The sequence below is a fragment of the Moraxella cuniculi genome, from assembly GCF_900637105.1.
In the GTDB taxonomy this organism is placed as follows: domain Bacteria; phylum Pseudomonadota; class Gammaproteobacteria; order Pseudomonadales; family Moraxellaceae; genus Moraxella; species Moraxella cuniculi.
Map to the genome: position 1 here is coordinate 1,730,145 of NZ_LR134343.1, position 57,671 is coordinate 1,787,815.

The window sequence follows — 57,671 nt, forward strand, 5'->3', positions numbered from 1 at the left end:
AATCATCATTATTTTGGTTGGCACGCATGACCATCGCAAGTGCATTATATCGCACCAAGGCACGGATTTTGCGTTCCATGTGCAAATCACCTGGATAAGTCGGCTCATCTTCGACAGCAATGGTATTGATGTAAGCTGTATCCAAGCGATTAAACGGCAAGCCTTCTTGTGCTGCCATGTTATATAGTGCTTTTAATAAAAATTGTGCACGATCTTTGTCGGCATTTTTGATGACCGATTCAAAAGCATCTAACCACTCTTGGGTTTCGATGTGATCGGGATCGTTATAATAAGTTGTCATTACGCTTACCCTAAAATTAAATTTAATCAGTCTTTTATAAAATCACACAAAAGACCGCATCAACACACAAGCAGCTGCCCACTCATGCAACTTTATTCACTGCTCAAGGTGAACATGAATACACTTTAGTCTGTATTATAAAAGGATTTGGTCAAAAAGTTTATTCAGTAAAATAAATATCATCAGAATATTCATTTATTTAAAAAATACCAACACAGCACCAAATCATCTCACAGACTCCAATTTGTAGCAATGATAAATCTGCCACGCATAAGGATTATTATACCCTATTTTGGCTGATATTTAAATTTTTTCAGCGGCGGACAAAAGCATTGACAGGGGGGGGTTCTGGGATACAATGCAAAAAATCCACACTGTCATTAGCCAGTAAGCGTATGGCAGCTATCTTGTAATTAAGGATAAGTTATGAATATCAAGCTAATTGCATTTGCCCTGATTGGCACTTTGGGGGCATTGACCGCCAACGCCAACCAATACACCCTGCAAAGTGGTTCGGCATACATTCAGACCAAAACCGATGGCTATGTCTATATGCGTAACGCACCGCACCCAAACGCCACTCGCATACAACGCCTAAATGACTACACCGATGTGCAAGTACTAAGCTGCGAAGGTCGCACCGTACGCCGCACCGATGTCGCCGCTCAGGGACAAAAAGGCAAATGGTGCCGCGTCTCCGCCAACGGTCGCACAGGCTATGTGTTCAGCCCTTATCTTCGTTATTACTAATTGCTAGAGAATTTGGCGATTTATCAGTAATCACCTACCCAACATAAGACCTTAAGCCTTCAACGGTCTTAAGGTCTTTTTTGTATCTTGGTGCCATTTATGAATAAATTATTTATTATTTTTTTAGTTAAAATTGCCATCATTACCTTAATTGTGCAACAAGCCCAAAGTTCTGGTAAGGCAAATCCAGCCATCAGTCCAAAAAATAATGCCCATGATCTTGACCTAAATCGCAGTGAAAATCAGCAATTTATGCTTGAGCATAATATTTTACTCAAACAACAAACTTATGCCATCGGTCAAGAAAAATACGCCATCAATATTTATCAAAAATCACCCATTGGCACGACTCGCTATTTGGTGCTGCACGACAATGAGAATGCTGCTTTTGACAGTGGCTTGCGTGCCATTAAAGATGGTGGATTGTTGGTTGTGCTAGAAAATAAAGAAAGCCGCTATTTGTATGATTTTGGCAAAAATACACAAACCAACACGGACCCAAACCGTATTTTTGACGATAAAAATAAATATTTTGCCCTTGGTCAAGCTATCTTGTCATCGTTGCAATTGCAACAAGACAGCTTGGTTGTTGCTCTGCATAACAACAGCCCAAATTCTACCTTTAAAATGTCAAACATTCACAAATTTGGCAATACGCAAATTGTCTGCCAAAAGGATCGCAATGAAAAAAATCTGTACTGGATACCTTATAAAAACAGCACCGATGCAGGCTTAAACCTTGCCAAAAAACTGTGCAATGCTGGCAGCTATAATGTCGTCAGCGAACAAGTCCCAGCCATTGCCAAAGGCGATGGGTCGTTGTCAATCTATGCTGCCAATCGTGGCATTGATTATGTTAATATTGAAATAAAAGCAGCCATCGCAGGCGACAAAAACAACGAAAATACCGCGATGCTTGCTCAACAAAATTACATCACCACCCTAGCCAAACTGTCGCAAGCCAAGCCAAACAGGTGATTTAACCCTACGCCATAACAGACCCAACTGGCGAGCTACAATAAAAAGCTCGCCAGCTGCTGTATGCCAATCCGCTCATGTGCCTTAAATGGCAAGCGTTTGGGATTGACCTGCCAGTTATTTTTAATGCACACTGCCAAAATATCAATGTCTAATGCCACTTGATAATCAAATTCGGCAGTTTTTTTATGCTCATCGCGACCGCAGAGTTTCTCAATCTGCTTTAGCTGCTGCTGCAAGCTATCATGGGCGATATCCTGATAAAGCTGCAGATGCACGCACACATTGTGATAAGTCAAGCTGCTGCGTGCCTCAATATCCGCCCCTTGTATCACTTGAGAGAGCCTTAATGAGCCCAATCGCCCAAGTTTATCCAAAGCCACATCAAAGCCCTGCTCGGCATGATAATTACTGCCCAAGCACAGCACTGCCTCCTGCACCTTCATCGCTTGCCTGCCACCATCAGTCATCATGTTGCTGATAAATTGGCTTGGCGGCGGACAATTTTCACGCCAACGCTTGCTGCCTGCGTGATGGCATTGGGCTTGTGAATGGTTAGACTGATTTGTCCACAAGGATAATGGCGTAAAATATGTTCAGCAATTCTCTCTGCCAAAGTTTCCAGCAACTCCGCCTGTATCTCATGGCACAATCGCTCGATATCCTCGCACACTGTCTTATAATTAATCACATGAGCCACATCGTCAGATGCCGCTGCCAAGCTCATATCACACAGCATTTCTGCATCAATAATCAGCTGCTGCTTGATTGCTCGCTCCCATGGATACACGCCAATCAGCGTATTGATTTGCAAACCTTGAATAAAAACCACATCGTCCATTATTTAACCTTTTTTATTTTTTAATAAATCAAAACTAAATAAAATCAACCCAAGCCAAATCAAGGAAAAGACCACCATATTTTGCCAAGCAAAGGGTTCATGATAATAAAACACCGCCAACAAAAAGACAATGCTTGGTGTTATATAATTAAGAAATGATAAAGTATTAAATTGCAATAATTTGGCAGAAATATTATAAAGCAGTAGCGGAATAAGCGTAATTGGCCCTGCCAACATAAGCAGCCAAATCTCCGAAGACAGCCAAAATGACAGCTGGCTACTCACAACCTCTGCTTGACTTAGCCACAGCAATGACAATGGCAGCAAAAGCAGCGTTTCCAAGAATAAGCCATCCAGTGCATCAAATGGCGTGTATCGCTGAATCACCCCATAAAAACCAAAAGACAGTGGCAACAACAAGCTCACCCATGGCAAACCACCCAGCCATACAATCTGCGTTATGACAGCAATCATTGCCAAGCCGACAGCAATTTTTTGCAGAATTCTTAATCTTTCCTTAAAAATTATCATGGAAAGTGCCACACCAATCAGCGGCTGGATAAAATAACCCAAACTTGCCGACAGCACCTGATTGTTTGTTACTGCCCACACATAGACCAGCCAGTTGGTTGCAATCAATAACGCTGCCAAAAAAGTCAGCAGCAACCATTTGGGATTTTTGGCAATTTGCAATAATCCTGCCCAGCGGCGTGCAAGCAACACCACCACAAAAAGCAGCACAAAGGTCCAAATAATACGATGGACAATGATTTCCACCGCATTATAATCGACCAGCATCTTAAAATATAGCGGAAAATTCCCCCAAATCAAAAATGCCACCAAAGCGGTGGTCAGCCCCTTTGGTGTATTTGATTGTTTAGAAATTGACATTATGCAATCACTTCCAGCCCAAGCCCTGCTTCTTTTACCAAGTTGGCAAAACTAGGAAAGCTTGTTGCCACCGTCTCTGTGCCGTTTATCACAATTTCATCAGACGCACGCAGGCTTGCCACCGCAAAACTCATTGCGATTCTATGATCATGATGCGATTCGATCGCCCCACCACCAAACACAAATTCACCCTCGCCCTTGCCGACAATCTCAATACCATCATCGAGTACCGTGCAGTCAATGCCCAAAGTTGTCAGTCCATCTGCCATTACCTGTATGCGGTCGGATTCTTTGACACGCAGCTCTTCTGCCCCACGCAAAATCGTCTTGCCAGTTGCACAGGCAGCCGCCACAAACAGCACAGGAAACTCATCAATGGCAAGCGGTACAAGGTGCAAGGGGATTTCGATACCGTGTAATTTGCTTGACTTGACGCAAATATCTGCCACAGGCTCACCGCCAACAAGTGTTTGATTTTTAAGCGTAATATCCGCCCCCATCAGGCGTAAAATATCAATCACTCCTGTGCGAGAGGGATTAATGCCAACCTTTGGCAATATCACATCACCATGTCCTGCAATCGCTGCCGCCACCATAAAAAACGCCGAGCTTGAAATATCCGCAGGCACTTCAATGTCGCACGCCGTCAGTGTGCCACCCCCTGTTAGGCGGATTTCGTTGCCGTTTGCTAATGGGCTAACTTTGACATCATAACCAAAGGCGGTAAGCATTCGCTCGGTATGATCTCTTGTGATTTCAGGCTCTGTAACCACCGTCTCGCCATTTGCCCAAAGACCAGCCAAGAGCAGGCATGATTTGACTTGGGCGGACGCCATGGGCATTTCATAATGGATAGCGTTTAGGGTTTGACCGCCCGTAATTTTAACAGGCGGTGTGCCTTTTTCACCTGTTGTGGTAACTTTCGCCCCCATTTGGCGTAAAGGCCCTGCAACTCGCTCCATGGGGCGTTTGGATAGGCTTGCATCACCGACCATCGTGCTATCAAAATCTTGAGCCGCCAAAATCCCTGATAGCAATCGCATACTCGTGCCAGAATTACCCATATCAAGCGGTTTGGTTGGGGCTTTTAGCCCATTCATTCCCACGCCATGTATCGTTACTTTATCGCCATCTCGCTCTATCTGCACGCCCATATCGCGAAAGGCTTGCAGGGTGGACAGTGCGTCTTCACCTTCTAAAAAATTGCTAACACGGGTTACGCCATTGGCAAGCGAACCAAACATAATTGAGCGGTGCGAAATAGATTTATCAGGAGCGACTTTGTGCGTGCCTGTAAATGTGGTGCTTGGAGTGAGTTTGTATTTCATAGGGTTTTCCTAATTTGGGTAAATGGTTTATAAAATTGATTACTAAGGTGTGTATTACACACCAATGTTAAGTCAAGGCTCAATCTTAATATTATTCTTTACAATATTATCATACAATAATTCAACTTCTTTCATAATTAAATCCGCTAAACTGCCATCGTTAATTTTTGCCCAAATATCAGCATTTTCTTGCCAATTAATTAAGCTTGTTAGATGATACCAAGCCAGCCAATTTTTATAATTCCTCATGCCCTTATTGGGTAATGAACCAATAATTTCATTTGAAACTTTGTCAAAAATTGGACTGCCTTTTTGAATACTTTCATCAGTTGGCTTATATCCAAAACATAAATCCTTAAAGTCTTGTTTATCAAATTCAAATGAAACACGAATATTGCAATCTTTAATTTCTATATCAAAACCACTCTTTTTTCTTTGCTCAGAGAAACAGGCTTGTTTTGATACAATTGATAATTGGGATTTTGATTGATTTTTTCGTTTAATTGTTTGTTTAATTTTTCAATCAAATTTCTTTGCAATATTGGAACTTGACTAGCAATTTTAATTGCTGAAACGATACTTTCATCGCTTTCTAGCATTGCATTAATAATGGCATTTTGCTCACTCATATCGCTCAGTCCCATAAATTGCTTTTGAATAAATTTAATAAATTGGTTAATAAATTCTAAAACACTGGCATTTTGACAATCTGCTTTACAAGCATCCAGCCAATCAACCAAATCATTATAGCCAATATGGCTAAATTCATTGTTAATTTGCCACTGCTCCAAATCTTCTGATTTTACACTACAATCACTTGGTAAATTTTGGGACAAATAAACCAAATGTTTATGAGAATGCTTTCTTTTTTCTAATTCTTGATAATAATCATTTAACTGGTCTTTTTGGTCTCTGGCATAAGGTTTATTTTCAATACAAATACCATATTTACCGCCATCGGTTAAATAAATATCCATTTTCCGATTGGATTTATTGGCGTATGCAATTTCTTCTCTTTCAATACCAATATTAGCCAAATTATCCAAAAATCCACTCCATTCTTGGCATTGTAACTTTGGTAAACATATTTTGATAAAATTTTTCAAAAATAAATCATCTTGTTGATGAGAGCCTTTTGGGTTTAATAAGTCCGCCAAAATATAATTTAAATTGGTTTCATTAGTGGCAATATAGTCAAAAATACTAAAATTTGGGGCAAGTTGTTTGCCATACAGTCTTTTTGAAGTATTAATAAGCTGTATTTCGGTGCTGACATTTTTTATTAAATTTTTAATTTCTTGCATTATTTGACCTTATAAATTTAATAATAAAACACAATAACTTTCAATAACGATGCGTAATACACACCTTATGCATCAGCTTACAAATTCTTTAACTTCTCTTTTTCCACCAATAACCGCCCAAAATATTCCCGAGCATTTTTGGCAATTTCAAAAGTCTCTAACAGCTTCTCGCTATTGTCATTTTCAATATCAGCTTTTAATTGATTTAAGATAGCCTGATAATCTTCCAGCCCTTGCAATACCGCCTGTTTATTTGCCAAAAAAATATCATGCCACATAATCGGGCTGCTTGCCGAAATGCGACTAAAATCTCGAAAACCACCCCCTGCATATTTAAAAATATTCAAATTCTCCTCATCTGTGGCAAGCTGATAGGTCAAGGCATAGGACAATAAATGTGGTAGATGACTGGTCAATGCCAAAATTTCATCATGTTTGTCAGATGGCATAAAATCCACACTCGCCCCAAGCGATTGCCAAAGTGTGGCAATTTTATCCACCGCTTGTTTGTCATTAAAATCGTGCGGACAAATGATAAGTTTGTGCGATTTAAACAACGCTCCATTTCTTGCCACAAAGCCTGATTTTTCCGCCCCTGCAATTGGGTGAGCAAGCACCAAATTGGGTGGCAATTCGCCAAAAATAGCAAAAGCGTCTTGTAAAATATTGCCTTTGGTGCTGGCGGTATCGCTGATGATGACATCGCTTGGTAGTAGCTGATTGTCAATGGCGGTTTTGATTTTTTCCAAAATGGCTTTTACGGCAAACGCAGGCACAGCGATAATGACACAGTCGCAGTCTGTCAATACGCCTGTATTTGCCAAGTTCAACAATTCATCATCACCAGCTTGGATTAACTTATCAGCCATCGCATGATGAATCACCGATTTGTCAAAATCCACCGCATACAGCCTACCCGCAAGGCGATTGTCAATGATGCCTTGTAAAACACTGCCGCCAATTAAGCCTAAGCCGATGACTAAGGCTTTGTGAAATATTTGCCCTGTTTGTTGCATTAATAACAATCCCAGTTATAAATCAGCTTTGAGAAGTTTTGCTCTTTTAAATCCTTAGGGTGAATAAAGAAATTCGCCACGCCGCTATCACCCCATATAATGTCATTTTCATCATCGGTATCAATTTGCAATAACAAAATATGCTCTTGCAAAGAGCCTTCGTACTCTCGTGGGTCAGTTTGGGTAAAAATAGGATAGCCCAAAATCTGATGCCCGCCACTATTGGCAAGCTCATCATAACTCATCAGTACTTCATCAGCATCGTCTATTTTTAACTCTTCTTCCAAATAATCCCAAACATCAACCCCTGCCAATTCGTCAATTTTTTGGGAAATGTGATTATATTCATGACAAGTCGTGGTGCAAGATTGCGAAGTTAAAGCAAAATCCATGGCGTACTGATGACGAAAATCAAAAGGCAACTTATCAATGCCAAAGCCTTGTAGTCGCTCGGCAATTTGTGTTAATTCATCGGCATTTATTGGCAGGCTATCATCTTGCCAAAACCGCACTTGATAAGTCTTGGACGGCAGTTGATTATCAAAATCCGCCCCATACAGATAATTATCATCTTGACCATCAATATAAATTTGCAAAATGCCTTGTTTTGGCAATGGATATGACAATTGGCTCATCTCCACCACCGCACCAAGCTGCCGAAAATTGAGCTGAGCCAATAATACAAGGGGTGTGCCGTCTGCCTTGGTAGGATAGGTTTCGCCAATTGGCAAATAACCCATGCCGCCGACTTGGCTTGATGTTGTTGGCAAAAAATCATTGTCTTGCTTTGATAGATTAATTTTAACGCAGTTTAGCTTTGAGATTGTCAATAGGGTCTGTAGGGGTTTTGGTAAATCAGATGCACTCATTATTCTTTGTCCTTTGTGTGGTTTTTCTTGCATTTATCGCATTAAAATAACCAAATGCGATTTACAATTTATCCAAATTGTTTGTTTTATTAAAAGGAGGAATTTGGTTTGCTTAAAAATTCCAACTCCCTCGGCGAAGATACTCGCCCCAAGATTGCATTGCGGTGCGGATAACGCCCAAATGTATCAATAATCGCTTTGTGCTTTAATTCAAAATCCAAAGTATTGCTGTCGCTGAATTTTTCAAACAATGGCACGGCTTTTTCGTGGACGATTTTTGATTCAGAGTGCATAAATGGCAATAATGCAAAATTTCGCTCAGCCACGGTCAATGCAGCAAAATCAGGCTGTTTTATTAATTCTTGAGCCAAAGCCAATGCCATGCCGTCTGCTGCAAAAGCATTGGGCGTATTTCTATAAATATTGCGAGAAAATTGGTCAAGGACGATGATTTCTGCCAATCGCCCTTGTGCTGTCGTCCGCCAAGTGTCGCATTCGTCCAAACTTGCACTTTGCAAAATGGCAAGAAACTTATCTGTCAGCAGTTTGTCAAATTCATCACTTTTGGCAAACCAAAAAGACCTTGCAGTCGCACCAAACCAAAAATCCAAAACCGCTTGTGCGTCAGTGGCGATCACTAAATCACCGCCTTTGGATACGACCCCAATATCCGCACATCTTTGGCTATTTTACTGATATCATCAATGGCGTTTTTGACATTGTCATCATTGATATGCCCAATCATATCAATAAAAAATACATAAGCCCACTTATTCGGACGCTCTGGGCGAGTCTCGATGCTGGTCATTGAGACATTGTGGCGTTTTAGCGGCTCTAGAATTTCGATCAATGCCCCTGCACGGTCAGGGCTGGATACCACGATGGAAGTTTTGTCCTGACCACTTGGGGCGATGGTTTCGTGTCCGATGATAAGAAAACGGGTGGTATTGTTCGGATTGTCTTCAATATTTTCGTATAATTTATGCAAGCCATATTCTGCCACCGCCACATCGCCTGCGATGGCCGCAGAGTGCCACTCATTTTGTAGGCGTTTGGCAGCTTCGCCATTACTTGACACCGCCACACGCTCCACATTGGGAAAATTCACATCAAGCCAATGGCGGCACTGTGCCAATGCCTGTTGATGGCTATAAATACGGCTCAAACTCTCAACCCTAGTATGTTCCGCCACCAAAAAATTATGATGAATCGGCAGCTCCACTTCGCCGATGATTTTTAGGCTAGAGCTCAAAAACGCATCCAAAGTATGATTCACCACCCCTTCAGACGAATTCTCAACAGGGACAACGCCATACATGGCAGAGCCTGCCTCCACTTCACGGAATACATCTGTGATGGTAGCCAGCGATACGGTCGTTGCCGCCTTGCCAAAATGCTTGAGTGCCGCTGCATGGGTAAAAGTCCCCACAGGGCCCAAAAAGGCGACTTTTTGCGGTGCTTCTAGCTCCAAACAAACCGACATAATCTCGCGGAACAGCCGTGCCATTTTCTCACCGCTCAATGGCCCTTCATTGCGTGCCATGACTGCTTTTAGCACCTGAGCTTCTCGCTCTGGACGATAAAAAATGGGGTGGTTTTCATGATTTTTTTTGACGATGGCGACCTTTTGGGCGACTTTGGCTCGCTCGTTGATTAGCTGCTGAATCTGTTCGTCAATGCTGTCAATCTCATCACGATAGCTTTTGATTTCATCAGTATTCACAGGCAAAGTTTGTGCAGTTTCACTCATCGCAAGATTCCTTGTTTGATTGTTTGACGATATACCAAATAAATTAATTTTAATAAATAATTTACCAAATCTAAAATTACCCAAGCCTGACCAAAGCAAACTGGTAAACTGTTTAATGATACACGATTTTTTGGTTTTGTTGTAGTGATTTTGGCAAACTTTTCATCACAAAGGCACCCCGCTACAATTTTGGCAACAAGCCAATAATAACACTGGCAAAATCAGCAAAAATATGCTAAGTTTGCCAAATAATCCAATCAGTATTAGCTTATTAAATAAAGTTTATGAACAGTTTAGAACAACTTGCCAAATATACCACCATCGTTGCCGATACAGGGGACTTGGTCGCCATCAAACGCTGGAAACCGATTGACGCAACCACCAACCCAAGCCTTATCACCGCTGCCTTTGCCGATGGCATTGACGATGAATTGCTTGCCAAAATTCGCCATCTGGACATTCAGACCGCCATTGACACGCTCACCGTAGAGCTTGGCGTACGAATCAGCCAACAAATCTCGGGGCGAGTCTCTACCGAAGTGGACGCACGATTGTCCTTTGACACCGAAGCGACAGTGGCAAAAGCCCTACAATACATCGAGCAATACGCAAAATCAGGCATCTCATCGCAACGTGTGCTTATCAAAATCGCCGCTACCTACCAAGGCATCAAGGCTGCCGAAATTCTTGAAAAGCAAGGCATTGGCTGCAATTTGACGCTGCTATTTACCGACACCCAAGCCCACGCCTGTGCTGATGCTGGGGTAACGCTCATCTCTCCTTTTGTGGGACGCATCACCGATTGGCAAAAACGCCATCACAACCTTGATGCCATCGCCACCGATGATGACATGGGCGTCCAATCGGTCAAACGCATCTATCAATACTACAAAGAGCACGGCTATCAGACCCAAGTCATGGGGGCGAGTTTTAGAAATATTGACCAAATCATCGCATTGGCTGGCTGCGATCTTTTGACCATCTCGCCTGCTTTGCTTGAGGCGTTGGCGGCAAGCTCATTGCCTGTCGTCCCCAGACTGCACAACCAACCTGCCAGCAAGCCTAGACTCACCCCACTTAGCCAAACTGACTTTGTCAAATCACAAGACAAGCACCCGCTCAACGAGTTGCTATTGGCAGGCATTGATGGTTTTATCACCGCACGGGATAAACTTGCCAAACAGCTAACAGGCTGATAATTCATCATCGCTTTGATAAATGAAAACCGCTGATAAAATATCGGCGGTTTTTGTTGCATGGGGGGGGTAAATGGTACAATAAAATAACATTCACCACTTAAGGAGTCTTAATATGTTAAAACCTATCATCATAGCATTGGCATTATTGACCGCCGCCAGCCCTGCTTTGGCAAATTCTCAAAAACTACCGTTTGTTGGCAAGCGATTCATTGATTCAGATTATGGCGTTTGGGGAGGTTATTATATTACCATTAATAAAAATGGTAACACAACCATCAGCTGGGGAAGTAAAGCTGGTGGCGACTCAACCTTATATAGAGGTAAATATCGCCAACTTCTTCCGATAAACGAAGGAGGTAGTCGTGCCTATTTACAAATAAAAAATAACAAAGTCTATCTTTTGGACAGAAATAAAAACTTGGTATACGATTGCAGTTTTGATGGCAGTGATGGCTTACTTGAAGATCAGGCTTGTATCATACCACTACGCAAGTAAGTAAAATAACCCAGCCTAAGTTACGGTGATTTTGGCTTAGGCTGGGCATCACAAAACGCACTTTTATTTGCAATAACCATCTGTTCGTGCTAGGATAGACTTGCACAATTGTGCATTTTTTAACTTTTTTATGAGGAAATTATGAATATCTTAGCACGCCTGCTGACAGTACCAGCACTGACAGCTGCCATCATCGCCCTTACCCCCCCCTGCACTAGCCAATAGCCAAAAACTGCCGTTTGTTGGCAAGCGATATTTTAATTTTTATGGTGGAACTGGAACAGGTGAAACAATTACTATTTCAAAAAATGGAAATGTAACAATAAGATTTCATAGCGTAACTTCAACCTCAATCACCTATCGTGGCAAATATCGCAATCCGTTACCAACGATTGACAGAGATGCATCTTTTTACAAAATCAAAGGCAATAAAATCTATCAGCTTGATAAAAATAAACAGCTGATATATGGCTGTATGGGCGATGATAAGCCTTGTGTCAGTGAGCTTTATAAATAGCAACAAACCAAAAAATTCACCCCTCGTTACAAATTTTACTTGCAAAAATCTGATACATCTGTAAACTAAACAACTAAATTCACAAAAACAAATTTTAGGTGTTGATTTTGGGTGTTTTATGAAAAAATATCAATGTATCGTATGCGGTTGGATTTATGACGAGGCGGTGGGTTGCCCAGAGGAAGGCTTGCCTGCTGGCACTCGCTGGGAGGACATTCCCGATGATTGGACTTGCCCTGACTGCGGTGTCGGCAAGGCAGATTTTGAGATGATCGAAATCTAATCATGAATACGCAAGCCCCCACCCCACCAGACAGCTGGCAGCGTTTTGGCGATATCAATTGGCAAGCATCGGATTTGTCCGAGCATCTGTATCAGGCGATGATTGATATTGGCGATGGCATTCGTCTGTGTGTTGAGGCTGGGGGCAATCCTAACAATCCACCGATGATTTTTATTACAGGTCTAGGCTCACAAATGCTGTTTTGGCCCGATACACTGCTCAAGTTATTTATTGACGCAGGGTTTTTTGTTATTCGTTTTGATAATCGTGATACAGGACTGTCAAGCAAAATCCAAATTGACGGCTTGCCTAGACTTAGCACGCTCAAGATGATGCTAAAGGTGCAAACAGGGCTGTCCAATCGCTCCGAGCAGGTTGCTTATACGCTGACCGACATGGCGGAGGATGTTGCACGCTTGATAAAAACCATGGGGCTTAGCGAGGTCAATCTGGTTGGTGCGTCTATGGGTGGTATGATTGCTCAGATTGTTGCTGCACGCTATCCCAAATACATCAAAAATCTCGCACTGCTATTCTCCACCGCCAACCGAGCCTTTTTGCGACCGCCGAATCCCAAGCAGTTTATGACCTTTGTGCGGCGACCAGAGAGTCATTCGCAGCGTGATATGGTTCGCCACAGTGTGTGGTTCATGACAACCGTTGGCTCACCGGGTCATCTGGACATCAAAGGCACGCGTGCCATTGCCGAAAAACGCTATCAACGCAACTTTCACCCGCTGGGCGTATCACAGCAACTCACGGCTATTTTGGCATCGGGTTCTATTTTGCGATTTAGTAAGCAAATTCGTGCCAAGACTCTGGTCATTCATGGCGATAAAGACGGACTGCTTGCCCCTAGCCATGGTAAATTTCTAGCCAAGGTCATTCCCAATGCTCGCTTTGTACTGGTCAAAGGCATGGGGCATGATTTACCTGCTTATTATCACCCTTATTTGGCAAATTTAATCATCAATCACTGCCACGCCCAATAGCCTGCCAAAACAATCCCTGCTCTATTATTTTGATCAATAAAATTAGCCAAGCAAAATACTTGGCTAATTATTAATCGTAGCAGTGTTATTTTAAGACCGTCAAAGGATCGACATACACGCCATTTCTTGCAACACGAAATTCAAACAATGCCGTACCTGTGGCTTGGTTTTTCATGCTGGCGATACGCTGACCCATGCGGACGCTGTCGCCTGATTTGACCTGTGCGTCTTTAATGTGAATATAGCTGGATACAAAACCATTGGTGTGCTGAATGACGATACTCGCTCCGTCCATGTTGCGATCGGCTTGGATTACCGTACCTGCATTGCTTGCTGCAATCGGATCGCCATCACGGCCAGAGAACCACATGCCATTACTGGTAACGGTCGAGCCTGCAACATTGGCTGTGCCAAAGCGGCGTACCACAGGATTGCTCGTACCCACAGGATAACGAAACTGCATCACGCCAGAGCTGCCCGAGGCAAAAGGCGGTATCGTGGCGGTGGTTGCTGGCTGAGCCACAGGCTTGGGTGGCGTTGGTGCTGCTGTGGTTTTTTGATTGTTTGATGCTGTGGCTTTTTGGCTGCTTGTAGTTGTTGCAGGCGTGGTTTTTGAGCTTTCGCGTGAGCCTGCTGTACCTGTCCACAAAGTCAGCCACTGCCCTGTGTAGATGGTATAACTGCTGTTTAGATTGTTTATTTTGCCAATTTCTCGCCAATTTAGCCCATAACGCTGTGCGATTTTTGCAACTGTGTCGCCCTGCTTGACCTGATAACGATTTGGCACGCCACGACTATCAGTTATTACCTGCGTACTGCTGACGGTGGCGGTCTTTGATGAACTGTTGTATGTTGGTTTGCTGGCACAACCTGCCAAAACACATACCGCTGCTGCACTGACGATTACGCCAAAATGCCCAAAGTTCTGGCTTGGTTTTCCAGTTGTTATTTTCACAATCATGCTCCATTTTAAACGATTTTCATCATAATCACTGCGATTTGCCCAAGTGGACTACTGATGATAAAGTGATATTGTAACACGCCAAGCCAAAACACAAAACCCACCAAACGGCAGGTTTTGTGTTTTTTTGTCAAAGTTTTGGTACAAAGGTAGATTATTTGCTCAATTTATCGCCTCTATCTTGGCAATGGTTTCTTTTGGCTTGATGATGGCATAACTCACCGCTGTCAATAAACTGCCCGCACCGATTGCCACAAGATACATCAGAGCGTGATTAACCGTCCCGGGAATGAGTAGAACAAACACGCCACCGTGCGGAGCAACCAGTGTAATATCAAACAAAGCAACCAACGCCCCTGTCAAAACGCCACCTGCAATGCAGCAGGGAATGACACGCATGGGGTCTTTGGCGGCAAATGGAATCGCACCTTCAGAAATAAAGCACGCCCCCAGCACCATCGCTGCCTTGCCAGCACTGCGTTCGTTTTCGCTGAATTTTTTGGCAGCAAAGAGAGTTGCAAGCCCAATGCCAATCGCTGGCACCATGCCACCTGCCATCGCTGCCGCCATCGGAAAATAACTCTCCGAAGTCAATAAACCCACCGAGAATGCATAAGCAGCCTTGTTGATTGGGCCGCCCAAATCCACGCACATCATACCAGCCAAAATCATGCCCAAAATCACCGCATTGGCCGTACCCATATTTGCCAAAAAGTACTCCATCTGCGACAATACATAGGCAACAGGCGTACCGATGACATAGTACATTGCAAGCCCAACAATCAGGCTGCTAATCAAGGGGATAATCAAAATTGGCTTTAATGCCTCAAGCGTTACAGGCAAGGTGAGTTTTTTTGCCAAAAATAGCGACACATAGCCTGCCAAAAAACCTGCAACAATACCGCCCAAAAATCCCGCCCCCAGCGTACCTGCCAATGCACCGCCAATCAAACCTGCCACCAAGCCAGGTCTATCAGCAATTGAATAAGCAATATAACCTGCCAGTAACGGCACCATTAGCCCAAAGGCTGCCTTGCCTGTTCCCATCAAGGCGGCAGCAAGTGAACCTTCAACCTCAAATGCCTTAATACCAAAAACAAAAGACAAGGCAATTAATAAACCACCTGCCACCACCATGGGCAGCATATAAGACACGCCTGTCAAAAGGTGTTTGTACACACCGCCAGACTGCTGACTGCTGGCAGTGCTGCTGGGCGTTGCTGTAGCGGTGGTATGCACACTGGCGGTCTGTATGGCAGCGTCAAATGTCGCATCGGTCTTTTTTAGGGCATGACCTGTGCTGGTGCGATAGATTTTTTTGCCAGCAAATCGGTCAGCATTCACCTCAATATCTGTTGCCAAAATCACAAAATCAGCCCGAGCGATACTCTCTTCGCTTAGGATATTTTTGGCACCGACTGACCCTTGGGTTTCAACATCGATGGTATAACCAAGTCGTTCGGCACCCAGCTTTAGGGCATCTGCCGCCATGAAAGTATGTGCCACCCCTGTTGGGCAGGCGGTAATCGCCACAAAATGCAGCGGCTTGCTGGCATTACGAATACCGACAGATTGCTGCCCATCAAATAATGCCAACAAATAAGACACATCGGCAAATTCATCGCCTGTTAGTTTTTGGGTATTCACATAAATACCATCATCACCTGACGCACCCTCACCAACAAACACACGCACCGCATCCGTGCGATGGCTGTCGGTAGATTCATCAACAACGACCACGCCTTGCTGCATTAACGATTTGGCAAGCTGCTTACTAAGCAACAGGCTGCGTATCGATGTATCCACTGGAGTGATGGCAACCAAAGAAGGAAATTTTTGCATAAAGCACCAATAATTACTAAATTGTATTTTAAGAAATATCTATCTACAGTCAATGACTACCTGCGATCGCAAAGCGTCCAAGCGTGATTTATCCGCCACAGCAAACCCAACAATGCTGACCGCATGAGCTGCCAATGCCACTGCCGTTGTCAAAGTTTCCACCTTGTCATGCTCGTGCAATAGTCCATAAATCATGCCCGCCAATAAAGTATCTCCAGCTCCAACGGTGCTTTTGACCATAACTTTGGGCGGTGCAGCATGGCAACTGTGCGTGCTGGCAAACCAATTTACCCCCTGCTCACCCATAGAAATCACGCTATGGCATGGGCGAGCTGGCAGGCTATCAAGCCATGCTTGTTGCTGAGACATATCATCGCATGACACGGCAAATGCTTCTAGCAGTTCATCTGTATTGGGTTTGATAAGCCACAAATTATGGTTTAAGGCTATTTTTAGGGCATCGCCACTGACATCAACCGCCACTTTGTCATTGGCAGCACACAGCACTTGGAGTAATTTGTCAAAATCCGCCAAAGCAAAGCCTTGTGGTAGACTGCCTGCCACCAAAACAGCATCGCACTGCTCGGCAAGGCTTTTAGCCTCAATCAATAACTGCTCTTTATCAGCTTCATTCACCACAAAACCTTGTCCGTTAATATCGGTTGTCAGACCTTTATCAACAAGTTTAATGTTGGTGCGTGTTTGCCCAGCCACTCGCTGCAAGCGATCGATAAGCAGTGTTTGCTGCTGGTTTGTCAGGGCAAATAACCGCTCAAACGCCGCTTGATTTTCATTGCCCAAAAAGCCACTTAACACACACCGCACGCCAAGCCCACTTAGAATCTGGGCAGCATTTAGTGCCTTGCCAGCAGCGTGCAACTGGGTATCGGTGGCACGATTCACCTTGCCGATTGTCAAATTATCCACCGATATTGTCATATCCAAGGCGGGATTTAACAAAATGCACAATACCTGTTTCATGACCATTCACCAACCAGCTGGCGTACCTCTTCGGCACTTTGACACGCCAAGGCTTGCTTGGCAAGTGCTTGAACTTGCCCAAAGTCAAGACTGCGAATCTGTGCCTTCACCAGTGCAATTGCCCCACCTGACATGGACAATTCATCAACGCCCAGCCCCACCAAAATCGGCACAGCTTTGGCATCGGCAGCCAGCTCGCCACAGACCCCAACCCATTTGCCATGTGCATGTGCCGCTTGTACCGCTTGGTTGATTAAAGTCAGCACACTTGGGTGCAAGCCATCTGCTTGTTTTGATAATACAGGATGCCCACGATCAATCGCCAGCACATATTGGGTCAGGTCATTTGTTCCCACACTAAAAAAATCAACCTCTTTGGCAAACTGATGTGCCAATACCGCCGCACTTGGCACCTCAAGCATCATACCAACCTGTAGTGCCTCGTGCGGATAATCTGTCAGTACCTCATCAACCATGGCACGAGCAGCTCGCCACTGGCTGATACAGCCAATCATCGGAAACATGATTCGCAAATCACGCCCTTTGGCAGCACGAATCAGGGCAATCAATTGATTGCGTAGCAGCTCAGGTTGCTCAAGCAACAGCCGAATACCCCGCAATCCCAAGAATGGATTTTCTTCTGCTGCCATTGGCAAATATGGCAATGCTTTATCACCGCCAATATCCAGCACACGCACCACCAAGGGCTTACCTGCCAATGCATCAAACACCTGCTCATAATCAGCAATTTGTGTCTCAATATCAGGAATCTCTTGGTGCGACATGAATACCAACTCTGTGCGAAGCAAACCAACCCCTTCGGCACCATTTGCCACAGCAGCGGTGGCATCGCCAACATTACCCAAATTCGCCGCCACTTCGACACGATGACCATCGGTAGTGATGGCAGGTGCGTGTGCCTGCTCGGCAGCCAGTCGCTTTTGTTCACGGCGGTGCTGCTGGGTTTTTTGGCATTGTGCGACCATTTCATCGCTTGGATTGACAACAAACCAACCTTCGCCACCATCTAGCAACACCTGCTCGCCATTATTTAGCTGCAGCACAGCCTCGCCTGCCCCAACCACAGCAGCAATGCCCAACGCTCTGGCAATGATGGCACTGTGCGAGCTGGCTCCGCCTGTTGCTGTGATAATCCCTGCCACGCGTGCAGGGTCTAACATGGCAACATCTGATGGCAACAAATCTTCTTTAATCAGCACATAAGGGCTATCAGGCAGCGAATCCGCCTGCTTGCCAAGCAGTTTTAGCAGCACTTTCTGCCCAACATCTTTAATATCTTGGGCTCGTTCGGCAAGCAAGGCATTGCCAAGTGATGCTTGGGCTTTTGCCAATTGCTCAATAAATGCCGACCAAGCAGCTGGTGCAGACATGCCGTCATTGATTGCGGCATTTGCCCCTGTTAGCACCTCATCATCTTCTAATAATGCCAAATGTGCCGAGAAAATTTGTGCAATCTGCACACGCTTACTATCAGCAATCAAGCCTTGCAGATCCGCCTTAACCGCCATGATGGCAGTGTGCAATTTATCAATCTCTAGCCCAGCATCAGAGGCGGTCATTGGGTACTGATATTGCTGCTGTTTGGGCAGGTATGCCTCACCTATCGCCAGACCCTGCGAGGCACTGATTGCATATTGACGCACTCCATGCTCAATGGATATTGGCTCGCGATTTAACTTAGGCACAGCAGCACTGGGTAAAGTGGCAGCTGGCTTATTTACCTCTTCGCCTAAGCCTTCGGATACTGCTGCTGCCAAGGTTTGTAAATGATTTGCCGCATCAGAGTCAGCTTTGGCAATAAAGGTCAGTCGCTGACCACGAACCGCCCCAAGCGATAGCAGCTTTGTCAGACTTTTGGCAGAGACATATTCGCCATCTTCTACCGCCACCAAAATCTCGCCTGTAACTTGTTTGGCAAGCTCAGCCAAAGCTGTTGCAGGACGAGCGTGCAAGCCGTGCTTGTTTGGCAAAACAACACTTGCCGATGCCCAGTTGGCATAACTTTCGATATTTAACAATGCCAACATGGCAGCTTTGTCATTTTGTTTGACAGCTTGGGTAAAAGCCTCGCTCATCAGCACATCAAGCACGCCAGCCAATGCCACTTTATCAGCCGTTTGGTTGGCAACAATCAACGCCAAAGCCTGCAATTCACCGACCGCCACCGCCAAAGCAGATGTCTTGATTGCGTCATGATTTTCGATAACAACACAGCTTAACGCCTCGCTTAGCCGTGTTGGTTGATATTTTGGCAAAAATACCGAATCAACCAGACGCTGCTTTTTTAATGATGCCGCCGCCTGCAGATACAGCTCATCAACAGCTGCCGTTTGGCAATTGGTTGTTATTAACGCCTCTTGTAGGACAAATTCACGCCGTACTCCCAAAGCAGCAATGATATCCTCAGCGGTTTTGGCGGTGCGGATTGGCTGTGCAACATCGTCAGTCAGTGCTTTGGTCAGTTGTTGCAAAATTTGCAAATGCTCATCAGATTTGGCTGCAATCACCACTGCCAAATAAACCACATCGCCAGCAGCATTCCAGACCACACCATCGGCAAAATGCACCAATCGCACCCCTGTATTTTTGATGCTCTCTCGTGAGTTTGGCGTACCATGCGGAATGGCAATCCCTTGCCCCAGATAGGTTGATGACTGCGTTTCGCGGTCTTTTAGACCTTGTAGATAGTCAGCACTTGCCAAACCATCAGCCACCAAAATCTCACTGAGTACCTGCAGTGCTTCGTCTTTATTCTGTGCAGTCGCCTGCATACGGACATTGTCTATGCTTATGCTGAGCATGGCTATCCTTTTTTAAATTTATTTAACCAAATTATACAAAATGGCTGAAAAATCACTTTCAGCCATTGAAAATAAAATCATCAAATTATAGCATGATTTTGCCGATGGGAGATAATTTTTATAAAGCAACTCTCATCAAGACAGCATTGGCTTGGTAACTGCCAAAATCACAATGCCAACATAGGCAACCAGTGCAATCAACAGCCCTGCTTTTGCCTGCGATGGTGCGACTAAGGCGTGCTTTTGTGCCTTTACGGTTGCAGATGCTGCCACGATAAGCAAAACCAGCTTGGCAATCGCCCAGTGCTGTAGCCCTGCCACTTGGAATAATTGCCACACAAGCCAAGCCCCAGAACAAATCACCAGCGTGTATAACAAATGTGTGCTGATTTTAATTGCTTTTGATGAACGCATCGGTCTGCCTGTCAGCACTGGCAATGCCCCGATAATAAAAATCAACAACAGAAGCACCGCAAGCAAAATATGCAAATGTTTCATATCATTTCCCCAATTTACCAACAATCACCACACACTGTGGCACATTAAGCATAAATCACTTGCAGAATCTCAAATTCTGCCAAGCCACTTGGAGTCTGGATTTTTGCTTCGTCGCCTTCTGATTTGCCAATCAAGCCACGAGCAATGGGTGAATTGACCGAAATTTTACCAACCTTAAAATCCGCCTCATCATCACCAACAATCTTATATTGGCGTTTTTCACCATCATCAAGATTTTCAAGCACCACCGTTACCCCAAAGACCACGCGACCATCTTGTGGTAGTTTGGCAGGGTCAATAATCTGTGCACCGCCCAGTTTTGCCTCAATGTCTCGAATGCGTGCCTCGCACAGCCCTTGCTGCTCTCGTGCGGCATGATATTCGGCATTTTCTTTTAGGTCGCCATGCTCTCGTGCCTCGGCGATGGCAGTGGTGATGCGTGGTCGCTCGACAGTTTTTAGATGTTTTAGCTCTTCTTCGAGTGCCTGATGCCCCTCTGGAGTCATTGGGTAGCGTTGCATATGATTTCCTTAATCCAAAAACAAAATGCAAAAAAACTTGCCAAAGTTCAGTTTGGCAAGATATTTGCAGGATAAATTTTGTGGTTATTATAACAAATCTTGCCAAAAATACCAGTATATTTTTACTGGCACCATGGCGATACAAGCCCTGCCATGCACAGGCAAGGTAGCGATGGTATTATTGATTATAAATTTATGATTAATTTATAAATATTTATCAATATGCAAGTGCATCGCCTTGGCAACACAAGTTCTTATAACACCATCGCAGCGATTAAGCCAAAAATAATCAGCGGAATGTTATAATGAATAAAAGTCGGTATCACCGAATCACGAATGTGGTCATGCTGATTGTCAGCATTTAGCCCCATGGTCGGCCCCAAGGTGGAATCAGACGCAGGAGAACCTGCATCACCCAGCACCCCTGCGGTTGCCACCAATGCCACTGTGGCAGGCACGCTAAAACCCATCGCCATACACAGCGGCACATAAATCGCTGCAATAATCGGCACAGTAGAAAATGACGAACCAATCCCCATCGTAACCACCAAGCCAACCAGCAACATAGATAGTGCCGCCAGCCATTTATTCTGCCCAAAAATATCAGTAGCAGCTTGCACCAATGCATCAATCTGCCCTGTGGCTTTCATCACCTCGGCAAAGCCCTGTGCACAAATCATCACAAAGCCAATCATCGCCATCATTTTTATGCCATCATTAAACACCGCTTCGGCATCATGCCATCTAACCACCCCTGTCGCCACAAAAATCAAAAACCCAGCAATGGAGCCAATAAGCAGCGAATCACTTAACAACTGCACCACAAAAGCAAGCACAATCGCCACCAGTGCAATGATGATATTTTTTTTGGCAGGAGTGGCTGGGGTATGGGTTGTTGTTATGGTAACATCAGCATACTCTCGCTGACCACGATAGCTTACAAATACCGCAATCAAAAGCCCCATAAACATACCCAGTGCAGGGATTGACATGGTTTTTATCATTGACAACTCACCTGTTGCCATGCCTGCATCGTTAATATTTTTTAAAATAATTTGATTAAGAAAAATATCACCAAATCCATAAGGGATAAACATATAAGTATTTACCAAGCCAAAAGTCAAAATGCACGCAAGACTTCGGCGGTCTATCTTTAGCTGATTAAATAACAAAAGCAGTGGCGGTACAATCAAGGCAATAAAGGCAATGTGAATCGGTATGACATTTTGTGATAATATCGCCATCACGCCCAAAATGGCAAAAATGCTGTACTTTAGCCGCGTGCTGGCAGCACCTGTCCGTAAGCGTGCGACCAACTTATCAGCAATCAGCTGCGGCACGCCCGAATGTGCAATCGCCATGGCAAATGCACCGAGCATGGCATAGGATAAGGCGATTTGTGCCCCATTCTTGATACCATCTTGAAAAACACTTAAGGTATCCTGAAGGCTTAACCCCGCCGTCATGCCACCAATCAATGCACCGACAACCAAACTTAGCACCACATGCACTCGCATCAGCGACAGCCCCACCATGATAATCACTGCAAGCAGCACCGCGTTTATCATACAACCTCTACCAATCAAATCAATTAATAAATAAAATTTATAAACCGCATATTATATCATAAAATATAGTCATCAAATTAACGATAATTAATTTATTTTAATTAAATATATAATAAATAAAAATAATAAAATGTTGTTCGTTGCAGATATTAGCATCAATATTATTTTTAATATTAATAAAAATAATCATTAATAAAAATTATTATAAAACTAACAAAGCAAATTTATCCAACCCAAATCAAGCGATAAATAAAATTTTATCTTGCAATTTATCACAACCGCCACCATAAAGCCAAAATCCTGTCTTAATTGACACCTTATTAAATAACAAGGAAAACAGCGATGACAATTTCAACAAACTCATCGAATAATCACCGCAAGTTGCCACTGCTTGCAGTGCGTGATGTTGTGGTCTATCCCTATATGCAAATTGCTTTGTTCATTGGTCGCACACAATCAACGCACGCCATCGAACTTGCCCAAGAGGAATATGATGGCGAGCTGATTGTCGTTTCACAAAAAGACTCTCTGTCTGAGACCATCAATCCTGACGACTTGTATCAATTCGGTACTCGTTGCCGTATTATCAGCACAATGCCGCATGACTCGGACGACAAATGCCTAAAGGTACTCATCGAAGGGCTTGAGCGTGTCGAACTTGGCAAGATTGACAATGACGACCCAGAGAGCAGCCTAATGACTGATTTTTGGGCAGCTGACATTGAAGTGCAAGGCAGTGAAGAAGAAATTAATGCCAAAAAAACCGTTTTGCTTGATTTGTTTGCCGATTATGCCGATGGTACGCTTCGTAATGCTCGTGAGCTTAGCCGTGTGGCAGGCAATATCAACAGCCTGCTTGAGCTGATGTATTTTGTTGCCACACGCACACAATTGCCAGCGGACAAAAAGCAACAACTGCTACAATCATCTGACAGCAATGGTTATTTTCAGGTATTGATTGATTATTTTAGCCACAGCAAGACCGAACGCTCTATCGAAAGCCAGCTGCAAGACAGTGTTCGCAAACAAATGGAAAATAACCAGCGTGAGTATTTTTTAAACGAAAAAATGAAAGCCATCAAATCAGAATTGTCTGATTTGAACAACGGCATGGACGATGAAGATGGTGAGTTAGAATCTCGCCTAAAGCAAGCCGACCTGCCCGATGAAGTTCGCAAAAAAGCAGAATCAGAATTCAAAAAACTCAAAATGATGCCCGCCACCTCCTCTGAAGCATCTGTAGTGCGAGGCTATGTTGAGTGGATTTTGGACACGCCTTGGAATACGCTTAGCAAAGTTGGCATTAATCTGGACAAAGCCAAACAGACCCTAGATCAGGATCACTATGGACTTGATGATGTCAAAGACCGCATCTTGGAATACTTGGCGGTGCAATCACGCGTCAAGCAATTGCGTGGCCCTATTTTGTGCCTAGTTGGCCCACCGGGTGTCGGCAAAACCAGCTTGGGTGAGAGCATTGCTCGTGCCACAGGGCGGAAGTTTGTGCGTATGGCATTGGGCGGTGTGCGTGATGAGGCTGAAATCCGTGGTCATCGCCGCACTTATATCGGTGCCATGCCGGGCAAAATTGTCCAGTCTCTATCAAAAGTTGGCGTAAAAAATCCGCTATTTTTGCTTGATGAAATTGACAAGATGGCACAAGATTTTCGTGGCGATCCAGCCTCTGCCTTGCTAGAAGTGCTTGATCCTTCACAAAACAAAGCCTTTAATGATCATTATTTGGACTTGGATCTTGACCTATCGCAAGTGATGTTTATCTGTACAGCCAACAGCATGAATATCCCTCCTGCACTACTTGATCGCATGGAGGTGATTCGCCTACCTGGCTATACCGAAGATGAAAAACTCTCCATCGCCAAAAACTACCTAACGCCCAAGGCAATTGAGCAAAATGGTCTAAAAGCAGATGAGCTTGAGATTCAAGATGAAGCAATCATGAGTATCATTCGCCACTACACACGAGAAGCTGGCGTTCGTAATCTTGAGCGTGAAATCAATAAGATCAGTCGCAAAGCCGTTCGCAAACAGATCGAAACCTATGGCAGCAAGCCCAAAAAAGGCACGACCATTGAGCAGCTGCAAGTCAATGATGCCAATATTGCTGACTTTTTGGGCGTAAAACCCTATGATTACGGCTTGGCAGAAAAAGATCCTGAAGTTGGTCGTATCACAGGGCTGGCTTGGACTTCGGTTGGTGGCGAGCTATTAACCATCGAAGCTGCAACCATGCAGGGCAAAGGCGAGCTGGTTTTCACAGGTTCACTAGGTGATGTGATGAAAGAGTCAATCCGTGCCGCCATGAGCGTGGTGCGTGCAGGTGGTGAGCGATTTGGCATTGAGTATGATAAGTTTAAAAATACTGATTTGCACATTCATATGCCAGAAGGTGCTACGCCAAAAGATGGTCCATCAGCAGGTATTGCCCTAACGACCGCCATCGTCTCAGCGATGACAGGCATTGCTATCCGTGCTGATATTGCCATGACAGGCGAGGTTACCCTGCGTGGCAAAGTACTTCGTATTGGTGGATTAAAAGAAAAACTGCTGGCAGCCCATCGCGGAGGAATTAAGCAAGTACTGATTCCAAAATCCAACGAACGAGATTTGGTTGATATTCCTGACAATATCAAAGACGGTCTTATCATTCAATCTGTTGAGACCATCGATGAGGTGCTGGCAGCGGCATTGGTAGAAAAAGTTCGCCCTCTGCCACCAACACGCATCAAGTACGAGCCATCAGCCGATACTGTTCGTAGCTAACAGCCAGACTCTGCCAGAACTGTTTGTTTTGGCAGATTTTTTACCACTTAATACAACTTACCATCATGAAAGCATTATTTGATTATATTCCATTAATTATATTTTTTATATTATATAAAACAACCGACCCTGCCGACAGCAATCACCCTTTATTGCAGCTCATCGGTGCTGGTGGTGCGACCAACAACCATATTTTGGTTGCCACCATTGGGTTGATAGCTGCAACGGTGTTGGTGTATGGGTATTTATTCATCAGCCAAAAATTTCACCTTGAAAAACCCCAATGGTTCGTGTTGCTGATGACGATTGTTTTTGGCGGAATCACGCTGGCATTAAGTGATGCTTTTTATATCATGCTAAAGGCAGTGATTATCAACGCCACTTTTGCGGTAGGCTTATTGATATCACCTCTGTTTAGTCAAGATCGCAGCCCCATCATCAAAAAACTCTTTGACCCCATATTTGAGCTTAGTCATCAAGGCTGGCACAAGCTCAATCTGGCATGGGTGGGACTGTTTGCCACCTTGGCAGGTCTGCACGCATTTTTTGCTTTTGTGTTTGCTGATGGCAAATATTGGGGTGAGTTTACCGCCTTTGGTGATATGATGGTCATGCTGGGATTTGTGATTGCAATGATTTTTGTATTAAGAAACCATTTGCGTAAAGAGATAAATTAACTGGTAACAAACAACAAAAAACCCTGCATTTGCAGGGTTTTGCTTATTCGCTGACAAAGGCGATTTTGGTTAGCCCTGCCTGACTGGCAACCGCCAACACTTGTGCCACCGTGTCATATTTGCCCTCTTTATCGGCACGCAGATTGATTTGCGGATTGTTGCCAGCTTGCACTTGCTCGGCAAATCGCTGATTTAGCCCCTCAAGTGTCAGCTTTTCTTTGTCCCAATAAATCTCACCTGCTTTATCAATACTTACCTGAATCACCTGTGGCGGTGCGTCATTGATACTGGCTGATGTTTTTGGCAAATCCAGTGGTATACTGGGATTTAGCACGGTTGCCGTTACCAAAAAAATAATCATCAAAACCAGCATAATGTCAATAAGCGGAATCAGGTTCATCTCATTCATGCCCTGATCGCTATGATCGCCAAGCTCAAACGCCATAACGCCTCCTTTTATCGTGCCACTTTGGCCAAAATCTGATGGGCAGTGTCTGTCGCTGTGTGCAAGGCACTCTTGTTGATACGCATGGCAATATTATAAAACACAACCGCAGGGATAGCCACTGCAAGACCCAAGCCAGTCATAATCAACGCCTCACCCACAGGGCCTGCCACTTGAGCCAATCCAGCCTGACCTGTTTTGCCGATGCCGTTGAGTGCATGAAAAATACCCCAAACCGTACCAAACAAGCCAATAAAAGGAGCAATTGATGCTGTCGTTCCAAGAATTGGCAAACCCTTTTCAAGCTCATGTCGCCAACGGGCAATTTGTTGCAAGAGATTTTGCTCGGTAATCATCTTGCGTTGCTCAAATGCAAGGTCTGACAACGACTGTGTATCAACACGGCGGTGCAACTCATCGGCAATGGTTGTGGCAATACGGCGAGAGTTTAGCACACGCACAATGCCCACCACCCACGATGCCAATGATAGCAGCAACAGCACAAAAAACAGTGTCTTGCTCACCGCATCAGTTTGCGACCAATAAAAAGCAAAATCCATAAACTCACCTTTATTTTTGATAATAAAAATTATAAAAAATACTTATTTAATTTCAGTCAGAATGCACCAACTCATCTTAAGTCATGACAACCTATCTGCCATATGTGCAACTTTCATCTTTTGGCAGATTCAACTCAAGCGGATAAGTCGCACTACCCACCTTGGTAACATTACCCTCTTTAAAGGGGTGCAAGACACCACGGCTAACCTGACGAACAATCAGCCTATCAAGCTCTCTATCACTTGTTGAGCCGTTTAATTTCACACCAGAAATATTACCTTTTTCATTAACAGAAAAAGAAACTGTAATGCCCATCATGATGTCTGATTTTGCTGAACACAACACGCCTTTTAATTTCGGTGCCGAACGCCAGCTGGCATTGGTGATTGTTCCCAGATTGGTCTGTTGTACTTGAGATTTGTCATTGCCACCGCCCTCTTGGGCTTTGCCACCACCTGTGCCACCGCTGTTTTTAGCAGCTTGGGCAGCAGCGGCTGCCTTACGGCGTGCTTCTTCGGCTTCAGCAGCTCTACGGCGTTGTTCAGCAGCTGCTTGCTCGGCTCGTTGTCGTGCCTCTTGTTCTGCTCGCTGTCGTGCTTCTTGCTCGGCTTTTTGCTGCATTTCACGCTGACGGCGTTCGTTTTCGGCACGCTCTTGTTCGCGACGCTGTGCCTCTTGCCTTTGTTGTGCCTCCCATGCTGCCTGTTGCTGTCTGGCTGCCTCGATTTGTGCCAAGCGTTGTTGCTCGGTAAAATCAGGCTTAGGCTCAGACTTAGGTTCAGGTTTTGATTCTATCTTGGGCTTAGGTTCAGGCTTAGGCTCATTTTTTGGTTCAGCCTTTGGTTTAGGTGGCTGAAACTCTTGTATGACAGGCTTGGGCTGCACTTGTTGCACAGGCTTAGGCTCTGTGGCGGCTTTCACTTTTACTGGCTCTGCCTTGGCAGCGGCAGGCTTGGTCGGTTGCTCAATCGGCTTGGGCGGCTCTGGTGATTCTAAATTGTTAAGAATCACAGGCTCAGGCTTGGGTGGCTCAATCAGCTCAATCTCAAGCGGTGGCGTAATTTTTGGTGGCATGATGGGCTTAATTTGCATATTGGCAATACCAGCCGCTACTGCACCGTGTAGTATGACTGCCACAGATAATGCTAATATCTTGATTTTTTTGGAATAATCCACCGCTGACACCTATACCGATAACCAATTAGCAGTAATTTATTTTGAATACAAATGATAACAATTTGCAATTTCACAATTATAAATGATAAATTTTTAAATTTCAAGAATCTGTATAAACTTTTTTTGATAATAAATCCATCTTTAATACAGCTACCCATCATGGCATTCGTCATCACCAGTCATTGCGTGGATTTTGCCAGTTTTATTATATTTGTCCTTTACTGCGTTTTGCTTGCATTGCTTGGTATTATCCAAATAGCCATGCATCAAAAGCACAGTGCAAAATCATCGCAGCAGCCTACTTTTTTGGGTTGATTTACACAAGGTAAAAAATAAAAATAAAAACGCACAAATCATCTTGACAATTTTTTATATTTTGCTAATATTTTTATAACACTATGTTACAGTCTTGTAATTTGTGTTAATTTGTTACACGGTAGTTTTATAAGGAAATCATAATGCAATTTAAACCTGCACTTTTAGCAACAGCCTTAGCAACAGTTTTGGGACTGACCGCTTGTGGTAATTCTGGCTCTGACTCTCAAGCCAAAACCTCAGGCGATGCAAAATCATCAGCCACGCTACCAGCTGGCAAAGATACCCTAATCATCGCCAATGGTTCAGAACCTGCAACACTTGACCCAACCAAAAGCCAAGACACCACAAGCTCGGCAATCATTCGCCAAATGTTTGAAGGCTTAGTCTCTGGCAGCGAAAAAGGCGAGACCGTTCCCGGCCTAGCAAGCAAGTGGGAAACCGCTGACAATAAAGTCTGGACATTCACCCTACGAGATGCCAAATGGTCAAATGGCGAACCCATCACCGCACATGATGCCGTCTATGCCCTACAGCGTCTGACCGATCCAAATACCGCTGCAGAATATCAAAGCTATCTGGCTGATGCCAAAGTGCTAAATGCCGAAAAAGTTGCCGCTGGCGAATTGCCACTGGACGCTCTTGGCGTTAAAGCATTAGATGACAAAACACTACAAATCACTCTGACAGAGGCTGTGCCTTATTTGCCAGATATGTTCACCCTGCCAGTTACTTTCCCAGTACCAAAAAGCGTTATTGAAAAGTATGGCGATAAGTGGATTGATCCTGCCAACATCGTGGTCAGCGGTGCTTATAAGCTCAAAGAATGGACAGTCAATAGCCATGTTACCCTAGAACGCAATGGCGAATACTATGACAATGCCAATACCAGCATTGAAAAAGTTCAATTCCTACCAATCACTCCTGCCAACGGTATCAACCGATATTTGGCAGGCGAGCTTGATGTCAATGGCATTCCTCCAGAAATGATTGATAAGATGCGTAAAGATTTGCCTGAAGAAATGAAATCTTTAGAAAAACTTTGCACCTATTATCTGCGACCAAATACAGTTGCCAAGCCATTTGACGATCCGCGTGTACGCCAAGCACTGTCTATGGGTCTGGATCGTGAGATTGTTGCCGAAATCCTAAAACGAGATGCACCAGCAGCATTCCAATTCACGCCAACCATCACCCAAAACATGCTTGAAACCAAGCCTCAATGGGCAGCACTGGATCGCGAAAAACGCAATAAACAAGCCATCGCCTTGCTTGCAGAGGCAGGCTACAATGCCCAAAACCCACTGAAGTTTGAGTTCTTGTACTCAACCAGCGAAACAGGCAAGATGCTTGCAGGTGCGTTTGGCTCCATGTGGCAAAAAAACCTTGCCAATATTGTTCAGCCAACGCTAAACAACCAAGAATGGAAAACTTTCCTAGATACCACCAATCGTGGCAAGTTTAGCCTTTCTATAGCGGGCTGGTGTGCTGACTACAACGAGCCATCAAGCTTCCTAAATATCCTAAAAACAAGCAGCAGTAACAACGCTGGTAAATACAGCAATCCGCAGTTTGATGCCGTACTGGAAAATGCTCTAAAAGCTGGCACAACTGACGAAGATCGTGCACAGCTCTACAAGCAAGCCGAAGAAATCATCGCAAAAGATACGGCGGTTATCCCACTGTACACAGCGGTAACTGTTCGCTTGGTGAAACCATATGTGAATGGCTTCGATGGTCAAGATCCGATGGATCATTTCTTGGTGAAGAATTTTTCATTCAAAAAATAAACCCATTCACCAAAACCCAAAAAGCACCGCAATTCGGTGCTTTTTGTTTATTTATCAAAAAATTACACAAAAGACACAGCCTTGGCGTGCTGTCTGAAATTTACCATCCATGCCTTGGTTTGGCAATCAAAACCGCCCAAATTAAGCAAATGACAAAATAAGCCAAAGCTCATTATGAGCAGCAAGTCGGTACTCAATGCCAATGGGTTGGCGAATCGACACAATCAAGCCAGCAATCAGCTTACTCACCACCAACTGCCGCCATCAAATCTGCCTGATGCTCTCGCAATAAGCTGTCAAGCAGCTCTGTCAAATCCCCCTCCATGATGGCATCAAGTTTATAAAGCGTCAAGTTAATGCGATGATCTGTCATACGCCCTTGTGGAAAATTATAAGTACGAATGCGTTCACTGCGATCGCCAGACCCCACCAAATTACGCCGCATATCACTGGTTGCGTCAATTTGAGCTTGCACCTTTGCCTGCTGAATGCGTGCAACCAGCATTTTCATTGCTTTTTCACGGTTGGCGTGCTGGCTGCGTTCTTGCTGGCATTCAGCCACCACCCCTGTTGGAATATGCGTGATACGCACTGCCGAATCCGTGGTATTGACATGCTGACCACCTGCACCGCTGGAGCGATAAGTATCGATACGCAAATCGGCAGGATTTAGCTCAACCGTATCATCAATCTCCACCTCAGGCATGATAGCGACGGTACACGCCGATGTATGCACTCGTCCTTGTGATTCGGTTGCTGGCACACGCTGTACACGATGGGCACCACTTTCAAACTTCAGCCGTCCATACACGCCCACACCTGAAACACGGCTAATAATCTCCTTATAGCCGCCATGCTCGCCCTCATTGGCTGACAAAATCTCTATCTGCCACCCTTGTGCTTGAGCGTATTTATGATACATACGGAACAAATCACCGCTAAAAATTGCCGCCTCATCACCGCCCGTACCTGCACGAATCTCCAAAAATGCCGATACTTTATCATTAGGGTCCTTAGGCAGCATCATGACATTGAGAGTCTCGGTCAAATCTGCCATGGTTTGCTTGGCAAGTTCCATCTCTTCGGCAGCCATTTGTTTCATATCAGGGTCGCCAAGCAGCTCTTCGGCAGTTGCCAAATCCGCCTCGGCCTGCGTATATCGTTGCCATGTTTCGGTGATTTCTGCCAAATCGCTGTGCTCAACTGACAATTCACGGAATTTTTTGCTGTCGCTTAGCGTTTCAGGATCGGAAAGCAGTGCGGTTACTTCCTCAAATCTATCCACCATCTGATCAAGGCGATGTCGTAAAGATGCTTTTATCATATCAAATTAGCTTTTTACCAAATATTAATCCAATCGATTATTTTGCCATATTTTTAGCAGTTTTGCACCAGTTTTCCTGTGATAATCCTTGTATGTATTGAGAGATTGCATAAAATATGTATGAATTTTTTCATAATTATGCTAATCTGTAACAATTGGCATTATTCGCCAATAAGCCATCAATCACAGCTCAAGTGCTTTTGTATTTGCCAAAAACGCTTGACAAAAATCAATTTTATCAATTGATGGCTATCGTTATACTGATATAAAGGTGCATTATGACTCACTCACCCACCACGCAGCGGCTGACATGGCGATCATTTGGCCCAGGCATTTTGATGGCATCAGCAGCAATCGGCGGATCGCATTTGGTTGCCTCAACACAAGCTGGTGCATTATACGGCTGGCAGTTGGCAATTATGATTGTACTTGCCAATTTGGCAAAATACCCATTTTATCGCTTTGCTACCGAATACACCTACAGCACTGGCACTTCACTGGTTGCAGGCTATGCCAAAATCTCTCGTGTATATTTATGGGCATTTTTTGTGCTGTGTATCATCTCTGGGGTGATTAGCACAGGTGCGGTGGCATTACTGTGTGCGGTGATTTTGGGTCAGATATTGCCATGGGAACTAAGCACGCTGGCATTATCCGCCATTGTGATGGCAAGCTCATGGCTGCTGCTGTTTGCAGGTCATTATAAGTTATTGGACAGTCTAACCAAATGGATCATCGTCTGCCTTACCATGGCAACTCTGGCTGCTGTATGTATCGCTGCTGGCAAACCTGCAAATATCGCAACTGATTTTATCCCTGCCTCGCCATGGAATTTGGCTGCTTTGGGCTTTATCATCGCCTTGATGGGCTGGATGCCTGCTCCGCTGGAATTTTCGGCAATCACCTCCGTTTGGACCGCCAAAAAAATTCGCACCGATCACACCACTCGCTATCAGGGCATGGTTGATTTTAATGTGGGTTATTTCACTTCGGCAATCTTGGCATTGTTTTTTCTGGCATTGGGGGTCTTTGTACAATACGGCACTGGACAAGAAATCGCCATGCAAGGCGGTGCATATGTGCCACAATTGATACAAATGTACACCCAAACCATCGGCGAGTGGTCAAGATTGCTTGTAGCATTCATCGCCTTTTTGTGCATGTATGGCACGGTGATTACTTGTGCTGATGGTTATGGGCGTACCAATGCCGAGAGCCTGTCGCTGCTTTTGAGCAACAGCACCGAACACACCGAAAAATATGTCAGCAGATGGGTTGCTTTTACCATCGTGGCAGGCTTTGGGCTGATTGCATTTTTCTCGGGGCAGATGGCAACTTTACTAAAATTTGCCATGATTTCAGCCTTTGTAACCGCACCTATCTTTGCGTATCTTAACTACGCCTTGGTAAAAAAAGAAGGTCATCTTAGCACTGGCATGAAGTGGTTTGCTTTGGCAGGCATCGCATTTTTGGCAGGATTTACCCTATTGTTTTTATTGCAATTTTTTGGCATTATCGGCTCATAAACCACTCATCGCTTGATTTGTTCGATAATCAATCACGATAATCGGGCAGATCAAGCGATTGTTAAACTGGCAAAAATTATCATAAATTTATAATTTTTTATTTTATATCAATTAATATAATCTTAATATATTAAATTTCCAAATTGTCAATCCAGCCACGCCAGCTGCTTTAACAATCACAAACTACCGCAGTTTCCAACTGATATTCTCTTACACGCATTTTTACCAATTTATTTAATAAAATAAAAAGAAAATGTATTAATATTTATCAATATACCACATTACAACATAAAATAAAGCGGTTATCTTTGCCAAATCAAGTAAAAATCATCAAGCAACTCGTTACACAAATGCCAAAGTATTTGTATAATTTTCTAAAAATTGCCAGTTTCACCGATAAAACAAAATCACCAATCCAAAGCAATTTTACAAAATAGTTTTTATATTTGCTAATTAATGCTGCTCACTGACTAGCTGGCATAAATAAAAACACCAAGCAGCTAACTTGGTGTCTGAGTAAATACTTGTGATAATTAATGCTGCTGCGAATTTCGCATTTGCTCAAGCTGTTGTAGCAGTTGCTGCAATTGCTCTATGTTTTGTGGCGTGCCTTGATTTTGAGCTGCTGGCTGCTGATCAAAATTTGGACGCTCTGCCAACTGTGCAGACAGATTAAGCGTCTTGTCTTGTCGCACGATGGTCAAAGACAGCGTACTGTTTGGAGATTTTTGTGCCACCATGCCGATGAGTGCATTGGCATCTTTAATCGGCGTACCGTCAATGGCGGTGATGGTATCACCAACCTGCACACCTGCCTTTGCCGCTGGGCCATCTTGCCAAACTCGTGCTACCACAGCCCCTGTACGACTCTCAATGCTTGTTGGGTTGTCAGTCGCTGGCATAATCTCGATACCAAGCCAGCCCCGACTGACCTTGCCCGTGGTGATTAGTGCATTCATCACGCGTTCGACAATTTGCGTTGGAATGGCAAAGCCGATACCCATTGAGCCGCCAGAGCGTGAATAAATCGCCGTATTAATGCCAATCAATGCCCCATTGGCATCAACCAACGCACCGCCAGAATTACCGGGGTTGATTGCTGCATCCGTTTGGATAAAATCCTCAAAACTGCTAACGCCAATACCTGCACGCCCTGTTGCCGAAATAATGCCCTGCGTTACCGTCTGCCCCACGCCAAAGGGGTTGCCAATTGCCAATGCGACATCTCCGACACGAATCGGCTCGGCACGAAATGCCATCGGTACCAGATTATCCAGCTCAACACGAATCACCGCCAAATCACTGTCAGTATCACTGCCCACCACTTTGGCTCGTGCCTTGCGACCATCATTAAATGCCACCGTAATCTCATCTGCCTGTGCAATCACATGAGCATTGGTAACGATGTAGCCATCTTTTGACACCACCACGCCAGAGCCTAAGCTACTGCCTTGATTTGGCGTGCCGCCGCCATAGTATCGCTCCAAAAATTGTTGCAATACTGGGTCATTGGCATAAATCTGCCCACTGGTATTTTGCGTAGTGTAGATATTCACCACCGACTGTGCCGCACGATTTACCGCTTCATAATACGAGCTGATGGGGGCAGGTGTATCAGGATTGGTGTTTTGTGTACTGTCAGCGATGGCAGGCTGCCATGTGTTTTTGGTATCAGCAAGCTCTTGGCTTGTCTCGACCTGTGGCGTTGCAGGCTTGGTAACAATGCTTGGGTTAAGCACCAAATATCCAATGATAATTGCAAACAGAGCAAGCAGCAGCCATGAAACAATCAACAAAACGCTCACGCCTGCCTGCGATTTGGCATAAGGAGAGATTTTTGACATAGATTTTCCTACAGTATCCTATATTTAATAAAATTCTAGCACGAAAATCTTGCCAATTTATTAAGCAACTGTTGAATGATGATAAAATCTACTCACACCAAATGCCAAGCGATTCATCATCAGCACAATCAAGGGGTAATTGGCACCAAGTCCAGAGCTGTTAATTCATCAAAACCAAACATAATGTTCATATTTTGTACCGCTTGACCTGCTGCACCTTTGACCAAATTATCCTGCACCACCAAGATTGTCAGCATATCTGCCTGTTGATCGATGGCAATTCTTAGCTTATTGGAAGCCTTAACAGACCGAGTGTCAGGCAACACTCCAGAGGGCAGCACATCAACAAAATATTCGTGCTGATAGCTGCTGGCAAAATACGATTGCCAATCAACCTTTGAGCCTGCATCTGTCAGTGGCACATGAATGGTACTAAACATACCACGAATCATCGGCACCAAATGTGGCACAAAACGGATTTTTTTGGGAAATGCTGCCGCCAAAATTTCATTAAGCCCTTGAGCAATCTCTGGTGCATGCCGATGCCCTGATACACCATAAGCACTGAAATTATCAGCAACTTCTGCATAACTGATGGCAATTTTTCCTTGCCTGCCTGCTCCAGAAATGCCTGATTTGGCATCAATGATAATCCGCCCATCAACGACATTGCCCAACTGTTTTTCAGCATCAATCACAGGCTTTAAGCCCAAAATTGCTGTTGTTGGATAGCAGCCCGGGTTGGCAATCAAGGCAGCTTTAGCAATTTTTTCTCGATTCACCTCAGGCAAGCCATAAACCGCCTGTGCCAATAATTCAGGACAACTGTGCGTCATACCATACCAATTGGCAAACTCATCAAGTGATTGCAGGCGAAAATCTGCACCCAAATCAATCACTTTAACGCCACTATTGACCAATTGGGCTGCGTGAGTCATTGCCACGCCATGCGGTGTTGCAAAAAACACCAAGTCGCAAGTTTGTGTCATTTCATCAAACAACGCATCACTCATATCACAAAAATGCAACTGGCTGACCGCCCGCAAACTCGGAAAAATCTCACTGACAGCACGCCCTGCTTCAGCTCTGGAAGTTAAATAACGCACCTGCACATTGGGGTGTCGACTTAGGATTCTTAAGAGTTCAACCCCTGTATAGCCTGTGCCACCGACTATGCCAACTGTAATTTGCTTCATACCATCACCCATCACTTTGATTTAATTTTAACCATCTTAGCCGAAGTTTATAAAAATTGCAAATTGCATTTGTGCAGCTCTATCAAGCCTTAAAAAAATCCCCAAGCAGGCTTGGGGAGAGAAGTTTGACAAACTACAGCTGATAGTCATGCACCGCATCAATAAATGCCTTGGCATGATCAGGATCTGACCATTGAGTGATACCATGACCAAAATTGGCAATATAACCTGTTTTTTCGCCCAATACATAAGCATCATCTAGCATACGGCGAACCTCGCAAGCGATGGCATTCGGCGTGCCATAAATGGTTGCAGGATCAAGGTTGCCTTGCAGGGCTTTTTTGGCATTCAGTGCATGCAATGTGTGGCGTGCCTTATCCAATGGCATTGTCCAATCCAGTCCCAATGCGTCCGCTTGACTGTCCGCCTGAATATCCAGCCACAGCCCGCCACCTTTGGTGAATAATACCACAGGTACATTGGGGTGTTGTGATTTTAAGCGATTGACAATATCACGATTATAAGCATGGCTAAACTCAGCAAATTGACGATGCCCCAACGCACCGCCCCAGCTGTCAAAAATCTGCACCAGCTGAGCCCCTGCAACAATCTGTGCATCCAGATAATCAACCACCGCATCAGCAATCTTGCCAAGCAGTGCGTGCAGCAACTCTGGTGTCTGATACATCATCTGCTTACTGTGGCGAAACTCACGGCTAGAGCCGCCCTCTATCATATAAGTCGCCAAAGTCCACGGCGAGCCACTAAAGCCAAACAGTGGCACTTGCCCATTTAATGTAGTGCGAATGCTTGTTACCGCCTTTAGCACATAATCAAGCGATGCCTGCGTATCAATCTTGGGCAAGGCGGCAATATCCGCCTCGGTGCGTGTGGTTTTTTTAAGTTTTGGGCCCTCACCTTCGGCAAAATACAACCCCAACCCAAAAGCATCAGGAATGGTCAGAATATCACTGAATAAAATCGCTGCATCCAACTCAAAACGACGAAGTGGCTGCAAAGTAACTTCGGTTGCCTTATCGGTGTCTTTGCACAAGCTCAAAAAATCCCCCGCCTGACTACGCACCTGCTTATATTCTGGCAAATAACGCCCTGCCTGACGCATCATCCAAACAGGGGTCGTATCCACAGGTTCAAAACGCATTGCACGCAAAATACGGTCGTTTTTTAAAGGGGCAAATTCTGACATAAAATACTCTTTATCTTATTAAAATTTAATGGCTAAATCAGTTTTTATTTATTTTATCCAAAAAGTTCACACATTCTTTTGCCAATGCGTTTGCCAAAGGAGGAGGTACAGCATTGCCAACATGCTCACAACGCTTGGAATGATTGCCAATAAATTTATAATCTAAAGGAAATCCCGTAATCATCGCCGCTTCACGCACAGTAATACTACGATGTTCAGTCGGATGTACAGGAAAATTGCTATGGCCCGGTACAAGCGTTGGGGCAAGTTTATCCATTGACAATCGCATGGTATTGCCACGAGAATAGAAATTGCTAATTTTTAGCTCATCTGGAATTTCATGCATGGTTTCTTGAATATTGGAACCTGCTTTGATATATTTAAATCGCTCTACTGTTTTTGGCGAGTGGTTCATCGGCTGATTATCCACATCGCTTTTATCGGTATAATCAATTTGCGATAAAGCCTGTCCAATACTAATTGGTGTTAAAAATTCAACATTTTCAATGTTGTCAAAATCCAACTTAGTTGATATTTCACCAGAGTGATACTTTGGTATTGGAAATCTAAAATCATTAGGCAAATCTTTGCGTACCGCGACAATAATAATCCGCTCTCGTTTGGTAGAAGCTCCATACCAAGCTGTGTTTAAAATTTTATGCCAGACATTATAACCAATTTTATCATAAATCTGATATAAATCATCTAATACCGATATAAGATAATTGTTTTCTTGTAGTATCTTTAAAATTCTCTCTTTTTGTTTTCTTAATTCTACACCTTTTTGCTCAAATTCAGCAGTAATTTTATTTTTTTTACGAAGTTCAGCTTTTTGACCTTTGTAATTTTCTAGGGCTTGCCAAACACTATCCACCTCATCTTTGATGGACTGCGGTGTATCTTGTGATAGCACTTTGCCATTTAAAAAGGCTTTGACATTTTCAATAATACTAATTTTCGGCATAGTCGTTTCAACAAGTTTTAATTGCTGATGGTAAAAATAATTACGCTCATCATTAGGGGATCGCTCTCCTGCCAAACTAAATCCTTTGCAGACAATACCACCAAACATCACATCCAATTCACCTTGTTTTAATCCGATATTATCAAGCAAATTATTTATATCCACATCAAGTACGCTTTTGCAATCCACAAAAGCAGTCTCTTTAATTTCTGGATTATTTAATAACAAGGTATCTATACAATCTTTATTATCATCATTAACATAAACCGATTTAAAGCCCTGTTGTTTAAATCCAATATGTGAGCCACCTGCCCCAACAAATGTTTCAAAAATAGTGTAACTCATAAACTCACTTATAAAATTGCATTCAAATTATTTATATATTGACTGGCCTTTGAGTGCTTTTGAATTTTTTGTAATAAAAATTCATCATTGAATATCAAAGGATTAAAATTCATAATACGGTTCTTATTCCTAGAAGAAAAATCAATAAAACCAAAATCATCTCTTAGAATATTTAGCCATGATGATAAATATCTTGTCTGAGATTGCGTAAAAAATAAAATTTCTTTACCATTATACATATCCAAAAAATCTTGCCTGATTTGCAGCAAGCTATTATTCAAACGATTTGGATTATCTACAAAATACTCCATTAAAATATCGGCGTAAGGCTTGACATAGGATTGATACATCATTACCAAAAACTCATACACCGACATCATGCCAAATTCAGCACCTGCTTTTGTTGGCATATTATTACTATCAATAAACCCAAAAGACGACAAACTAATCAAAACATTTCGCCAATTTCTATTGTTAATCGAATTGGTTTTTCGCATCTGCAACTCAATCTCTTTGCGATTAACAACATTCACGCCTTTTAATTTTAAAAAGCATAAATATCTAAGCAGCATATAGATTTCAAATAATCTTGTGTCTCTCACATAATATTGAGAAATACTTGTTAGATTGTTTTTCTCAACTTCTTTTAATTTTGCCAATTCATCTTTTGAAATTTCACGAACCGCTTTATTTTTATCGTTAATTTCAATGATTTTGGTTGATTTTGGATATTTAAATAAGGCAATATTAAAATTTTTGTTTTTAAAAATAGATGACGGAATTAAAAATATACTGCTAAAGTCTACATGAAACTCATAATTTTTTAATGAAATGTTATTTTCATAAAAATATTCGTATTGCAATACCTGACCAATGCCACGCACATAATCGGTAACACCAATATCTCCTGCCTTAACCTCGATTAAAGCATGAATTTTGTTATCATAAATCAAGGTGAAATCAGCAATAATGCCATTGATGTATCTATCTTCATGAATAAGATTAAGCTTGGTTAAGTCTATTGGCAACTTTAATACAGATAATAAATCCGATTTAATATTTTCATTTTGTAAAACTAAATCATGGAAATATTTTTCACGAATATTATCCTGCTTCAATACCACTTGGTCGATTGCATTCATATTCAACCCCCAATTTTAATAAGGCACATACTCCACCGCCACATCATAGTCATCTTCATCAAAATCCTCGTCATCATCAACCAGCCCTTCACGCTGACGCTTACGCATGGCACGATAGGCTTCTTTTTGGATTTCGGTATTGTGGCGAACCTCTTGTTCCAATCTGGCAAAACGCTCAGCCTGTGCTTGGGCAAACTCCAAATCTTCGGCTTCACGCAAGCGTTCATCTTCAATCGCCTGCATCAGGTGATGCTTGATCGCTTCTACACCCTCTCCTGTCAAAGTTGAGGTACGAAATACAGTGCCTGTCCAGCCCAGCCTTGCTACAATATCAGCACAAACAGCATCTTGCTCATCTTGTGGAATTTGGTCAATTTTGTTTAAGACCAAAATCTGTGGCAGCTGAGAAAGCTCATAAGAAAATTTTGCCAATTCATTTAAGATAATATTGGCATTATCCACAGGGTCGCTGCCATCGATTGGCTGTACATCAACAATGTGTAATAACCGCCGTGTGCGTGCCACATGTTTTAAAAAGCGAATGCCAAGCCCTGCACCATCAGATGCCCCTGCAATCAAACCCGGAATATCTGCCATCACAAATGACTGATGCGTGCCGACATCAACAACCCCAAGATTTGGTACCAGCGTTGTAAAGGGATAATCAGCCACCTTCGGACGAGCGGCAGAAACTTGACGGATAAAGGTGGATTTGCCCGCATTTGGCAAGCCAATCAAACCAACATCGGCAACTACTTTTAGCTCCAGCTTGATATTTCTACTCTCACCTGCAAAGCCCGGCGTTGCCTTGCGTGGTGCTTGGTTGGTAGAAGATTTAAAGCGTGTGTTGCCAAAACCGCCATCACCCCCTTTGGCAATGAGAATTTTTTGTCCTTTTTCGGTCAAATCACCAATCACCACATCAAGGTCGGTATCAATGATGGTTGTACCAATTGGCACAGCAAGATAAATATCCTCCGCTCCTTTGCCCGAGCAGTTTTTGCTGCCGCCATTTTCGCCACGGCGTGCCTCAAATTTTCTTGTGTAACGATAATCCACCAGCGTATTGGTATTATCATCAGCGATGGCATACACATCACCGCCTTTGCCGCCGTCGCCACCATCAGGGCCACCTTTTGGGACGAATTTCTCTCGGCGAAAACTCACAATGCCATTACCGCCGTCGCCTGCTTTTACGCTAATGACTGCTTCATCAATAAAACGCATATTTTTCTCAATTTTTCTTCAGTTGATTATCATTGTAGCATATTTATGGCAGGTTTGCTTGGCAAAAACAAATCATGCAAAATATAACAATCAATCCTTGTACTGAATTTTAATGTTTAATTCAAAACCAACAAAAAAACAGCCAAACCTGACTGTTTTTATTGAAAATAAAATAAAAAATTAATCCTGATTGGTACTGTCTTTATTACCCGATTGTACATTTGGATTTTTTTCATACTCCTGTCTGCGTTGCAAGACTTCCACATTTTTATTTACAAGCTCTTGTCCAGTTTCAAGTCCTTGTTTAGCCTTATCTTGTATCTTATTAAATGCATCACCAATTGATTGAGTTTGCTTTGCCATGATCTGTTGCAGCACTTCACTGTCATCACGCTCAAACACCTGTGCTTTATGCAAAAATTCATCTTCATTATCTTCATAATACGGTGCTATACCAAAGGATAACTTTTGTGCTATCAGTACAGCAGGGAAGCGATTTCTTTCTCTGTTATAGATATTGACAGTTTCATTATACTTTATTCGCCGATCTAAAATCTGTTGCTCAACAGCCTCAAGTTGTTGCATGAGATGCAAATAGGTTTGATTTGCTCTAAGTTCTGGATGCGATTGCGACAATGCCCTGATATCTTGTAGTGAGCTTGAATTTTGACTGATACTAATCTGAACAGTTTTTTCATGGTCTTGATATTCTTTAGCAATGCTATAGACTTGTTGTATCAAATCACGACGCTTTTTTAATGCCGCTTGCAAATTTGATAACTGCTGGCGAATATCTTGCATTCTAGCTTGCAAGTTGTTATAAATTGACATCAACCATACTGCCAAGCCAATAACAATGATAAGTAAACTGATAACCAAACTCATAATAAATTCTCGTCTTATATTTCTATTCAAATCATGAATAGTATCTACCCAGCAATCAAATGGCATGGTGGCAAAAACACACAAACTAAGTTGCCAATCGCCTAACAGCTGACAACTTAGACCAGCTCACATGATTACTTTGCCATCTCTTCGGCAACACGAATCACCTGCGTGCCGTAGCCCATTTCGTTGTCATACCACACATACAAAGTTGCACGATTGGCTTCGGCGATGGTTGCTTTGGCATCAAAAATGGCAACTTTTTCTGAACCGACAAAATCAGTCGATACCGCCTCTGGCGAATCAGAATAAGCAATTTGCTCTTGCCACTGCTGGCTTTGTGATTTTTCCTGAATAAAGGCATTGAGCAACTCGGCATTGCCCACTGCTTTATCAAAATTAAGATTCAAAATTGCCAAAGAAACATTTGGCGTTGGCACACGAATGGCATTGCCAGACAATTTACCTTTTAACTCTGGAATGGCTTTGGCAACCGCTGATGCTGCTCCTGTGCTGGTCATCACCATGTTCAGCGGTGCTGCACGGCCACGGCGATCGGCTTTGTGGTGATTGTCCACAAGGTTTTGATCATTGGTAAAGGCATGAATCGTCTCCATGTGGCCATTGACGATGCCATATTCATCATGCAACACTTTTAGCGTTGGCGTGATGGCATTGGTGGTGCAACTGGCGGCAGATACGATGGTATCAGCACCGATTGTTTGATGATTGACACCGTAGACAATGTTTTTGATTTCGCCTTTGGCTGGTGCTGTCAGTAGCACCTTTGCCACACCTTTGCTTGCCAAATGTTTGCCCAGCCCTGCTTCATCCTTCCATTTGCCTGTATTGTCAATGACGATGGCATTATTGATGCCATGTGCTGTATAATCCACCTCGCTCGGATCGGATGCATAAATAATCTTAACAAAACGACCATTAACAATCATGCCGTTATTTTCGGTGTCAATTTGCACCGAACCATCAAACCACCCATGCACCGAATCACGCTCTAGCAGTGAGGCACGCTTGGCAAGGTCGCCCTCACCTGCTGGACGCACCACGATTGCTTTTAGTTGCAAGCCTTTGTCAGAAGCAGGACGGCTCATTAATAATCTTGCCAAAATACGGCCAATGCGACCAAATCCATACAGCACCACATCGGTTGCCCCCAGCTCATCACCACTGGTGAAGTCCGCCACAGACTTGCCTGCACGCACCGCTTGGGCGATATCAATGGCTGTGTTGCTGATGGCTGCTTCATTTAATGCCTGTGCCAAGGAGAGCGTATCAGCCACCGCAAGTTCTGCTGCATCATGCAGTGCAATGATGGTTGCCACATCTAGGCGTACACGCTCGCCCAAAAATGTCAGCTGCACTTGTCTTTTTGCCAATGAACTCAAAGCAACCAACAGCTCAACCGCTTGTGATTCTTGATTTTTACGAGCTGATAAATGGGTAGAATATAAGTCTGACATAGCTTCGTCCTTTTGATGATGAATTAATCATGAATACAAAAAATAATAAAACACCCAAATTATAAAATAATCTGGGTGGCTTGGCAATGTTAATTTATTTTTGAAATATGGGTATTTTTTATAAAAATATATAAAATTTAAGACGATTAAATTTAAGATAATTTATCACAACTACCGCACTGATAATGCTTTAACCAAGTATCATTATTTAATCAAAAATGCCAGTTAATAAATTTGGCATATCATACAAGCCATCACAACTCCTGCAATGTATCTATTTTAAATCAATCAATTTACTTATTAAACAAAGCCACTTCAAGCAATGCCCATCAAATCATCAGCCTTGCAAATTGCATGGCGGTTATCAATTTAAATATAAATATTATCTTAATAATCTATAAATTTATGTTAATAATCTACGAATGCCAGCAATCGCCCTTGCACCATAGGATTTGGCAATTGGCAAATGTTCAATCTTCATACCACCCAAAGCAATACATGGCACATCGCACAATTCATTGAGCATTGCAAATCTCTCCCAGCCCAGCCCTTCGCTCTTTTGATGGCTGTCGGTTGGCAAAACTGGCGAAACCAATGCCGCCAACACACGGCGTGATTTGGCAAGATGGTTGGCACGATAAGCCTCCTGTTCATCATGCACACCAAGCAACAAAACCACATCATCACGCATCTGCTCGGGGTTGTTGGCAAAATATTCAAGCTCGTCAGCGGTCAGCTTCACCATCACACCCTTTGTAAGTTCTGACAAACTGGAATCATCGCACAACTGCTGATAAACAGCGTAACGAACAACCCACCCAATATCCTTGCGTATATTTTTTATTTTTTTTAAAATATCAATATCAGTATTTTCGTCTGACTGACTACGCAAATAAACCAAAGCATCTTTTGGCAAGCGATTGACATAATACGCCACAAAAGCATCGGTATCTACAAACTGATGAAGAGCATGACTAACATGCAAAGTATCTGGCAGATTAAGCCAGTCAAGAATCACAGCATTGGCAGCAGGCAGGCTATCTTTATGCTTAATGAGCATTGGCATATCAAACCAGTGCAGCGACTGCCCCTCTAGACCTGTATGCTGCTGACGCAGAAAATGATAATTTTCTTTATTAAGTCTTGCTTCATAAATATGCAAAATAACAGCCCTATCGCCATAATCATGGTTAATCCTACCAATAAAAACCATCTGGTCGGTTTTTAATGACAAACCAATCTCTTCTTGCACCTCACGAACCAAGGCGGATTTGGCGGATTCGCCATGGCAAATCTTACCACCAACAAACTCAAACTTACCCCCTTGGTGCCGATGCTGCTGTCTAAGAGCGAGCAAAAACCACTCCTGATAACGCAATACCGCTACCGCTATCGCCAATGGACTTTGCTTTTTTGATTGCGTGTCTGCCACTTGCTTGGTGCAAAACTCTGGTGGATTTTGTGCTTTGTTTGAGTTATTTTGGTTCATAATTGCTTTATTTTCAATAAGTTACAAAATTTTTTGATAATTTTTATCATTTGGGTTTGCATTTTTTTGAAATTTTGCTATTATATCAACAAATGATAATTGTTATTGTTTAACAACAAATATCATCACTGTTAGCAAACCATTATCATTTTGGTTGCATTGTGCAACAACAAGCTGTTTGATTTCAAACAATTCAATAGTTTAGCATGCGGCTTGGGATAACCACCCATCACCCGCCAATAGAAGGAAAAACGCCATGACTATGAGTATCGCTCGCTATTTTAGCAATCGTGAGAGCATTCGCCTACCCACCCTATATTCACAAAATTTGTTCGCCATGACCAAGGAAGTACGCATCGAACATCAAGGCGAGGAATATCGCTTGCGATTAACTCGCAATAATCGCTTGATTTTGACCAAATAACCAAACCATCAGATTATTCACTTTCTCCAAACCAAACAAGCATCACCCAGTGGTGCTTGTTTGGTTTTTTGTGATATTAATTGTCAAAAATCTACACAATAAGCAAATAAGCCCGTCAGGCATTCATGGGTCAAAACCAGCCTCTTAAAATTTCCAACGATAAATCACATCAACCATATTCTCTGCTGCACTGGTTGCCTCAATATAAATACGGCGAGTTAATTGATAACGCATTGATAAGCTGCTTTCGGCATTAAACACGCCAACGCCATAGCGAATGTACAAATCTGGCGTGATATAGCCTGTAACATTGACATTGGTATCTTCAGAATTGCCCGAAGCATCAATGGTTAAGCTCTGAAGCCCCAACACCTGACCGATTTGGTTGGTCAGATTGCGTGTGGTGGACAATCCAAGGCTCAAGCCTGCCGCCGCCAGCTGATTGGTAACTTGTGAACGAAAACCCTGCTCGGTGATACCAGCGTCATTTGACTGGCTGATACGACCTGTAACCAGTGCATTCATCGCTTGCTGCTCGCTTAGCCCTGCATCATTAAATACGGTGATATTAGGGCTGCTAATTGTGCCACGAATACGCACACCAACTGTCTGCCCTTCCACCTGCTTTTCGCCTTCGATAGACAGGCGTGGATTGGTCATATTACCATCAAAGCGAATCTGGGCGTAGTTTAAGTCCAAGTTTTGCCCAATGGCATCAATCTTGGTACGTTCTGACACCTGAATCACGCCCAGAGCTTGCATAACACCTTGCCCTGACTGGGTCAGGTGTAACGCCCCTGCCAGTGGCAACCTCGCCCCAAAGCCACGAAATTCAACATCACCGCCCAAATCCACACCGATATTGGCATTGATATTCCAAGGCTCAACCACAGCCAGCACCTGATCAATATTGCCAGTCATGCGGCGATCCAGCACCGAAACATCGGCTGATTCACTGACAATCTCAGCGGTTGATTCAGGTGGGCGAATGGTTGCAGCTGGGATACTGACCACGCCTTGAACATCGACAAATTTTTGTTGGGGTTTGATAACAATCTCAAGGTCAGGGCTGATTTGTGCAATAACCAGCGGTGGACGATTGACGCTCAAATTCTCGCCCATAATGCCCAGTTTTGCCTGTATTTCTGTCGCCCAATCCAGCTCACCTGTCAGCACGCCCTGACCTTCACCACCGACAAAACTACCCTCAAGCACGGCGTGTGTGCCTTCAATATTTAGCGCTGCTTGAATGTTTGATAATGCCAATGGCACGCCAGTGATTGCCAAAGCTCCTTGGTCAAGTTTGGCATTGCCATAAAACAATGGTTTTTTTAGCGTGCCATCAAGTCTGCCCGACAAATCCACTCTGCCTGTCAGTGTCTGCAAATTGGAGAAAAATGGACGCAGCACCGCAAGATCTAACTCATTCATCGCAAGTCTGCCCGAAATGGGCTTGTTGGGCTGATAAGGATCAATCACCACATCAGCATAACCACGCCCTGCCACGCCCAGCACATCGGTGCGTATCTGCAAGCCCTTGCTGACACTTTTGGCAATGACTGATGCCCGCTGATATGGCATATCAACATAGCCTGTATCCTCTTGATTTAGCCCAATGCTACCATTGTCCGAATACAGCACCACATCAACCTCAGGTCTGCTGCCAGCTCGCCAACTGGCTTTGGCACGACCATTTAACATCGATTGCCACTGAATATCTTTGGGCAAAGCGGCAGAAAACACCTGCGTATCCAAGTTTTGGACAACAACATTGACATTGCCAGAATTTGGTGTATAGCTAAGCGTATCTTGTAGACAAATTACACCCTCGCCCTTATTACGCAAATACTGCGTCTGCCAACAATGTGCTGCCACCTGTATGCTATTATCGCCAAGCCCATAGGCAAATTCTGTAGGCTGTCTTTGGGTCATTTCGCCAAATTTGCTCTTGATTGAGCCATCAGACAGCACGCCTGAATATCGCATCGTTTTGCGGTCAAGCGATCCTGCCACTTGTGCCACCGCCTCAATATCGCCACTTTTGGTTGCCACAGACAGCGTATGCTCGCTTTCTGTACCAGCAAAATCAATCCGTGCTGCCTTTATCACCTTGCCCAGTGCGATAACATCTTCACCACGCACCAAAAGCTGACTGTCGCTATTGCCCAAATTGACAATTTTGCCCAGTATTTGAGCATTTTGAATGAGCAAATTTGGCATTCGCAGGGCATTAATTGTCGTGTCGATATATAAAGTCGGCAAGGCATTGTCATCATTGATTAAAATCACACCGCCTGTGATTGCACCGCTGGTCTTGTTAATCAACTGCCCCATATCCACCACTCTTACACTGGTGGCAAACTGGCTTTCATCACCTGCCATGCGGACAATATTGTCGCCAATTTGCACCTTCAGATCATCAGCGGTTAGCTTGCGAATGATATTTTGGGTCTGGCGTGCATTACTGTCTATGCGTTGGCGTAATGACAGCAATTCATCAGTAGAAGTTGGGCGACGGCTGGTTTGTTTGATTTTTTGCAAATAACCTGCCATGTCTTTTGGCAGAGCAAGCTCGGCATATAACGCCCCTGTCGCTATCAGTGGCAAGTCATTGTATGTGCCAGCAATATCAAGCGTTTGAATATCAACAATCTGCCTGTCGTCCTGCCAACTGCCTGCAATGTTTGCCGTGCCACTTAATTTGCTTGGTAGATTTTTGACAAACGCCGCCAAATTTAGCGATGCCATCTTGGCATCAAGCTGCCATGCCACACCGCGAGAAATATCCAGCCAGCCTGCCGCATCAAGATTACCTGCACTGCCTTGATACACCAAGCGATTGATGACAAATTTAGAATCAGAACCTGTGATGTCAAAATTCAGCACACCGTTGGTCATGCGATTATTTGCCACACGACCAGCAAAATTTGCCGATGCACGCTGTAACTTACCTGCACGATAACTGCCTGCCGTTAGCAAATCACCAGTTAAAGTTGCAACCAGATTGCTATTATTGACAAATTTGGCGGTATCCACCTCTTCAAGTTTGCCCTTAATATCCCAATCCACACCCTGCGTCAGAGCCAGTTTTCCCGTTGCCACAATCTTACCAGAATCACCTGACAGGCTGGCACGGTTAATGGTTAATTGCTCCAAATTTCCCTCAAGCTGTAGCCCAACGGCCGACTTAGCAAGTTGTGGCAAAATGTCTTGCTCGACATCACCATCAAACTTGGCAACCAAGTGGGCAATTTGTCCATTTTGCAGCTTGATTGTACTGCTGCCCTGACCTGCCAAAGCAACTTGCTTGCCATCTGTTAGCCGTGCCAGCAAATCACTGTCGCTAAGCGAAATCTCATGCACAGATGCCTTGCCCTCTTCACGCATACGCCCTGTAGCAACAATGCGACCTGTGATGGTATCAAATGGGGTTTGGTTGGGCGTGGCAAAATACGCATTGGGGCGTAAGCTGTCAGCACGCATATCCGCCTGCCAAGTCAGCGGTGCATTTGTCGTGGCAAAATCAAGCCGTCCTGTGCCAGCAAGAGTACCCATCACACCCTGATAGCGAAAATCTGTCAAATGCAACCGCTCGCCTTTTTCAATATTGGCTTGCAACTGATAGCGTCCACGTGGTGCTGCATTTAGTGTATCAATATCAGCATCGGCGGTGATATAGGTGCGACCCTCTTCCAAACGCAGGCTAAGCTGCCCTTGGCGGCTGTTGATTGTGTCAATTTTTGGAACTTGTCTGCGGATAAGATTTGCCCATGTGGCATCAATACGCCATGGGGCATCGGTGCTGTCTTGATTTTGGGCAAGCGTGGCATAAATACGCTCGCCATCTTGTTGATTTAGGTCAAATTCAAAACGCGTGTCGTTATTTTCGTCCAGTAGATAATATTTCACCCCCAAACGACCAGTCAGCGTCTGTGGCAAATACGCCTGATATTCTCGATATTCAATCGGCATGGCGTTACGAATCGCAAAACCATTACCAACAATGGTAGCGTCCAGCTGATACTTGTCTGACCACTGCATACTGCCTGAAGCGGTCAATACACCCTGTGGCGTGTTGGCTTGTAAAAATGGAATATCCATGCCACCATCACGCACGATACCACGCCCATGATAGCGTCCACTGGGGATATCTTTGGCAGTCAAATCAGCATTAATTCGCAGCTCAATATTTGATACCACACCTGCTGCTGTGATAACCCCATCTGTTAGCGTGATATTTTGTTCTTCGGCGTATGGTAACTGAACTTTGGCAAATTCAAGTTTTGCCTCAAAAGGTGAATTTTTATCCAAACCTTGGGCAATAAAGCTGCCTGTGATATTTTGTTGATTATAGCGACTAACCAGACTGCCTGTGGTACGCTTTAAACTGCCCGAAGCCTTGACAGACAAAGTGTCAAAATACACCTTGTCAAGTGCTGCAACACGCACATCGGCGGTGGCAGTTAGTGGATAATCACCTGACAAATCAATCTTGCCTGCGGCTTTACGAACATCAACCACATCGCCATAGCTGACAGCCGCATCAACCAGCTCAACTTGCGATCCTGACCACTTGGCAGATGACAAGGCAATGCTGTGCAATCGCACAGAATCACTGCCTGTCTGCTCATAACGAACCTCATTCACCTTGGCATTATCAAGCTGCAATGCAACAGGCAGACTGATGGTGGCATAATCAAATGGTTCGCCTGTGGCTGGTTTTTTGTTAATGACCAGCACTTTGTCAATATCTGCATTCACCAAATGTACTTGCCGAGCAAATAACGCACGCCAACCAAACTGCACATAGGCACGATTGACCTTGACGGTAATATCCTCACCTTGGGCGATATTGACATCTTGCAGCCAAATACCCCTCCCCAGCGAACCTTCGGTATACTTAAGCTGCACACCTGTTTCGAGGGCGATTTTTTCAACCAAAAATTTTGAGCCAGTATCTGTGTTGATAAGATACAACAAAGACACCAATAACAAGGCGGTTGCCACCACCGCAGCAATCAACAATCGCAACAAATAAACCAACCAGCGAGGTCGCTTGGGTGGAGGGTTTGGCGGCAAATCCTGCTGGCGGTTGGCAATATCGGCAGGAGGTGGCAAATCAGACGCACCATCACTGGATAGATGGACAGACGACTGCAAATCATCAGCGTGTAATGCAGCTGATTTGTGCAATAAAATCAATGATGTGCTTGATGTGGTCATGCCCCAGTCTTGCCTCGTTGCCCTGTCTAAGTTATAAAGCGTTATTTAACCATAAATAAGAAAAATTATCAATTTTTTGGCACGCATCGCCTGCCACCACGCTTTTATTCAATAGCCATCTGGCACGCTTTTTATCAAGCAGCCATCACAAATACTGTGATACCAATCATGGCAAATCACTCAAGTTACCAAATGCCTAAAATGGCGTGCCAATAAAAAAGTGCAATTTAATCGGCGTGCCTTCTTCTTTTAACCCTGTTGCAACATCAACCCTCACCTGACCAACTGGCGATGCCCAGCGAATGCCCAGTCCTGCACCGACTTTGGTTTCGTTGCTAAAATTTCTGTCATAGGCGTTGCCAGCATCGGCAAATACCGCCAATCGCAAATCTTTTAATATTTCATAATTATACTCAACGCTACCAACTGCCAGTGCCTGACCACCGCTTAGATAGCCATCAATTAATGGTGCTAAGCTGTTGTTATTATACCCACGAATACTCTGATCACCCCCTGCAAAAAAGCGTAAGCGATATGGCACATCATAAAAATTATCCGACCAGATATACCCCCCTTGCAAACTACCACTGAGCTGATGGGCACGGTCTTTGCCATACACATTATCACCAAAACTATACACGCCACTGACACCTGCTCGTGCAATCGCCATATTGGCACTGGACAGCAAACTTTTTGTGCCTGCTTCTAGCGAATAGTACTGACGATAGCCACGCATTGGGTTTACCAAATCATCTGCCACTGTTTTGTTGAGTGCAAATCCAGCAAGCAATGCCTCTTGGGTTGGGCGACCATCAACAAAATCCACAGGCAAATATCGCCAAGTCTCTGGCGGTGCTCTGGTTTCCAACTCGTCCAGACGGTAACGGAGAGAATAAGTGCGATTCCAGCCTGTTTTATTAACAATGGTGCGACTTAGCATCTGCTCAAGTGTGCGTGATGACAAATCAAAACCGCCTGTAGACTGTCCAAACACTTCCTCATCATAGCTCAAGCTGGCACGCAATTTGTCATTTAGCGGATGGCTCATCGGCTTGGAGGCGTATAGTTTTAGCCCCTTTTTGTCTTCGGACAGGCGAATTTCTGCCCCTGCCTGATAGCCCTTGCGATTGATAAGATTGTGATCAAACTTGCCAATCAGCCTTGCACCTGTGTCCGATCCCCAGCTGACACCCACTTGGGCATCTCTGGGCTTATCCGTCATGACAAAAATATACAATGGCACTTTTTTGTCTTGATATACCTGCTGTGGCGTTTTGCGTCCAGCCAGCTCTGGTCGCTCTGCTCCTTCAGGCAGATTAAACAATTCAGCCTCTGGTTCGTCAGGCAAAATAGCTCGTGCCACGCCACTGACCGCATCGCTGATTCTGCCAAGCAATGAGCGGTTTTTTTTGCTATTATTATCAATGGCAAGCACACGATCATCAGGCATATCATACAGGCGGCGTGCTTTGGCAGCGACCAAATTCAGCTTGTCTTTAATCAGCTCCGAGGCACTAAATTCAATCGGTGCAATATCCACCATCGTACCATCTGCCAAAGTAATGCTTTCACCTTGCTGCTCATCACTGGCAACTGTCTGATTATTATCAGCATCGCCGCCTGATGATTGCTCAAAATTAATCCCAGCTGTCTGCTCGCTTTCGGGTAGGACAGTTTCGGTATTGACCATGTTAAAATAACCTGTCGCCAGCAAATCGTTTGATAATGCACGCACCGCTTGACGATTATAGGCATCACCCATCTCAAAGCTCAATAACTGCTGCAACAATTCTGGCTTGACTGGCAGCTTGTTTGGGTCTGTTGTCAGCCGACCTGTTTGCTTATCAATGGTAAAAAACACCACTTCATCAAAATCATACTGCTCCCCTGTGTCATAGATTAAATTGACATCAGCAACATTGTCAGGCAAGACCACATCAACCGATTTGTCCAGCCATTTGCCATCAAAAAACCCCTGCTCTGCACTGACTTGCTCTACAGAATATTTGCTTGTCTCATAGCGACCATGATTAAACACCTCATCAGATTGCAGGGCAATTTTGTCCACCGTTTGCGTAAAAGCAGGATTGTCAGCACCTGCACCACGCACCTCAATGGCACGATGACCAACTCGCACAGGCTCGCCCAAATCACGAACCAGCACCTCAACCTCACCAAGGCTTGTGCGAATAATTTGCAAATCAACCTCGTAATAACCCACCGCTCTGGCTGCTGCCAATGCTGTCTGCCGAAGGCGAGCCTGCGATCCACGCAAATCCATCGCGGATTCTTGGGTGATGTCCTCGAGTGCTGCTTTGATATTGGCATAAGGCTCGATTTTTTTATCGGCAGCACTGATTGGTACACGCTCGCCTGTTTCGCTTGTGCGATAAAATTTTGCCTTTAGGCGTGGAGCTTTGCTTACGCCATCATTGAACATTCTATCATACAGTCGCTGCACCACATTGACCTGCGGTGTCTTTGTTTGCACCTGTTCTTCATCGGCTATATCAGGCAATACAAATGCCTCGTACTGCGGCATATAGTCATCAGGATTCAGTAGTGCGGTGTTTTCTTGCTGATTATTGTCATCTGCCACCGAAGGCAGCTGCTCTAGCTGGGTGGTATCCAGCCCAATTGGCACAAAAGACTCATTGATACGAGCAATTGGTGTGTCAGCTTTGTCCGCCGATGATTCACTCGCCACCAGCTGATGATTGTTTGCTGCTGCCAGCCGTGCCTCGATTTGTTCGGGGCTTAGTAGATTGACAGTTGGTATGACAGGTGAATTATTGACCGCTGACGGTTTTTGATTGACCGCATTATTATCTTGGGCGGCAGACGCCAGTGTTGATAGTGTCAATAACGGCAGCAAAACCCACAGCTGCACTGGCACAACAGGGCGATTCGACAACAAAACTAACTTTGACATACAAAAAACTCAAGATAAAAAATGAAATACCTGCTATTATAGCAGAGTTTGCATGCGATAAAAATCAAAGTTGCATTTTTACGACATATCGGTGCATAATTAATCATTGTTTGATAGATAGTTATTATTTATGGCAAGTCAGCTTTCGTTATTTCGTCATCGCCGTTTTAATTCGATGTTTTTTACCCAATTTTTTGGGGCATTTAATGATAATGTGTTCAAGCAAGCACTGATTTTGGTGCTGACCTATTCAGCCGCCATAAAGCTAGGTGTTGAGGTCAGCCTACTCAACAACCTTGCTGCCATGCTATTTATTTTGCCATATTTTTTGTTTTCGGCATTGGCAGGTCAGATTGCCGATAAATACGAAAAATCCAAACTCACCCAATTGGTAAAATTGGTCGAAATCATCATCATGGCAGTGGCAGCAATTGGTTTTATTTATGAAATTTATTGGCTGTTATTTTTGAGCCTGTTTTTGATGGGCATGCAATCAACCTTTTTTGGCCCAATCAAATATGCCTATCTGCCAGAGGTGATGCATAAAGATGAGCTGGTTGGTGCCAATGCTGTTTTTCAGACCAGTACCAGCCTTGCAATCCTAACGGGCATGATGCTCGCTGGCGTACTGACCCAATTATATCTGTCAGAATATTGGCTGGCAACCATCACGGTGCTGGTGGCAATCTTGGGCTATCTATCAGCACGCCAAATTCCCACGACCACCATCTATGCCCCAACGCTAAAGATTGATTGGAATATCGCACGCACCAGCTGGGATATTGTAAAATATTGCTACCAACTGCGTTTATTATTTTTTATTATTATTGGTAATAGCTGGTTTTGGTTTTATGGAGCAACCTTTTTAACCCAAGTGCCTGAAGTGAGCAAAACCATCTTGCACGGTGATGAATCCGTGGTGATTTTTTTGCTGACTTTGTTCTCATTTGGCGTCGCCATCGGTTCATTGTTGTGCAAAACCTTGACCAAAAACCAAATCAGCTTCCGCCTTATTCCGCTTGGTCTGGCAGGTCTATCCATTTCTGCCACTGCGTTGTATTTTTCGTTAAACAAACTGGCATTGCCGATTACCATTGAGCCCTATGACATTTTTACCCTGCTTGAATTTCGCCAAACTTGGGGGATTTTTGCCGAGCTGTTTTTGGTTGGCCTAAGTGGTGGTGTGTATATCGTGCCGCTATATGCCAGTATGCAAGCCTATGCCCCAACCGATCATCGCTCTCGCATTATTGGTGCTAATAATATTTTTAATGCTTTGTTTATGGTTATTTCGGCAATATTTGCCATCGTGATATTGACCATGATTGGTTTAGGTTTGGCACAGTTATTTGCCATCACCGCCATCATCAATCTGATGTTCGGGCTGTGGTTGTATCCCAAATTGCACCAGTACCAAGACAGTCTGCCAATTCAAACTGACGGCACGCCACTGCCATAGCCATCTTGTTAAGATAAAGGCTGTTGCAAGAAAAAACAAATCGGCAATATTTTATGCAAAATTTTGTAAATCTTTACCGTTAAGCGTGATAAAATCTGTTATTATTGACAGTGTTTTGGCTTACTGATGCTCTTGGCTACGGCCAATTATGCTGCAAGATAGTTGCTTATTTATCAGTATTGCTTAATAAATATTTATACAATCATTTACTGTAATATGGAAGGTTTTATGAAAAAACTCACACTAAGTTTCTTGTCTTTGGCGATGATTGCCACAACTGCAACCGCCAATACCACAACCAGCTACCAAAGCCCAACCATGCGTGGTGAGATTACCGAAATTATCACGCCTCGTGCTGGCATTGCCGATCTATTAACAACCAGTATCAAAGGCTTGCCAACGCCGAATATTGCCGTTACTGAGATTAAAAATATCCCAACGGTAACAATCCCTGCCAACACCAAAGGCACGGTCATTCTTGATGTTACTTTGATTGATGAATTTATCAATGATGTCGCCCCCAATGCTCGCCATTATCCAACCAATTTCCCGACACGCACCGCTGAGTATATTACCACCGAAAATGTCAAATACCTGTCTGACTGGATTGAGCCTTATGCCAGTGCCAGCGATGCTTCGTTTGATGTTATCTTGCGTGCTGCCAAATTAAACAGCATGGCACGCAACCTAAACTTGGGTACGGCATACACACTGCGTGCCAGCAATCATATGCAAAAAGCCCTACAATTAAAACCAAATGACAGCGAGGCAAACTATCTGTTTGGCATGATGCTGTCAGAAACTGGTGGCTTTAAAGAAGGTCGCAAATATCTAGACAAGGCAGTATCGCTTGGTAATGTTGAAGCTGAGCAAAGCATTGCCCAAGCCGATTTGCTCAATGACAACAAAACTTCCGCCCTAAAACGCTTACGAGATTTGGCTGCCAAACACCCAAACAATGAAATCATCAAGCAGCAAATCGCCATCGTTGAAAATGGCGGCTACTACATTTGGAATATCAAGGATAACGACATTAATGTCAAGCCGCTTCGTTAATTAGCCAATATTTAATGAACTTATCCTACAGCAAATATCCATACAAAGTTGTGTGGGTATTTGCCAAATTTTGAGCATTTGGCTTGCTAACTTTAACCCATTTTGATGACTCATGGCACAGTTTATCTCTCCGCTCACCGCCAAAATTATGGCGGCATTATTCATCACCGCCACAACTGCTGGCTGTAGCACACTACAAGCACCAAAACAAAGCCCAGCCAAACTTCTGCAAGAAACCCGCAGTAGTATCATCACCGATAACGAGGTTAGTGCTGCCACGCGTTCTACATTACTAAGTTCAGGATTTAATCAAGAAAGCTGCATGGCGACATTTGACAGCTGCATTGATGCAGTAAAATCGTCATTTTTGGACGACAAAGTCAGCAAACCCATGCTTGCTGTGCTAAGTGAGCTTTATTATACACGCACGCTGTATCTTGCACTGCAAGATGGTTGCAAAACCCTGCTTGATAGACCGCCAATTGATCCATATTATACCAATGCACCTTTAAGCGAGGCTAATAAAAAAGAAAAACAAAACGCCCAAAATCAATGCCAAAGCGACTATCGAGATGCTCTGTACCAAACCGTACGCAACAGCTATGCTTATTTGTTTTTTGATGCACTTAATAATAACACCCAAACCATCAGTCCCATTCCTCAAGAAATGGATATTCGCACTTTGGACTTTTATCACTTAGCAATCAATGAAATCATCAGCCAACTGTATCGTGCCGATAAGGGTATTTTTGCCGCAGCCAAACTTCGCCATCATTCACTCAACACGCCATCAATAGAACCAAAATACCAACAAGTACAGCTCTCCACCCTAATAAGCCAAGAAAATGGCACAGACAATCAGCTGGATTTATCCATCAGTAATTATCCATACTATTTAGAATATCTTAAAAAAAGCGATGGCGAGGTATTCTCCGAATTGGTTTCTGCTTATGATTCTCGATTAAGCAAACTGAATGTATATTCACGCCGCTCTGGCTTGGGGGTGAGTTTTATCGGCTCGCTAAAATCTCGCTACACCGCCAACAGTCTTGACCGCCGAGCAAATAAGCCAATTGCCGAACGCATTCACACCACAGGACATCTGCAAGTAACAGCAATTATCGAACCTACTGGCAACAGCCTTGATGAAGTACTAAATAGCAACCGCTTTGGCGTTTATTTATTCAACCCGCAAGCACAAACCCAAATCACCATCAAAGGCAGACCCTATCCTTTGGCGGCGAATTTCTCGGCAAGTTATGCTTTGTGGCTTAACGAAAATCGCCTCCAGCAGCTTAGCCTGATGAATATGGTATCAAAAGGCGATGCCATGGCTTTGCCCGAGCTTTTTATGCTAAAGCCCTTTGACCCCAACCAAAAAGTCATCATTATGCTGCACGGCTTGGCATCAAGTCCTGCCACTTGGGTAAATCTGACCAATAATTTGCTTGCCGACCCCAAGCTCAATGATGCTTATCAAGTATGGCAAATCGCCTA

Annotated in this window: 46 protein-coding genes and 1 pseudogene (2 of these 47 cut by a window edge); 14 read left to right on the forward strand and 33 right to left on the reverse strand. The window is 43.9% G+C overall.

Annotated features, from left to right (window positions below; all coding sequences use genetic code 11):
* Positions 1-301, reverse strand: the 5' end (the start) of a protein-coding gene (gene aceE / locus EL162_RS07865) for a pyruvate dehydrogenase (acetyl-transferring), homodimeric type (RefSeq protein WP_076555021.1). It extends 2,525 nt beyond the left edge of the window; the window shows 301 of its 2,826 coding nt (coding positions 1-301); it begins with the start codon at positions 299-301; the stop codon falls past the left edge of the window.
* Between the two features lie 426 nt (positions 302-727).
* Here aceE and EL162_RS07870 point away from each other — a divergent pair, with 426 nt between their 5' ends.
* Positions 728-1,051 carry an SH3 domain-containing protein gene (locus EL162_RS07870; RefSeq protein WP_126331298.1) on the forward strand — a complete coding sequence of 108 codons (324 nt, stop codon included), beginning with the start codon at positions 728-730 and terminating at the stop codon, positions 1,049-1,051.
* A 99-nt stretch (positions 1,052-1,150) separates the two neighbouring features.
* Positions 1,151-2,029 carry a hypothetical protein gene (locus EL162_RS07875; RefSeq protein WP_126331300.1) on the forward strand — a complete coding sequence of 293 codons (879 nt, stop codon included), beginning with the start codon at positions 1,151-1,153 and terminating at the stop codon, positions 2,027-2,029.
* Between the two features lie 35 nt (positions 2,030-2,064).
* Here the strand turns inward: EL162_RS07875 and EL162_RS07880 are convergent, their stop codons facing one another.
* The 10 genes and pseudogenes from EL162_RS07880 to pheA form a co-directional block, all read right to left on the reverse strand.
* The gene (locus tag EL162_RS07880) at positions 2,065-2,502 is read right to left on the reverse strand and encodes a 2-amino-4-hydroxy-6-hydroxymethyldihydropteridine diphosphokinase (RefSeq protein WP_126331302.1); all 438 of its coding nucleotides are present in this window, start codon (positions 2,500-2,502) and stop codon (positions 2,065-2,067) included.
* Positions 2,499-2,870 carry a dihydroneopterin aldolase gene (folB, locus tag EL162_RS07885; RefSeq protein WP_126331304.1) on the reverse strand — a complete coding sequence of 124 codons (372 nt, stop codon included), beginning with the start codon at positions 2,868-2,870 and terminating at the stop codon, positions 2,499-2,501. Before folB ends, EL162_RS07880 begins: the two co-directional genes overlap by 4 nt.
* A 3-nt stretch (positions 2,871-2,873) precedes the next feature.
* Positions 2,874-3,761 (reverse strand): EamA family transporter RarD, encoded by an 888-nt coding sequence (rarD, locus tag EL162_RS07890; RefSeq protein ID WP_126331306.1) that lies wholly within the window; start codon positions 3,759-3,761, stop codon positions 2,874-2,876.
* Positions 3,761-5,062: pseudogene (gene aroA, locus EL162_RS07895) on the reverse strand (3-phosphoshikimate 1-carboxyvinyltransferase); the annotation flags it as partial. The pseudogene aroA and the gene rarD, both read right to left, overlap by 1 nt.
* A gap of 99 nt (positions 5,063-5,161) precedes the next feature.
* Entirely contained in the window at positions 5,162-5,338 is a 177-nt protein-coding gene (locus tag EL162_RS10035; protein WP_170161435.1) for a hypothetical protein, read from the reverse strand.
* A 161-nt stretch (positions 5,339-5,499) separates the two neighbouring features.
* Complete coding sequence (locus EL162_RS07900) at positions 5,500-6,393, reverse strand: PDDEXK-like family protein (protein WP_126331310.1); 894 nt, start codon at positions 6,391-6,393, stop codon at positions 5,500-5,502.
* Positions 6,394-6,470: 77 nt separating this feature from the next.
* Positions 6,471-7,409, reverse strand: a complete 939-nt coding sequence (locus tag EL162_RS07905) for a prephenate dehydrogenase/arogenate dehydrogenase family protein (RefSeq protein WP_126331312.1) — start codon at positions 7,407-7,409, stop codon at positions 6,471-6,473.
* The gene (locus tag EL162_RS07910; RefSeq protein WP_170161436.1) at positions 7,409-8,278 is read right to left on the reverse strand and encodes a YwqG family protein; all 870 of its coding nucleotides are present in this window, start codon (positions 8,276-8,278) and stop codon (positions 7,409-7,411) included. Before EL162_RS07910 ends, EL162_RS07905 begins: the two co-directional genes overlap by 1 nt.
* An 89-nt stretch (positions 8,279-8,367) precedes the next feature.
* A complete protein-coding gene (locus EL162_RS07915) occupies positions 8,368-8,913 on the reverse strand; it encodes a DUF924 family protein (protein WP_126331716.1) in 546 nt (181 codons plus the stop codon).
* A gap of 2 nt (positions 8,914-8,915) precedes the next feature.
* A complete protein-coding gene (gene pheA, locus EL162_RS07920; protein ID WP_076555030.1) occupies positions 8,916-10,028 on the reverse strand; it encodes a prephenate dehydratase in 1,113 nt (370 codons plus the stop codon).
* A gap of 284 nt (positions 10,029-10,312) precedes the next feature.
* Between pheA and EL162_RS07925 the strand changes: the two genes are divergently transcribed.
* From EL162_RS07925 to EL162_RS07940, 4 genes are all read left to right on the forward strand, one after another.
* Positions 10,313-11,224 (forward strand): transaldolase family protein, encoded by a 912-nt coding sequence (locus EL162_RS07925; protein WP_126331317.1) that lies wholly within the window; start codon positions 10,313-10,315, stop codon positions 11,222-11,224.
* 115 nt (positions 11,225-11,339) lie between these two features.
* Entirely contained in the window at positions 11,340-11,723 is a 384-nt protein-coding gene (locus EL162_RS07930; RefSeq protein WP_126331319.1) for a hypothetical protein, read from the forward strand.
* 635 nt (positions 11,724-12,358) lie between these two features.
* Positions 12,359-12,523 carry a rubredoxin gene (locus tag EL162_RS07935; protein WP_076555034.1) on the forward strand — a complete coding sequence of 55 codons (165 nt, stop codon included), beginning with the start codon at positions 12,359-12,361 and terminating at the stop codon, positions 12,521-12,523.
* Between the two features lie 2 nt (positions 12,524-12,525).
* On the forward strand, positions 12,526-13,515 hold the full coding sequence (locus tag EL162_RS07940) for an alpha/beta fold hydrolase (RefSeq protein WP_126331321.1): 990 nt from the start codon (positions 12,526-12,528) through the stop codon (positions 13,513-13,515).
* Positions 13,516-13,600: 85 nt separating this feature from the next.
* Here the strand turns inward: EL162_RS07940 and EL162_RS07945 are convergent, their stop codons facing one another.
* From EL162_RS07945 to EL162_RS07975, 7 genes are all read right to left on the reverse strand, one after another.
* Positions 13,601-14,470 (reverse strand): LysM peptidoglycan-binding domain-containing M23 family metallopeptidase, encoded by an 870-nt coding sequence (locus tag EL162_RS07945; protein WP_227516545.1) that lies wholly within the window; start codon positions 14,468-14,470, stop codon positions 13,601-13,603.
* Positions 14,471-14,638: 168 nt separating this feature from the next.
* A complete protein-coding gene (locus tag EL162_RS07950) occupies positions 14,639-16,318 on the reverse strand; it encodes a fructose-specific PTS transporter subunit EIIC (RefSeq protein ID WP_126331323.1) in 1,680 nt (559 codons plus the stop codon).
* A gap of 39 nt (positions 16,319-16,357) precedes the next feature.
* Positions 16,358-17,299: a 1-phosphofructokinase family hexose kinase gene (locus EL162_RS07955; RefSeq protein WP_170161437.1), complete on the reverse strand. Its 942-nt coding sequence runs from the start codon at positions 17,297-17,299 to the stop codon at positions 16,358-16,360.
* Positions 17,296-20,121, reverse strand: coding sequence for a phosphoenolpyruvate--protein phosphotransferase (ptsP, locus tag EL162_RS07960; RefSeq protein WP_126331327.1), 2,826 nt, complete (start codon positions 20,119-20,121; stop codon positions 17,296-17,298). The genes EL162_RS07955 and ptsP overlap by 4 nt, the downstream gene beginning before the upstream one ends.
* 135 nt (positions 20,122-20,256) lie before the next feature.
* Positions 20,257-20,619 (reverse strand): SirB2 family protein, encoded by a 363-nt coding sequence (locus EL162_RS07965; RefSeq protein WP_126331329.1) that lies wholly within the window; start codon positions 20,617-20,619, stop codon positions 20,257-20,259.
* A 44-nt stretch (positions 20,620-20,663) separates the two neighbouring features.
* A complete protein-coding gene (greA, locus tag EL162_RS07970) occupies positions 20,664-21,140 on the reverse strand; it encodes a transcription elongation factor GreA (protein WP_076555040.1) in 477 nt (158 codons plus the stop codon).
* 254 nt (positions 21,141-21,394) lie between these two features.
* Positions 21,395-22,708 carry a Na+/H+ antiporter family protein gene (locus EL162_RS07975; protein ID WP_126331331.1) on the reverse strand — a complete coding sequence of 438 codons (1,314 nt, stop codon included), beginning with the start codon at positions 22,706-22,708 and terminating at the stop codon, positions 21,395-21,397.
* 342 nt (positions 22,709-23,050) lie between these two features.
* Here EL162_RS07975 and lon point away from each other — a divergent pair, with 342 nt between their 5' ends.
* Complete coding sequence (lon, locus tag EL162_RS07980) at positions 23,051-25,489, forward strand: endopeptidase La (protein ID WP_126331333.1); 2,439 nt, start codon at positions 23,051-23,053, stop codon at positions 25,487-25,489.
* 65 nt (positions 25,490-25,554) lie between these two features.
* Positions 25,555-26,166 carry an inner membrane-spanning protein YciB gene (locus EL162_RS07985; protein WP_126331335.1) on the forward strand — a complete coding sequence of 204 codons (612 nt, stop codon included), beginning with the start codon at positions 25,555-25,557 and terminating at the stop codon, positions 26,164-26,166.
* 43 nt (positions 26,167-26,209) lie between these two features.
* On the opposite strand, the gene EL162_RS07990 is transcribed toward EL162_RS07985, so the two are convergent.
* From EL162_RS07990 to EL162_RS08000, 3 genes are all read right to left on the reverse strand, one after another.
* Positions 26,210-26,611 (reverse strand): ExbD/TolR family protein, encoded by a 402-nt coding sequence (locus EL162_RS07990; protein ID WP_076555044.1) that lies wholly within the window; start codon positions 26,609-26,611, stop codon positions 26,210-26,212.
* A gap of 11 nt (positions 26,612-26,622) precedes the next feature.
* Positions 26,623-27,171, reverse strand: a complete 549-nt coding sequence (locus tag EL162_RS07995; RefSeq protein ID WP_076555045.1) for a MotA/TolQ/ExbB proton channel family protein — start codon at positions 27,169-27,171, stop codon at positions 26,623-26,625.
* Between the two features lie 91 nt (positions 27,172-27,262).
* Entirely contained in the window at positions 27,263-28,348 is a 1,086-nt protein-coding gene (locus tag EL162_RS08000) for an energy transducer TonB (protein ID WP_126331337.1), read from the reverse strand.
* Positions 28,349-28,806: 458 nt separating this feature from the next.
* On the opposite strand from EL162_RS08000, the gene EL162_RS08005 reads away from it, so the two are divergent.
* Positions 28,807-30,453 carry an ABC transporter substrate-binding protein gene (locus tag EL162_RS08005; RefSeq protein ID WP_126331339.1) on the forward strand — a complete coding sequence of 549 codons (1,647 nt, stop codon included), beginning with the start codon at positions 28,807-28,809 and terminating at the stop codon, positions 30,451-30,453.
* A gap of 241 nt (positions 30,454-30,694) precedes the next feature.
* Here EL162_RS08005 and prfA read toward each other — a convergent pair whose 3' ends face one another.
* A complete protein-coding gene (prfA, locus tag EL162_RS08010; protein WP_126331717.1) occupies positions 30,695-31,774 on the reverse strand; it encodes a peptide chain release factor 1 in 1,080 nt (359 codons plus the stop codon).
* Positions 31,775-32,055: 281 nt separating this feature from the next.
* Here prfA and EL162_RS08015 point away from each other — a divergent pair, with 281 nt between their 5' ends.
* Complete coding sequence (locus tag EL162_RS08015) at positions 32,056-33,303, forward strand: NRAMP family divalent metal transporter (RefSeq protein WP_126331341.1); 1,248 nt, start codon at positions 32,056-32,058, stop codon at positions 33,301-33,303.
* A gap of 533 nt (positions 33,304-33,836) precedes the next feature.
* Here EL162_RS08015 and EL162_RS08020 read toward each other — a convergent pair.
* The 9 genes from EL162_RS08020 to EL162_RS08060 all read right to left on the reverse strand — a co-directional run bounded on the left by EL162_RS08020 (position 33,837) and on the right by EL162_RS08060 (position 45,080).
* The gene (locus EL162_RS08020) at positions 33,837-35,147 is read right to left on the reverse strand and encodes a S1C family serine protease (protein WP_126331343.1); all 1,311 of its coding nucleotides are present in this window, start codon (positions 35,145-35,147) and stop codon (positions 33,837-33,839) included.
* 128 nt (positions 35,148-35,275) lie between these two features.
* Positions 35,276-36,343 (reverse strand): N-acetyl-gamma-glutamyl-phosphate reductase, encoded by a 1,068-nt coding sequence (gene argC, locus EL162_RS08025; protein WP_126331345.1) that lies wholly within the window; start codon positions 36,341-36,343, stop codon positions 35,276-35,278.
* A gap of 133 nt (positions 36,344-36,476) precedes the next feature.
* On the reverse strand, positions 36,477-37,550 hold the full coding sequence (hemE, locus tag EL162_RS08030; protein WP_126331346.1) for a uroporphyrinogen decarboxylase: 1,074 nt from the start codon (positions 37,548-37,550) through the stop codon (positions 36,477-36,479).
* Positions 37,551-37,587: 37 nt separating this feature from the next.
* Positions 37,588-38,859, reverse strand: coding sequence for a DNA cytosine methyltransferase (locus EL162_RS08035; protein WP_126331348.1), 1,272 nt, complete (start codon positions 38,857-38,859; stop codon positions 37,588-37,590).
* Between the two features lie 8 nt (positions 38,860-38,867).
* Positions 38,868-40,001, reverse strand: coding sequence for a hypothetical protein (locus EL162_RS08040; RefSeq protein ID WP_126331350.1), 1,134 nt, complete (start codon positions 39,999-40,001; stop codon positions 38,868-38,870).
* A gap of 15 nt (positions 40,002-40,016) precedes the next feature.
* Positions 40,017-41,228 (reverse strand): Obg family GTPase CgtA, encoded by a 1,212-nt coding sequence (gene cgtA / locus EL162_RS08045; protein WP_126331351.1) that lies wholly within the window; start codon positions 41,226-41,228, stop codon positions 40,017-40,019.
* Between the two features lie 180 nt (positions 41,229-41,408).
* Positions 41,409-42,197, reverse strand: a complete 789-nt coding sequence (locus EL162_RS08050; protein ID WP_078310015.1) for a LemA family protein — start codon at positions 42,195-42,197, stop codon at positions 41,409-41,411.
* 50 nt (positions 42,198-42,247) lie between these two features.
* Positions 42,248-43,591 carry a glyceraldehyde-3-phosphate dehydrogenase gene (locus EL162_RS08055; RefSeq protein WP_126331352.1) on the reverse strand — a complete coding sequence of 448 codons (1,344 nt, stop codon included), beginning with the start codon at positions 43,589-43,591 and terminating at the stop codon, positions 42,248-42,250.
* Positions 43,592-43,994: 403 nt separating this feature from the next.
* Entirely contained in the window at positions 43,995-45,080 is a 1,086-nt protein-coding gene (locus EL162_RS08060; protein ID WP_126331353.1) for an NUDIX domain-containing protein, read from the reverse strand.
* 262 nt (positions 45,081-45,342) lie between these two features.
* Between EL162_RS08060 and hemP the strand changes: the two genes are divergently transcribed.
* Positions 45,343-45,504, forward strand: a complete 162-nt coding sequence (gene hemP, locus EL162_RS08065; RefSeq protein WP_227516546.1) for a hemin uptake protein HemP — start codon at positions 45,343-45,345, stop codon at positions 45,502-45,504.
* Between the two features lie 144 nt (positions 45,505-45,648).
* Here the strand turns inward: hemP and EL162_RS08070 are convergent, their stop codons facing one another.
* Both EL162_RS08070 and EL162_RS08075 read right to left on the reverse strand, forming a co-directional pair.
* Positions 45,649-50,727, reverse strand: a complete 5,079-nt coding sequence (locus tag EL162_RS08070; protein ID WP_126331354.1) for a translocation/assembly module TamB domain-containing protein — start codon at positions 50,725-50,727, stop codon at positions 45,649-45,651.
* A 196-nt stretch (positions 50,728-50,923) separates the two neighbouring features.
* Positions 50,924-53,659, reverse strand: coding sequence for an autotransporter assembly complex protein TamA (locus EL162_RS08075; RefSeq protein WP_126331355.1), 2,736 nt, complete (start codon positions 53,657-53,659; stop codon positions 50,924-50,926).
* Between the two features lie 130 nt (positions 53,660-53,789).
* Here EL162_RS08075 and EL162_RS08080 point away from each other — a divergent pair, with 130 nt between their 5' ends.
* The 3 genes from EL162_RS08080 to EL162_RS08090 form a co-directional block, all read left to right on the forward strand.
* Positions 53,790-55,118 carry an MFS transporter gene (locus EL162_RS08080; protein ID WP_126331356.1) on the forward strand — a complete coding sequence of 443 codons (1,329 nt, stop codon included), beginning with the start codon at positions 53,790-53,792 and terminating at the stop codon, positions 55,116-55,118.
* 228 nt (positions 55,119-55,346) lie between these two features.
* Positions 55,347-56,174, forward strand: coding sequence for a tetratricopeptide repeat protein (locus tag EL162_RS08085; protein WP_076555061.1), 828 nt, complete (start codon positions 55,347-55,349; stop codon positions 56,172-56,174).
* Between the two features lie 112 nt (positions 56,175-56,286).
* Positions 56,287-57,671, forward strand: the 5' portion of a protein-coding gene (locus tag EL162_RS08090; protein WP_126331357.1) for an esterase/lipase family protein. Its footprint extends 751 nt past the window's final position; only the first 1,385 of its 2,136 coding nucleotides appear in the window; its start codon is at positions 56,287-56,289; the stop codon falls past the right edge of the window.

Bases quoted from the DNA above. Each gene is read 5' to 3' on its own strand.
- hemE (WP_126331346.1), bottom strand. From the start codon at position 37,550: ATGTCAGAATTTGCCCCTTTAAAAAACGACCGTATTTTGCGTGCAATG.
- EL162_RS08055 (WP_126331352.1), bottom strand. From the start codon at position 43,591: ATGTCAGACTTATATTCTACCCATTTATCAGCTCGTAAAAATCAAGAA.
- EL162_RS07995 (WP_076555045.1), bottom strand. From the start codon at position 27,171: ATGGATTTTGCTTTTTATTGGTCGCAAACTGATGCGGTGAGCAAGACA.
- EL162_RS08015 (WP_126331341.1), top strand. From the start codon at position 32,056: ATGACTCACTCACCCACCACGCAGCGGCTGACATGGCGATCATTTGGC.
- rarD (WP_126331306.1), bottom strand. From the start codon at position 3,761: ATGTCAATTTCTAAACAATCAAATACACCAAAGGGGCTGACCACCGCT.
- EL162_RS07975 (WP_126331331.1), bottom strand. From the start codon at position 22,708: ATGATAAACGCGGTGCTGCTTGCAGTGATTATCATGGTGGGGCTGTCG.
- EL162_RS07910 (WP_170161436.1), bottom strand. From the start codon at position 8,278: ATGAGTGCATCTGATTTACCAAAACCCCTACAGACCCTATTGACAATC.
- EL162_RS08060 (WP_126331353.1), bottom strand. From the start codon at position 45,080: ATGAACCAAAATAACTCAAACAAAGCACAAAATCCACCAGAGTTTTGC.
- ptsP (WP_126331327.1), bottom strand. From the start codon at position 20,121: ATGCTCAGCATAAGCATAGACAATGTCCGTATGCAGGCGACTGCACAG.
- EL162_RS08035 (WP_126331348.1), bottom strand. From the start codon at position 38,859: ATGAGTTACACTATTTTTGAAACATTTGTTGGGGCAGGTGGCTCACAT.
- EL162_RS08040 (WP_126331350.1), bottom strand. From the start codon at position 40,001: ATGAATGCAATCGACCAAGTGGTATTGAAGCAGGATAATATTCGTGAA.
- cgtA (WP_126331351.1), bottom strand. From the start codon at position 41,228: ATGCGTTTTATTGATGAAGCAGTCATTAGCGTAAAAGCAGGCGACGGC.
- EL162_RS07875 (WP_126331300.1), top strand. From the start codon at position 1,151: ATGAATAAATTATTTATTATTTTTTTAGTTAAAATTGCCATCATTACC.
- EL162_RS08080 (WP_126331356.1), top strand. From the start codon at position 53,790: ATGGCAAGTCAGCTTTCGTTATTTCGTCATCGCCGTTTTAATTCGATG.
- EL162_RS08075 (WP_126331355.1), bottom strand. From the start codon at position 53,659: ATGTCAAAGTTAGTTTTGTTGTCGAATCGCCCTGTTGTGCCAGTGCAG.
- EL162_RS08070 (WP_126331354.1), bottom strand. From the start codon at position 50,727: ATGACCACATCAAGCACATCATTGATTTTATTGCACAAATCAGCTGCA.
- lon (WP_126331333.1), top strand. From the start codon at position 23,051: ATGACAATTTCAACAAACTCATCGAATAATCACCGCAAGTTGCCACTG.
- EL162_RS07930 (WP_126331319.1), top strand. From the start codon at position 11,340: ATGTTAAAACCTATCATCATAGCATTGGCATTATTGACCGCCGCCAGC.
- folB (WP_126331304.1), bottom strand. From the start codon at position 2,870: ATGGACGATGTGGTTTTTATTCAAGGTTTGCAAATCAATACGCTGATT.
- EL162_RS07985 (WP_126331335.1), top strand. From the start codon at position 25,555: ATGAAAGCATTATTTGATTATATTCCATTAATTATATTTTTTATATTA.
- EL162_RS08020 (WP_126331343.1), bottom strand. From the start codon at position 35,147: ATGTCAAAAATCTCTCCTTATGCCAAATCGCAGGCAGGCGTGAGCGTT.
- EL162_RS07955 (WP_170161437.1), bottom strand. From the start codon at position 17,299: ATGAAACAGGTATTGTGCATTTTGTTAAATCCCGCCTTGGATATGACA.
- EL162_RS07925 (WP_126331317.1), top strand. From the start codon at position 10,313: ATGAACAGTTTAGAACAACTTGCCAAATATACCACCATCGTTGCCGAT.
- EL162_RS07935 (WP_076555034.1), top strand. From the start codon at position 12,359: ATGAAAAAATATCAATGTATCGTATGCGGTTGGATTTATGACGAGGCG.
- pheA (WP_076555030.1), bottom strand. From the start codon at position 10,028: ATGAGTGAAACTGCACAAACTTTGCCTGTGAATACTGATGAAATCAAA.
- greA (WP_076555040.1), bottom strand. From the start codon at position 21,140: ATGCAACGCTACCCAATGACTCCAGAGGGGCATCAGGCACTCGAAGAA.
- EL162_RS07870 (WP_126331298.1), top strand. From the start codon at position 728: ATGAATATCAAGCTAATTGCATTTGCCCTGATTGGCACTTTGGGGGCA.
- EL162_RS07905 (WP_126331312.1), bottom strand. From the start codon at position 7,409: ATGCAACAAACAGGGCAAATATTTCACAAAGCCTTAGTCATCGGCTTA.
- EL162_RS07900 (WP_126331310.1), bottom strand. From the start codon at position 6,393: ATGCAAGAAATTAAAAATTTAATAAAAAATGTCAGCACCGAAATACAG.
- EL162_RS07950 (WP_126331323.1), bottom strand. From the start codon at position 16,318: ATGCAAAAATTTCCTTCTTTGGTTGCCATCACTCCAGTGGATACATCG.
- EL162_RS07990 (WP_076555044.1), bottom strand. From the start codon at position 26,611: ATGGCGTTTGAGCTTGGCGATCATAGCGATCAGGGCATGAATGAGATG.
- EL162_RS07940 (WP_126331321.1), top strand. From the start codon at position 12,526: ATGAATACGCAAGCCCCCACCCCACCAGACAGCTGGCAGCGTTTTGGC.
- EL162_RS08005 (WP_126331339.1), top strand. From the start codon at position 28,807: ATGCAATTTAAACCTGCACTTTTAGCAACAGCCTTAGCAACAGTTTTG.
- EL162_RS07880 (WP_126331302.1), bottom strand. From the start codon at position 2,502: ATGATGACTGATGGTGGCAGGCAAGCGATGAAGGTGCAGGAGGCAGTG.
- hemP (WP_227516546.1), top strand. From the start codon at position 45,343: ATGAGTATCGCTCGCTATTTTAGCAATCGTGAGAGCATTCGCCTACCC.
- argC (WP_126331345.1), bottom strand. From the start codon at position 36,343: ATGAAGCAAATTACAGTTGGCATAGTCGGTGGCACAGGCTATACAGGG.
- EL162_RS07965 (WP_126331329.1), bottom strand. From the start codon at position 20,619: ATGAAACATTTGCATATTTTGCTTGCGGTGCTTCTGTTGTTGATTTTT.
- EL162_RS08085 (WP_076555061.1), top strand. From the start codon at position 55,347: ATGAAAAAACTCACACTAAGTTTCTTGTCTTTGGCGATGATTGCCACA.
- EL162_RS10035 (WP_170161435.1), bottom strand. From the start codon at position 5,338: ATGAGGAATTATAAAAATTGGCTGGCTTGGTATCATCTAACAAGCTTA.